Raw genomic sequence first — 53,887 nt, forward strand, 5'->3', positions numbered from 1 at the left:
CCGGCGGCCCAACGCGAGTTCACTATCGCTTACAATACGGACCAAAGTATCGGTGAAAACCTTGAAAATTTGCGGGTACGCTTAGTGGGTCTCGACGTGGATGCCGCAGTGGTCGATAACGCCCTGAGTTATCCCTTCTCCGACACCGTCGTCGGGATTAACCACCAACGAATTGATATTGGTTTAGCAATTACCAACATGCTCAACATCCCCGTAGTCAGCAGCCAAGCGATTGCCGACCAAGGACTAGAAGATGCCCTGGCTAGCAAGCGCGAATACCTCAGTTGGCACCTGGATTACTATGGACAGTACGCTGGTAAACGAAACTACGGGCAAGAGGCCATGTTAACTGTGGGCAACGGCTTCTTTGGCCTGCGCGGAGCCTATACCGAAGCTCACGCCGATGCCGACAACTATCCCGGCATGTACACAGCAGGTCTGTATGACCAACTGACAACTAATATTAACGGTCGCCAGGTCGTTAATGAAGATCTGGTCAACCTGCCAAACGCCCAAGCCTTAACGTTTGGGGTGGATCATCAAAATCCATTTCAGATTCGGAACAGTGATATTCAAGACATCTATCGTAGTCTGGATCTTCACACGGGAGCGTTGACCACAACCATGCTGGTTCAACTCTCCACCGGCCATACGTTGCAGATCAAGACAACCAAGCTTGCCAATATGACTGACTGGCACCGAATGGCTATTCGTTACAGCGTCACACCCCTTAACTTCTCCGGGTCCCTTCAGATTTATTCTGAAATCGACGGGAGCGTTGTCAACGGTAACGTCGAACGGTATCGGGCTTTCAATCAACGTCATATCCAGGTAACCGGCACCAGTCGCCAACCCGACACGATTTTCTTAGAGGGTCAGACCCAGTCGTCGAAAGTTCCCTTTATCTTCGGATCACGGTTAACTGGTCCTGGCGAGGCCTTGGATGCCCCCATTGACATCCGCCCTCATGCTGAACAGCACATTCAACAGATGCGCTCGGTTGCGGTTCAACCCAACCAGACTTATACCTTCGAGAAAAATGTGGTCTTCTTCACTGGCCGCGAAACAACCAGTCCCCTGGATCAAGCGGCTGCGACAGAGATTAACGCCGCCACCTTTGCCGACACCCTCACCAGCAATACCCATTATTGGGAGAAACGTTGGCAAGGTGCGGATATCCAAATCACTGGCGATATCACCGCGCAAAAATTAACGCGCGTCAACTTATACCACCTCTTCTCAGCCACCCAAGCCATTGCCTCAGGTAAAATTGATGCCTCCGTCAATGCACGGGGGCTCGACGGGGAAGCCTACCGGGGACACGTCTTCTGGGACGAAATGTTCGATCTTCCCGTCTACGCCTTACACGACCCCGAGCTGGCAAAACAGCTTCTCATGTACCGTTACCGCCGCCTAGATGCCGCCAAAAAGAATGCTCAGGCTGATGGTGACGACGGGGCCATGTATCCTTGGCAATCCGGCGAGTTCGGTGACGAACAATCGCAAGTCGTCCACCTGAACCCCCTGACGAATTCCTGGGATCCCGACTACTCCTCGCTTCAGCGGCATGTTTCCTTGGCCGTGGCTTACAACGTCATTATGTATACCCACATCACAGGCGATCACAGCTTCATGACCGCGTATGGTTTAGAGATGTTGAGTGAAATTTCCAAGTTCTGGCTCAGCCGGGCCAAATTGAATTCACAGACCCATCGTTACACGATTGATCGCGTCATGGGACCAGATGAATTCCACGAAAATTATCCGAATGCCGACAGTACCGGGCTGGCTGACAATGCTTATACCAACCTCATGGTCACCTGGCTCTTCAACCAGGTTCGCACCTTACGTCACGAACTACCCGCTAAAGCGGTCGCTGCTACTGACCGCAAGACCGGCTGGACGGCCCAAACAACCGACCAGTTAAAAGACGTCAGTCACCACCTGCGACTCGACATCAGTTCGGCGGGAATCATCGGACAATTTGCCGGCTACTTCAAGCTTCCCCGACTGGACTTCACCAAATATCAGAAGAAGTACGGCGACATCTCCCGGATGGACCGGATCTTGAAGGCCGAGGGAAAGACGCCCGACGCCTACCAAGTCGCCAAACAAGCTGATGCCTTAATGGCATTCTACAGCCTCGATGAACAACAGGTCTTCGGTCTCTTGGACCAACTGGGTTATCACCTGCCAAAAGGCGCTTTCGACAAGAACCTCCAGTTCTACCTCGACCGAACAACCCATGGTTCCACGCTCTCTCGTGTCGTCTACGCTGTTTTAACAGCAATGGCGGGTAACATGGACCAGTCGTGGAAACTCTTCTCACAGGCCCTTCTATCGGACTATTACGACATCCAAGGTGGAACCACTGCCGAAGGAATTCACCTAGGCGTCATGGGAGCCGTCACCCTCATGACCACCCGACACTATGCAGGGGTGGATATCTTAGCCCCTAAATTGTCGGTTAACCCCCACTTGCCGGCTACCTGGCAACGGTTGGACTTCGCCCAACTCATTCGGGGCATCCGGTATCACTTCACGATTGACCACCAGCACGTTCAGGTCACCGCAGATAAAGCAGCCGACTTAACAATTGGTGATCAGACCATAACGTTAAAACCAAACCAAACACAAACTATTTCATATTAAGGAGTTTTCAATGATGACTAAATTTGCGGATATTAAGGGTTTTGTCTTTGACTTAGACGGTGTCATTACGGACACCTCCGTCTTACATGGTAATGCCTGGCACCAACTCGCCGATTCGCTCGGTGTGAGCTGGAATGAAGACCTTGCCAACGGGCTCAAGGGAATCAGTCGCATGGACTCTCTTGAAATGATTCTGAAGTCTGGCCATAAGGAAAATGACTACACCCAAGACCAGAAGGTGGCCCTAGCTACTCAGAAGAACGACAATTATGTGGCCGAGGTGAACAAGATGACCCCCGCCAACATTTTGCCAGGAATGAAGGCCTTCCTGGATGACCTACGGGATAAGGGCTACCGGCTCTCACTAGCCTCGGCCTCCAAGAACGCTCCCCGTGTCCTCGACAAGCTGCAATTGGCCGACTACTTTCCCAAGATCGTTGACCCAGCCAGCCTAACCCATGGTAAGCCAGATCCCGAAATCTACACCAAGGGTGCGCAGGTACTCAACCTTGATCCGGCGCAGTGCATTGGGGTCGAAGATGCCGCTGCCGGTGTGCAAGCGATCAATGCTGCCGGAGAAGTTTCACTCGGCATCGGGGATGCCCACGAATTGGCAGCCGCCGACATGGTCTTTGCCAACACGGCCAGTGTCACTCTCGCTAACATTGCTCAAAAATTAAATTAATTCTCATTACCACAAAAACGGTGTCACTACTTGAAAAAAGTAATGACACCGTTTTAATCTGAAAAATTTATTGAATCAAACCAAAGTGCCGTAACCCTTTGACGATTCCGTCATCCATGTTAGTGGCTGTCACATAAGTTGCCTTGTGCTTGGCTTGAAAGACTCCGTTGCCCATGGAGACTGACACGTCGACCTCATCAAACATTTGGAGATCATTCAAGCCATCCCCAAAGGCATAGGTCTTCACGTCCTGCAATCCGGCCTCTTTCAAGAAGGTCCGAATCCCAGTCTGCTTGCTAATCCCGGTTGCCATCGTGTCCAGTGCCCGGGGATTGTTCCGAACAAAGGATAACTCACCGGCAAACTTTTCCCGGTATGGCGCCTCGTTATCACGATTGAATACGTTCAGAAAGTTAATCTCCTGAGTCTGATACCAGGTCGGATCAACCTGCGCATCCAGTCGTAACAACTTGAAATTATCTTTGGTATCCTGGTTAGCCTGACTCAGTCGAAACCCACGATTGTTGAAATAGCCTAAGGGGTCGCCCTGTTCATTCGCAAAAGCGGTAATCGCTGCGAGTTCCTTCTGTGGAATCACCGCGGCCGTGAGTCGCTTACCCTGATACTGGACGTAACTCCCATTAGCACTGACCACAGCGTCGATGTTCGTGGCGTCGAGCACATATTGAATTTCAAAAATGTTTCTTCCAGTGGCAATAACTGGTAGAATATGATGTTGTTGCATTTCGTGAATGGCGGCGATACTTGTCGGTAAAACATTCTTGTTGTCGTCAAATAACGTACCATCCAAATCAAAAAAGACGATTGCTTGATACATCTCGTTCAACCTCCTAATCCACTTATACCAACGAGTCTATTATACAACAATGACCAAAGTTCATGAAATGGCGAAAAAATATCTGTCAAGCAAATGTAGTAGCCAACTTTTTATGGTACACTATATCTTGTATATTTGATAAAAGAGGGGCTATCATGGTGATAATTACAGCTGGAATGATTGGCGTCGGCAAGACGACTCTTACTGGAAAGATTGCATCACACTTGGACACAAAGGCATTTTTCGAACCGGTTGGTGACAACCCGGTTCTACCACTATATTATGCAGATCCCAAACAATATGGTTTCTTATTGCAAATTTACTTCCTCAACAAACGTTTTAGTATGATCAAGCGAGCGTTGGCGGACGACAATAACGTTCTGGACCGTTCGATCTATGAAGATGCCCTCTTCACGCGTGAAAATAACGCCGAAGGGAACATCACGGATACTGAGTTGGAAGTTTACTTAAACCTGCTCGACAACATGATGAACGAATTGAGCGCACTGCCAAAGAAGGCCCCAGACTTATTAGTCTATGCGGATGCCGACTTCGACACCATTCTTCACCGGATCAAGAAGCGTGGCCGCGATTACGAACAATTCGACGACAACCCTGACTTGGAAGCCTACTACAAGAAGATGTGGACGGCTTATCAAGGCTGGTACGCTGACTACGACTTGAGTCCAAAGGTGCGGATCGACTTACAGAAGTACGATCTAGACGTTCCTGGCAACACGGACCTGGTTCTCCAACAAATTGATGACGCCTTAAAAGCGATTCGGACGGACGCAACGGTCTAGTTCGACGATTAACGCCGCAAACCTACGATGGGTTTGCGGCGTTTTCATTTGCGCGCCATAACAACAAAAAGGAGGCACACCTTAGGCATCCCTCCTCTTGTCACATTCTATTTAATGATCCGCCGTTTCGGATGGTAACAAAATGATTTGGCTATCACCGTCATCATAGGCTAGAACAGTCTCTGGTAACTGTGGCGCATAGGTGAAATCAGTGTCGAATCCGGCACTGACGGCCCCGCGCTTGTCGTCCGTTTGAACATACTCAAACGTCGTCATCCCCTGATTATTGTGAAGCTTAAACGTCAGCAGATTCGCTAACGGAAAGAGACCCTGGAGGTCATTGTCAATGATATCCCAGACGGCGTCGATCATGTCGCCGGGTAGGACCGCAACGGTACCATAACTGGCGTAACGTGCATGATTACTTTCAAACATTTTCTTCGCCTCCACTCTCGATCGTTTAAAACTATTATACCGTAACTATTTTCAAAACGGGAATAATTACCCCTTGTCGTCGGTCAGGTGCTGCGTCTCACGCCGGTCAAAGAAGTTGACCGCAAACGAGATGACAATCAGAATCACACCGGCAATAAAGATGGCGTGCAGACCCTGATACAAGATACCACGTAGGGTTGGTAAGACATTGGCTGGCAAGCTCAACGCCGTTTGCGGGTTGATGAGCTTGTTCATCATCGCCATACTCGTCCCATGATGGCTGACCACACCGCGCGTCATGGCAAGGTTCATGATAATCCCTAAGATAGAAACCATCATGGTCTGCCCCAGTGTCCGTGACAACGTATTGAATGAAGTTGCAACCCCAACCTCATCGACTGCGACTTGGCTTTGAACCGTCACCGTAGTCGTGGTAATGGTAATCCCAAATCCAGTTCCACAGATCCCAGCGATGACGAAGAAGCACCAGAATGGCGTACTAGCGGGCAATAATGCCATGGTTATGGCCCCAATCATCACCAGTGTCAAACTGATATTCACGATTTGATAAGGTGACCGACTCAGCAGTAATTTACCGGCAATAAACGACCCAACAATCCACATCAGAGAACTGGGTGTAATCGCAAACCCAGCTTCGGAAGCCTTTAGTCCCAGAAGACCCTGCGTCCAAGTGGGTAAGTAGACCTCAAAACCCATAATAAACCCACTCAGTAATGCGGCGATTAAATTTTGCACGACAAACGTCCGGTTTGCAAACAAAGATAACGGAATCAATGGATCGGCAGTCCGTTTCTCTTGGCGAAGGAAAGCCCAGAAGGTCCCGATAGAAATCAGGAATCCCAGGACGACGAACAACACATTGAGTTGCCCCTCCCCTAACAGTTGGAAAGTCAGCATCAAGGCCAACAGACCGAGTGACAACCAGAAACAACCGGCCCAGTCCATCGTGAATTTCTTTCGTTCCGTGCGTTCTTGTAGATAGAACCAAATCAGTCCCATGGTCACAATCCCAATGGGAATGTTAATGAAGAAGATCCAGTGCCAGCTGAGGTGGTCAACGATGAAGCCCCCTAACAATGGGGCAACAACGGCGGCAATCCCCCAAGCGGACCCGTTAAGCCCCATGACCCGAGCTCGTTGTTCCACCGGATAGATATCGGCGAGAATTGTGAAGGACACGGGCATAATAGCTCCGGCTCCAATTCCTTGTAGCGCCCGCCAAGCAATCAGCGTCTCCATACTGTGCGACATTCCCGAGAGAGTCGACCCCACAACGAAGACGAAGAGTCCGACGAGAAAGACCAGCTTACGGCCAACAGTATCGGCGAGCTTACCGTAGATGGGTGTGGCAATAGCACTCGTCAATAAGAAGATCGAGAAGACCCAGTTCATGAGGGCCACCCCTTGTAGATCGCCAACGATAGTGGGCATGGCGGTTGAGACGATGGTTCCTTCGATAGCAGACATGAAGGTGGCGACGAAGACAGCCCCCGTCACGACCTTGACACTAGTTTGTTTCTTTACCATAATTTCCTCCTACCGTTGGGCCCCACCACACAACGAAACTGAGTAGCCAATTGCGCTACTTCCCAAGTCTGTATTAAAACAGTAATACCTTATATTATCAAGGGTGAGCGCCTAAATTTCAACCCCCAACCCAAAAATCCCGCCACCAAGAGATTCCTGGTAGCGAGATTTCTATCATTACCTGCGCTTATTTGCAGGCAGCCTTCAATGCCTCTACCTTGTCGAGATGTTCCCAAGGTAAATCCACATCAGTCCGGCCAAAGTGACCGTAAGCTGCTGTTTGCTTGTAAATTGGACGCTTCAGATCCAGCATCTCAATGATCCCGGCTGGACGTAAATCAAAGATCGCACGCACGGCTTCCGCCAGCTTACTTTCCTTGACCACACCCGTCCCGAACGTATTGATCGAAACGGAAACGGGTTCCGCAACCCCAATCGCATAGGCAATCTGAACTTCACATTCGCTGGCTAATTTGGCAGCCACAATGTTCTTGGCAATGTAACGCGCGGCGTAACTAGCCGAACGGTCCACCTTGGTGGCGTCCTTCCCGGAGAAGGCCCCCCCACCATGGTGAGCGGCACCACCATAGGTATCCACGATAATCTTCCGACCCGTCAATCCGGCATCCCCTTGAGGACCCCCGATTACGAAGCGGCCAGTCGGGTTAATGAAGTACTTGGTCTTGTCATCCAACAACTTAGCTGGAATGACTTCCTTAACCACCTGGTCGATGACGTCTTGGCGAATCTGGTCCAACGTGACGTCAGGGTCATGTTGCGTACTCAAGACAACCGTATCGACACGCATTGGCTTGCCCTCATCATCGTATTCAACGGTAACTTCTGCCTTGGCATCGGGACGGAGGTAATCAATAACGCCGTTCTTCCGCAGACTGGCAATGCGTTGCATTAAAGCATGACTCAACATGATTGGGAGTGGCATGAGCTCTGGGGTCTCATCAACGGCATACCCAAACATCAAGCCTTGGTCGCCGGCACCAATCTTGTCTAACGGATCGCCGTCACCCTTCCGCGTTTCCAGGGAGTCATCGACCCCTTGGGCAATGTCGGGTGATTGCTCGTCGATGGCGACCAACACGGCACAGTTATCACCATCAAAGCCATATTGACCGTCGGTGTAACCAATGTCTTTAATCGTTTGACGAACCACTTTTTGAATGTCCACGTAAGCCTTCGTTGAGATTTCCCCAAAGACCAGGACCAACCCGGTCGTCACAGAGGTCTCACAGGCTACCCGTGAGTCTGGATCTTGTTCCAACAGCGCATCGAGAATGGCATCACTGATCTGGTCAGCAATTTTATCTGGATGGCCTTCCGAAACGGATTCGGACGTAAATAAATGTCTTTCTTGCAATGGATATTCCCCCTAGATAGTGTTGACGCAAGTTGACCGATAATCTCGCGCCAGTCGGTTACAAGGCAGCTTCACAAGAATCGTGAATCCTATCGGGAATTGACTCATAACTCAAGTATTCTAACATAAATTCCCGGACCTTAAAAGAAACCTACCCATTATATGAAAGAATGATTGACCCCGCGCGCAACAATTACTAAGATTAAAGACAAATACTATAATTCGTCGAATGGAGCGATCCCATGACTAAATTCATGGCCCTTTTAAAAAACAGAACGGTTCAGCAATTATTTATCTACACCGTCTTTCAAAACATTCTTTGGTGGGTCGCCGGATCGACGGCGGCCACAGGCACGCCCCTACCTACCCTGGTTAAATTCTACCTATTAGTTTATGGAGGATTCTTGGCAGCTGGAAGCTTTCTGATCCTCAACCGTCACTTTCAATCGGCGATCGGCCCCATCCTTGTCGTGGCGGCCGCAACCATGGGCTTCTTAGCGGCACCAGATAACCGGCTCATTCAGCTCTTTGCGCTTCTGATCTGCATTTTCCTGGTTCTGGTCTGCGTCCCTCAGTTGGGACTCCAGTCCGTGTACGGCTTAATTGTTTTCAGTGCGCTCAGTGGTTGTGGGGTACCGGTCATCCTGTTCTACCTTAGAAATCACTACCTCGCTTGGCAATTCATGCTTCCCCTCTTACCGATTATCTTCAGTTACCTGGCCTTCTACGAATTTCACTTCATTCCCCAGGCCTGGGATTGGCGGTTGACCCTAATTACACCGGCACTCCTGATCGTGACAATACTTATCACCCAGGCTTTTTCCTGGCAGATTGCCATTGCCAGCCTGCTGGTCGCCGGTTATGGGTGGCTCCAGCGTCGCATCAATGTTCGCTACCGCCTAGTCACCACCAGCGTCGTGCAACTCATCTTGGGACTGCTAGTGCTTGATTAATCTGGTGATATAAACTTAAAGTTTCGCTAAACTCCCGGCAATTCTTAAATCCGATGATTTGGCTGTGTTAGAATGAGCCCATCAAGCAATGGAGGAATTCAAATATGCCCGAAATCAGAGTGATCGGCGATATTCTTAGCGGAAAGTTTCGGCCCACCCTCACTGGTAATCCAATCGTTGATGCAGCGCTCATCAATCGATTTTGTCAAAGTCTCATCACCGCGCTCGCACTCACTCCAAATTCCGTACAAGCGGAACATCACTGGAACCTCACTATCGATCCCACCAAAGTCTATGTGATTGATTCGCAAATTTTAGCAGCTAGCGGCCATCAAAACCGATTGGCCAACGTCATTCCAGTTAGCCACGCTGAGCTCTTACACGGCCAAATAGGCGCCACTCAGGAGCAGCTCGTTGCCGTGTTGTCCGCTCAGTCGTCACCTAATTAATAAAAACCAACCCCGCGATGTGGTTGGTTTTTTTGTTGTCATTTACGTAAAATCCTGAATACCGACCAAGCCTGCTTGCAACCACGGAGTGGCCTCATCCAATCGTTGTTGGAGCGACATGAGGCCATCGATCAGCGCCACTTCCTTGCCCGCAATATAGAACTGCGTCTTGACGCGATAGAGACGGCCCTGTTCAATATCAAACTTTCGTCGCAATTTGAATCCATACAATTCATAGGTCAACGTCTCAACGGCTGTCCCCTTACTCACAGTGACGAGATCTGCTTCACTTAACTCACTAATCGGAAAACTATGCTTTTGGTGGCTCTCCCGATCCCAGAGCTCGATTCGATAATGCGCTTCGGCCATGCGAACGAGGAAATTCCCCAATGAACAAAAGAATTGTCGCCGAAAATGAACCAAGTCATTCACATCACGATAAAACAAGTGTTTCAGTCGATGATCATCGACGCCCATACCCAAGAGATCTTCGAGATGATGTTTCATGTCCAAGTAACTGTCGTGGGAAACCAAGAATTCCGCAATCTGATCACGCTGACTGCGAGTCAAAGGTTCCATCATTGCTTCTTTAGAAACGTGTCGGCACTTTGTAGAAGTTGGCGTCACATTTTCTTTGTCGGACATTAAAGTCTCCTTATTGGTAGCCCTTGTTGGCTATCCAAGGGTACCTTAACACGTTAGCGATCAAATACATAGCCCATATTATTTATAAGGCACGTGGTATAGGTCGGTCGGCTTTGCATGGTCAACCAAGAACATACAACCTTTCTTGGGTATGGTCAGGAATACCCGCATAATCAGCCACTTATTGTCTGTTTATACATCATTTAATATTTATAAATAAATATTATCTCACCGGTACTTTTTTAAAAAGCCATCCGCATATACTTTCCTTACCAAGGCGCGTATATTGGAAAGTAACACCAGAGGAGGAACCATTATGTCAGAAATTTTAGTTACTACCACCGAAAAGATTCCCGGCCAAGACTACGAAGTTCTAGGCGAAGTCTTCGGTTTGACCACCCAATCCAAGAACGTTTTGCGAAATATTGGCGCCTCACTCAAGAACGTTGTGGGTGGCGAGATCAAAGATTATACAAAAATGCTGAACGAGTCTCGTGAAATTGCCATTGAACGTTTGCGGCAGAATGCCGTCACTATGGGGGCAGATGCCGTCGTAATGATGCGTTTTGATTCCGGTTCCATTGGGACAGATATGCAATCCGTAGCAGCATACGGAACTGCCGTTAAGTTTCGGTAATTACCACAACATTCAACTTGTGTAACGTTGTAAACGTTCGTCGCTTATCATCTGATTAGATCGTCAACAGCATAAAAGAGTCACATGAATCATCCAAATTTGGATAACTCATGTGGCTCTTTTTTTGATCTTTATCGACTTTTCCATCGCTTTTCACGGAATTATCTGTATAGCCAGAAAGCTTGATGTGTAACCATTTGAACGACTTTTTTGTCATGTTTTTGTCATTTATATCTACATCCGGATTATTGTCCCCTGGAAACTATCCATACTCACTAATATGTCTCACCAACTGATCCACTACTCGCTTTATACTAACCATAGTCAATAAGATAGCAAACAACTTAAAAGTGATTATTCGGAATTTAATGGATTAAAAGAAAGCAGGTTATCAACATGTTAAAGAAAATTGTTAAATGGACAGTCTTAGTAATTGCAACCATCGTCTTGACGTTCACTAGTCTTACCGGTTCCATCCTCGCATCCGCAAAGACACCTTCTTGGGGTCACTGGGATGACACCACCATTACTTACAAGACTAAGAACACTTCTTCCTATTACAAGAGCATTTGGAAAAACGCCGTTAAGCGTTGGAACAAAGTCGGCGTCGTTCAGTTAAGAGCTGCCAAGTCTGGCGAAAAGGCTGACATCACCTTAACCTCTTCCAAGTCGCTGAGCACTAAGAGCGGCAAGCTGGCTGGTTACACCAACTACTCTTACTTAAAGAAGAGTGACAACAACAACGAAATCGTTTCCGCTAAGTCTACGCTTAACCGGAGCTTGTTATCCAAGTACAAGTACTCCAAGAACCAACGGACTAACGTGGCTACTCACGAAATTGGTCACGCCATTGGCTTAAGCCACTCCAAGAGTGAAGACAGCGTGATGTATGCTTCCGACCGTTACGCTTCAATCGACCACCAAGACAAGGTTGGTTTACAAGTAGCTTACGAAGACTAATCACTTTAAAACAATTTTCTAACAAAACCTGCAAAAACGCCTAGCCAGTCCAGCTAGGCGTTTTTAATTGTCTAAATTTTGATAACCATGGTAGGTAGACTAGCTCTGTTCTCCTCTCGACTCGTTGTAACGGCGCTCCTAGTCCCGGAGTGAACAACTAGCCTCTATTGGTAACACCAGTCTTAGATGGCCCCCAGGCCGTTCTATTGGGGCGCTTCTCAACATGACAGCAGACATCGCTATCATCGTCATGATAACCGCGTTCCACTGTATGACTAGGTTCACCAGGTTCTCTAAGGGTGCACTCACAAAGGCCTTAGAACGACGTTACTGTCTACAAGCGGGTTACGGCGTGTCGAACACTGTCTCAGAATACGCCTCCGAAAACCGTTTAGACTCATTACTAGTAGAGATCTCTTTAATAACTGGTGCCTCCCCTACCTCTCCGGTATAAGGGTGGTCCTCTAGCAAGAACTGTGACCTCATTGCGCCCCACCCATGCTTGTGACGCCCAAATAAGTTAAGCTCTTACCTGGCTGGACCTATTGCTAATCAACTATCCGAAAATAGACACCCTGATGACCTAGCTCACGTGACCCTACAAAGGCTGGTTAGCCATCACTGGCATAATTCCGTATAGGTGTGTCGCTTACCCCTGACAAGCTACCTAACGTGCATCTGTACCATCTTATCAGTGGCCGGGTGAGTTCTCTCAACACCTTATATTCGTCGCCAGAGAACACCTGCTAGCCAGCACGTCCCCCTTAGCTAGTCTTTGGGAGTGCCTCGTAGTCTTTGCTAGCATCGCCGACAAGTGGACACAACCCTCTTCATTAGGGGGTGTCAAAGGAGCATGAGTCCACGTACGACTCAAAATTTATAGGACCTAACAAAAAGGTCTCAATCACTGACAAATCAGTAATTGAGACCTTTTAAGAATATTCCGTGTATTACTTGTGATACCGGAGGTGGGGTTTTAATTAGACGTACCAGCCTTGATATAACAGCATTCTATTTTTAAATGGGTGATTTTTGGGAGCAATTTTCTTCAAAAAATATAATCTATACTAGAATATATAATCATAGGTCGGTAGGCTAAACCCCAATTGGTCATCTGAAATACCCCTTATATAATGGAAGAATTTTTATTACAACAACGACAAAACGGCGTAACCCAATTGAGGGCTACGCCGTTTTGCCAATTCATGCGGTGACCGTCCCCTACAATGACGACCACATCCAGAGTACATGATTTTACTGTTACATCAACCGAACACGCATTCTTTTTCGAAATAAATTCATTTAACACTTGATAGTGTACACTTTTTGGTGTAATATAATAGATGTAGGGAGGTGATAGAAGTTGTGGGACAAAATAATAAGCCTACTAACATCAATCTTCTCGTTAGTAAGCTCCATCATTGCTCTTGTGACAGTCCTGGCGGGTAGGCACAAGAAGCAACATAGTAAGGATAAGCGAGTGGGAACACCCGCTTATTCCTTATACTCTAATTATAGAGCAGAAAGGATATGAATGACAATGAGTATTGTCGCGTTAATCGTTTCAATCATCGCATTGATTGTCAGTATTGTTTCATTCGTGATTGGACGCCATGACTAAACACATTAATTTAAATGATCCCGAAATTATGACCGCTAAGGATGCTGCACTTCGTTGGGGGAAAGCACCGGATTACGTTCGTCAGGTTCTCCGAAGTAACCCCTCCCGTTTCCCGGAAGGAACAGTAAAGCTATTCGGGCGCCAGCTAATTGTAACGCGTGAAGGTATGGAAACTGTAACCGGTCACGAAGAGACGAAAAGCTAATCCTATAACAATATACCGAACATATTATCGCTTTATATTCGAACGCATATTCTATATATATTAATTTCCATAGATATTATAGTTATGTCGTGACAAATAAAAAAAGACTATGTATACTGGTCTTAGCGAGTACCAGTACACATAATCTTTGAGTAAGCCAGTTGTTATTAATTTAACTGCTGGCTTTTAATATGTTTCGGAGATAATTTCAAGCACAGAATCTAAAAACTCTTGAGGACAATGCTCAACAAGCCGGTGCTTTACGGGCTAATCGTTCATAACAAAAGTAATATGAAATAGGTCAAAGGTACAGATTGGTCTTGCTCTTACTAATCTGTACCTTTTATTATACCCAATAACAATAAAAAAGGCCACCCACCCCGTAGGGAGTGAGTGGCCTTTAAGCTACTTGACGAAGCTGTTAATTTGTTTGTTACCACTAATATACATGCCGTTCGCCAGGCGAATCCGCGACGTATCTCCGTGCGCCACAACCTCCGCCACGTCAAATTCAGTGCCAGCAGGTTGCCAGTCAACCGTGTGGTGTAGGTTCACGTCCTTGAAGCGGTGCGTTCCACGTACCGACTTGACCCGTTTGATCTTACTACCCGGCACAAAGTAAAGCCGGTTTACCCGATCCGTGTTGGCCGTGATGTAGTACCCATTGGCCAACTGGAACCGCGTAATCTTCCCATACTTGACCAATTTGGCGATTTCAAACACAGTTTGGGCCGGGAAACTATCCACCTTGTGCTTAAATTCGACGTCCTTATACCGGTTAATCCCTACGCGCGAATAAATCACTTTTGGATTGTATTGGTAATAGGTTGCCTTCTTCGGCTTGGCTTTAGTGGTCTTGGCCGCGGACCCGTAATAGTAGCTTGAGTACATCTGGGACACATCAAATCCGCCGTAGCAACCGGCAAAGTGTTTATTGCTGGTCCATTGCCAACCCATATAGGACTTGTAAAAGTTCAAGCCAGTTGGGTTACCCGGGTAGTTAGCAATCCAACCACCCCGGCCAGCGTTGTTGAGCGGCATGGAGTTAATCCATGACCCCATCGTGTACACGTCCGTCTTGGGGTAACCCATGCGGTGGACTTCGCTAATCCATGCCTTGATGTTGGCCGCGTTGCGGTTCCACCCGAGGTTCGTGGCCTCAAAGTCCAATACGATTACACTGTCCTTACCTAGACCGGCGTTGTACGCACACCGCGCCGCCATTTGGGCCTCGGCCTTGGCCCCGCCGGTCGTCGTAAAACGGGCGAAGTGATAGCCATTAACGTGGAGCCCGGCCTTAACGGCATTGCGAATACTGGTCTTCGCCGTTTGATCCGTGAAAAAAGTGCCCTCGGACAGCTTTGCAACCATCGCGCGGACACCATATTTTTTCATCGATCGCCAGTTACTGTAGGCCATGACCCCGTTGTTATTAGACGTATCAACCATGTCAAAATGTGGCATTACTTAACATCTCCCTCCACTGGGGTTGAATCAGACACTTCGGTGGTTTCTGGTACGGCCAGCGGTGCCGATTCGGCGGTTTCGGGTGCCGCCGCCTTCTTATCCTTGGCCGCCTCCAACTGCATAGCGGTTTCAATGGCCGCAGCATTGCCCGCGTCATACTTGGCCTGTTTGGCCTGCGCCGCCGTGTCCTTAGTGGAAAGCAGCTGGTAGGCCTTTTCAATTGCGGCCGATACCACAACCGGGTCAACTTCATGCCCCATCCCCTTTAGTTGGGTGGTAACCTGGGTAACCGCTGCTTGCCGCTTTTGGTCGTTTGGCAATTCATAGTGGGTCGAGTAGAAAGCTACAGCGTTCGTAGCGAAGTTATCGAGGATTCCCAAGACTTCGCGTTGTTGAGCGGACTTGTTAGCCGCGATCTTTTGCTTTAAGGCCGGATTAATCCGGGTAAACCACCCTACGAGGGCAAAAATAATGACACCCAGAAGCCCGGTGTCGTTTAGTAACTTGATCGTTTTAAATGCAGTGTTCACAATATATGCCTCCTATAATTTTCCATATCTGATTTGATACTCACGATTCTCTCGTTCCAGGACAGCGTTACGCTGCTTTAGCTGTGCAATCTGTTGATTAAGTTCGTCCTTCATTGCGGAACTTTTCTCCTGTAATGTTGCTAGATCGGCAGCAGCCTGTTCTCGGTCAGCCTTAGCTTGCTTCCGGTCGGCCTCCCGATCATCACGTAATTGCTGATTATCCTGCTTAACAGTGGTCAGAATGTAGGATTCAAGCTCCTGGCGGTCGGAATTGTGGCCATGGATAACACCCCAAATTGCCACGGCAAAAGTACCAATGGCCCCTAATAAAACTGTGAAGTTACTAGTGCTCACCGTGGTCACCTCTCATCAGGGTGCCGATTAGTAGCACCAAAACCAGCATTGCAAACACCCACGTCAAATTAAAGCGGGCATCAAACAGGCCCCGCACCATAAATGCAATGGTCAGGGCACCGACGGCCGGTGATAAGGCAACCATGCCCCAGTCCCTTAAGCGGCGACTATAAAACATAACACCGGCAAGGATCAGGCCCCCACTAAGAATAAGCAACAGGGCAAACCACCAGTCGTCCGCAAAGCCGAAAATGATGTGTTCAATTCGTGGTGGTGGAGGCGGGGGAGTCACCCGGGGATCATCTAAATAGACTTGATGAAACCAGACATACAGGCCACCGACGATTGAAAATAGGCCAAAACAGAAATGGTTCCAATGCCGCGTAATTCGTCGCAGTGGTCCGTCTTTAGGATCATCGATCATTAATTACCCCTCCTTCCCTATAAAAATTCCCAAAAGAAAAGCACCAACTAGAATCGTAATGCCTAAGCAGGCATAGATTCGTCGGTGCCGGAGGAGTTTTTTACGACGGTAGAAATCCCAAGGATCTGTTTTACTTGGTCGGTCAGAATGGCAGGCACTTGGTCAATGGTACGGACCCCGTCTAAAACGAAAGATGCATAAATTGCTGCTAAAGAACTGAAATTAGTCATAATAAATTATCTCCTTATTTTTGATCGAGTAATTTTGAAACTTCGTCATATACTTGTACTGGTACTTGGTTCAAAGTACGGTCACCGCGTTGTACAGCGGCCACATAAACCTTGGCCAGGAAACTAAAATTCATGTTCTCACCTCCTACTTAGTAGTTGTTCCAGTCGTGGCGGTCGATTGTGAGAAGACAAAGTCACTGATTTCCAGTAATCCGGATTCGGTCGTCTTCAACTTTTCGGTTAGTGTGGCATTTGCCGCGTTAGCTGTAGCGGCGTCAGTCTTGGCGTTTGTGGCGTCATTTTGCGCCGAAAACGGCGAAAAGCGACAGAATCATCACAATTCCTAACGTCCACTTACTTAGCGTCCTCACTGACTTCATCCCCCTTTTCAGGCACTTTAGAAGCGTTTCCTGACGACACGTTCAGCTGTTGGGATTGGTTGTTGCCCTTTGAGGTGTTTCTCATAAGGCCACCCCACCCCAAGATTTGCGTTACCAGACTAACCCAGCTACTCATGGAATTAGAAAGACCAATCGGTACTGTTAAACCTAACGCGTTTCCAAACATGACAATCCCAGACGCCAAAATAAAAACGACCGATGCAATATCAGTCGCTGATTCCTTATTGAAGCTCAATTTAAATTTACTCATGACTTTTTCTCCCCCGTTCGCTCAAAGAGCGTTCTTAGTTCTTCATCATGGCGAGCCAAGTGAACCTCGTGGTCATCCAGTCGCTTGTCATGATCTTTGTGGACCATGTCGGCATTGTCTCCGATTCCCTCTACTTTTTTCGTCAGCATGTCGATTGAATCTCGCAGCATTTTGTTACTCAATTCGGCTTGTGCCGCTTGCTGCCGATTAATTGTGTTCTGTGGATTTATAATGGCAACTTTGACCAAGCCGACTACACCAGCAGACACGAACCCAATCACCGCGACAATGGCAGCAAGCTCGGTCCACCGATATCCCATGAACCAATGCGGCGGGGTATGCTGTACCACCGTCGTTGTCAGTAACGCTAGCTTCCCTAACACATCACCTCATCCCCTTCGCTATAATTAAAAGCACCTAGCTACTTGGCGGTATCTGTCGCAGTAGTTGGTGCTGTATAATCCTTACCAGTTAATTCTTTGTATTGATCGGTCGTAATTGCTCCCATCTGTACATACCATTCAGGGCCATTTGCTAACGCGCCCCACCCATAAAGCATCTTAATTGTTGCAAAGCTTGGAAAATTCATAGTTAAGCCTCCTTGGTTGTGTCAGTGTTCTTTTCTGCTTGAAGTTGAACGATTTGAGCCGTTAATTGGCCAACTAACTGCTGCAAATCTGAAATTGTTGCCTGATAGGTAATCGCCTGGGCCGTAAGTTCTCCCACCATCTTTTGCAATTGTTCAATGGTTGAGTTAGCGGTGGTAAGCTGCTTGCTTAGTTGCTCTTTATCTTGCTTCAACTGCTTATTATCAGTGAGCAAGTCACTAATCTGACTGGCCTGATTACTAATGGTCAGCCGCAGCATGGCTGTTGAATGTGACGGCAAATCCTCAGGACTTTGTAAATCCCCGTTAGCATCCCAGTAGTATTGGTCCCAATATTGTAAGAAATATTCTTTTTCATAATCAGCCATAGTAACAGGCGCTAGGCCATCGGCAGTGGCAGTTACTGGTTGCTCGGCAACTCGGTTATTGTCGCCTTTCTTGACATAATACGTAAATGATTCCAATGCGATTCCTCCTTTATTGTTTGATGAAGAACAAATCAAAAGATGCTGCTCCTCCTATCGGATTTACATTTTCTGCACCAGCACCACTATATTCATTCAAAATTGTAAGAATATCATCATCTAATTTTGCCGAAGCATTTCGCAAACGGTTTACATTGATTGTCTCTGCATTGCCTGCAATGCTTCCCTTCGTTGTATCTAGGGTATAGGTCCCCGACAAAAATTCAGGAAGTTTCAGTAGCCCCAACTCCCATTTATGAAGCGCATAATTGCTCGAATCAAAAACCACCCCTCCTGCTAATTCAAGGATTTTCCCATCAAATCTGTACATGCAGAACGCCTGACGGATTGTCATGGGGCTCGGATCCGGATCAATAGGTTCGGGACTCAATGTGAGTTTCCGAAATCCATTAGTTTGTTCCTTTTTTCCACGATAGTAGATAGCCATTAAAAGCCACCTACTTTCACAGACTGAAAGGCGCTACCGCGGCGGTTTAGGCACGTTAGGTGCCCCCCATGGTAAACAGTGTTAATCATTATAATGACCTCCTAATATGCTTCAATTCGATCGATAATTAAATATCTACCTAATATGAGAACGTAATCGTCATACCCACTAACGCTACCACCTATCGATGTGCCTCTAAGGCTTGGGTTAATTTCTGTTGCTGAATCCACTGAACCTCTAGAATAAAGATGGAGTCCATCGGTATCGCAAATTCCATTAACGGGCATCGAATCTGTTGACGACATAGGTGCCGTTATCTTGAATGATTTATTACTAATAAGTTGTTCTTTGCTAATTATGAAGGGACTGCTACCAGAATCCGGAACATATTTATAAACCGACTGTGATAAAGCAGAATCTCCACCACTTCTATATGACTTAATACTAAATCCTTGGTATTGGCTTGCATATATCTTGATCCCCCTGTGAATACGTGTAATTGGTAAAGGTATGACAGCATCCGTCGCAAAAAAACTTTTTGCAGATGGATAATTGGCCAAGAATCCTCCACCAACCGTTTGAATAGGTTTACCAATAGTACAAATGATCGTTCCAGATGGCAGTAATCTTTGGAAGAATTTTCCATGCTTCAGATAGCCGCTTGTGATTGTGTGACCGTTATCCGCAGTATTGATGAACTTCTTTGGGTTCCAAATTGCCATTAGCTAGTCGCCCCCGTTGTCGTGGCGTCGGTAGGCTCATCATTTTCCACTGTGACATACCGATGTAAGTGGTCTTCAGCAGACTTGGACTGTGCAGTGGCCTCATCGGCTACAACAATATCAAGCGGCAACCCATCGATACATAGACCGTCAGCATCAGTAATCGTTAAGGTATGTGTACCAAGTACGACCCCCTTCACGAACTTGGGCACCTGAGTAACCTCACTAGTAGCTGGATTAATCAGTAAGACGTTATCTTTGTCTACCATCTTGTAGACGACTCCGTCTACAGTAACACTGGCGTCTCCATTATCAGCGACCATATTTTTTCCATCTGTGAGGGTGGTCTTAGCCGTCTCTGCCGTGATATAGGCGTCACCAGATGCGTTTACTGGATCTTTCTCAAACCTGTTGGCGCCCGTGAAGTCGTTGTCTTTATCTTGGTCGGCCAGCGATTCTGGAATATGCTCCTTAATATCCTCAATCGTTGCAACATGCTTTGCAACTAGAATTGCATCAAGATCATTTTCGTTCAATGAGCCAGCCTGACTGACGGTGATCAGAACATTATCCGTATCGCTGACTGTCGTGTCTGTTTGGAATGAGTCATTGATATTTGAATGACCATCATACGCCGGAATGTAGTCAGGCAACGAACTTGGAAGCACCCCGTATAAGGCTTCATCGCCGTTCTCAAGACGTGCATAGAAGCCAACGGTATAGAGACTATAGTCAGTGGTAACATCCTTAGATGGAAAATCTACCCGCATGGTCAAAGTAGTTTTGTCCTTCTTGACGATTCGTGAATACTGTACTTCCTGCTTAACATCGGCAATATCTGTCAGGGCCTTAATGTCCTCAATCGAAGATGCCGAGTAGTCGTGGCTGCTGGCAACTGCCCGAGTAAACTGAATCTTATCTAACCCGCCTTGCGTACTAGTTGCCAACTCTCGCCCAGCCTCAGTTAGATACGTTTTATCAAATTGCACTTGCTATCCCTCCTTTACAATGCGGTGAATCCGCTGCTTTTGCGTCACAGTAGCAATCATTGTCGAGCCATCCCCAACGACATGCTCACGGTCGACCTGCGAGTCCATGACAGCAAAGTGCTGCCGGTTGCGTGATGTTGCTGTGGCGATGAACAGGTTTGATTCTGCATGTGCTTGGAAGTCGACACCAACGATCTTCACCTCAGGCATCACCGCGCCCTCTAAGGCCTTAATCAACAGATTCTTTTTCCTAGCGGATTTGCTGTATTTATTGGGAATGTTGGTGAACCGAATTGCTTCAGGATCGCCGCCAAGTTCCTCAGGATCGGTGACGAGACTGAATTCGGTTGGATCGGCTTGCAGGATGAAGGCAATCAAATCAATCAAATCATCTTCAGTGACCCCCATTTGGTTGAGCATACGTGCCAGCCGAACCTGGAATCTGAGAAATTCGTCATCGTCGTCAATCCGACTAACGCCCCAGTCCGCCGCAGTATCCTCGAGGATTCTTCCACTGGCCCTATCGAGCTGACGCGATTCGTAAATCTTTCGGAAGATTGATACTTCACCAATCACCACATCAGCAATGATATTAAGCAGTGCTTGATTAGTGCTGTCAGGTGATTGATTCATCATCCCAGGTTGTGAGCTCAGGATTAACTGGCGAATCGTATCATCATCTAGTCCTAGGTCGGCCCAGAACTGATCCCATTGCTCATCAGTCATCGATGATCACCTCGATATTGTCTGCAGTGATATAGGCCAGTGAGTATAGATCGACTGCAACGTTGCCAAGGGACAATGACGCCTTATCAGTGCCTACAGTCAAATCGATGCTGCTGATTCCATCTACCTGCCACAGGTATTCAAAAAGCTTCGAGTACAGTAAGGAATCACCCATGCTAAGGGTTCGATCATATTCAATGACCTTATCCTTTAGATTGGCAATACCGTTGTCTGAATCGAAGCTATCGGTAGTCTTGATATGAACTTGTACGTACACTGCCTGGAGCTTTGCCCGTGAAAAGTTAACTGTACGTTTTTGACCTGAGTGGTTCAGTACCGTCTTTGATACCTCGCCAACCGTATGCCCAGGTGCTCCAATCGCGTGAAAAATTGCCTCAGCAATATCCTGATCAGCTCCGCCAATCACATAGAAATGACTGGTCTTAGCGGGGTTGCCAAACGAGTCTTCGGTTAGCTCATTATTGACCTGAACCTTGCATTGAAGAACACCGGCCACATTTTCAACATTAGTCTTAAGACCGTCTTCAGTGGAATCTGAACGCGCTAATCGATTCTCAAAGGCTCGATCCCGGTAATTAATCTCAGACTCAATTTCATCACCACCGCTGGCAGCTTCAGGATTGGTTACCCGGATGACACCGTCAATTGATTCCCCCGATTGGTCAGTAATTGTTCCAGCCCCAACATTGCCACTAATCCCATTCTGATCTGCTTGAGCCTGAACCACTATGCGCCCGATCTCGTTTCCATCATCATCGGTCAAAGGAACATCTTGGCCGTTGTCGTCCTTAACCGTGGCAATCTCAGGAACCTTGGCTTCTTCAATCACATCGAATAGGACTTCATCTGCAGTACCGAACTGAGTGCCTTCAGGAATAACGGTCCCGACGTTGGCATCAATTTGTAAGTAGGTAGTAGCCGGGGTAGCTGGCTTACGGCTCACCCCAAAGTCTGATCCAATGATGTCGAGGTCTGAATTACGACCCCGCAAGATGGACCAGGCGTTATAGACTAACTCGCCAAAATCTTCAACTTTCTTACGTCCCAAGGACAAGCCACCTAATAGTTGGCCCAAATGATGGGCGTCGTCTGTTGCGACGTTGTCGCCTAGCTTTTCCTTCGCGTCCTGATTGATTTCTTCCCGTAAGTCATCGAGTTCCTGCAAGTCGTAACCATTTTCGTCAGTCAAAGCCATCCGTTTCCACCTCCATTCCTGTATCAGTTGATTGCTCGTTGCCGTTGTCGTCTATAGTTACAATCTTCAGACTGACCGTGGCTGTGCGGCCCGCACGAGTGATTCCAGTAATCTCCGCACTAACAAATGTATCGAAATGGCTCTCGAGATAATCACTAATCTCCGCTTCCATTGCGGGCTGGTTATCGATTTCAGATAACAGACTAAGATGGTTCAACCCAAAGCCTTCATTCCACACGAGTTCGCCCTCGTTGGTTCCTAGAGCCACTCGGTAAGCCTCGGATTGATTGACATCCTCAGCCATAATCAAATCCCCATTTTCGGGGTCAATTTGAATGTCGTTATCAGTGCCAACCGCGAAGTCTTTACTCATTGTTTAACCACCCCAATCACTATGCCATCATTCAAGCTGTGCATCCGTCGACTCGCGAGCATGAACTGACCAGAATCTTCGTAGTTGTCCAGATCCCGGTCATGGAAAACGACAACCACGCGGTCGCCACGCTTCATCTTTGTTGGGCTTCCACCCTTGAGATATTCAGCTGCATTAGCAAGTACCAGACAGTTACCGATAATTGACCGTTTGTTACCATTGGAATCTAGCGGGGCTGGCTGTACGTCAGCAGTTTTACCATCGTAGAAAACAACGTCTCCTACAATCACGCAGTTAACACCTGCCTGAAAGTACGGCATCAATTCGCCAACTACTAAGTCCAGCGCCTCATTTTTATCCTTACTCATACCAACTCCACCTCACAACTTGTCTGCATATCATCTAGTGAATGGGTGTAGTTCTTAACCCTGACAAAGCTCTTAATGTTTTCAGCGACGTAGAAGGTCGACGAGTTGGCAATCATCGGATTAAGATACGTGACCACCGTCCATGTTGCCTTCTTGCCGTCTTCATCACTGATTGTTGGCTGATTAACCAACCCATCTCGTAACGTGAAATAAAGATGAGTTTGGTATAAGGTCGGCTTCTCATCGTAGTCGATGACAATGTCATCCATTCGATACTGAAACCGGCTCCCACAATCTTTCACGATCTTCTTAATTGCAGATTCCGGCTTAGATGACACGGTGTAGCCCCGCTTGTACACCTTATTCTTCTTAAGATGTAACACTGCAATAGGAATACCCGCCTCGCGAGATATTCGCTGGATGATAGTCTTGGCTTTAACACCTTTTTTAAAGCGAATATTGATGTTCTTTTTCTTGCTGGTAATCCAGGTGATCGTGCGCCCACTTGAAGTCTTGTACGAGTGCTTCACCTTTTTTGCTCCAGAATAAGCATTATAAATCTTCTTGTTCTTGCTGTAGTCCTTCCCAGCAACAAAGGTAATCGTGAGGAGACGATCTTCGCCATCTTTGGCTACCGGTGCAACCTTTGTGATATTGCCAACAGCGATAATGCCGAAAACATCATATCCCCCAGCCTTAACCACAATGTGGGCCTTAGGTTTGAAAAGCTTCTCGTGTTCCTTAGACAAGTTGGCCAGGGTAATCGAGTTTGTTGCAGGCGATCCGCCATCCCCACCGCTAATATCACCGGTGATACCAACCCCATAGCCTATTGGATGGAAGTTAGTGAATTTATAAGTCCCGGACTTGAGTTCCAAATCAACTTCAATCTTTGATCCATACCAGGTCTTTTCTCCAGGATTAGTGGTTTCAATCGTCATCACTGTCACCATCCTCATACAGACTATCATCTAGCAAGAAGACACTCTTTTGGAAGTTGCCAAAGGTCACCGATGACTGTAATCCGGCCTCATCCATAGGTACGAGCCGTTCCGGTGGCAACCAGTCATAACTGGCCCAATACCATAATGGAACGCCGTAGGTAAGCGGTTCGCCATTAATTTTATGGGTTTCATCATCCACAGCAACCATATCAATGGTGAGCTGCTGGGACAACTCATTTTTCTGAAGAGTCAGCTCGAAAACACCGTTCTCAAACTCAACTTCTTGTCGGTCAGGTAAGCTTGTCAAATCGAACATGATACTATCTCGTTTCATTCACTTACCCCCTACTTTGGAATCTTGAGTTTTCGACCGGGAAACATGGTCTTCTTCCAGCTGCCATTGAGCTTGGTCAAAGTGGCCACACTTGTCTTGTACTTGCGAGCTAGTCCCCAGTAGGTTTCTCCAGACTTAACCACATGCGAACGGTACTTGGACTTGCTACTGCCTTTCTTTTTCGAACCCTTAGTACTACCTTTCTTCTTTGTTTTCTTCTTAGCCTTGTTATAAAGGATTCGTGCCTGTTTAACATAGGTAAAGGTAATACTGAGCTCCAACAGATTTTCACGTGGAAGACCCGAAACAGTTTTAGCAAGCGATGAAATTTTTACGTGATTCCAATTCGAAAAGCCTCGCATGATAAATTCAGTGTCGATGCGTTGCAGTTTTTGTAAATTGGAAAACTTTTTATCACAGTCAGCAAATGATTTTCCGAAGAGATAGTATGTGCCAGATAATTCCTTACTGGTACGCGTTGACTTACCGGCTCGTGGGTCGGAATTGTCAACACCGACGGAAGTAATCTCACTAGTATTCGTCTCAGTAGGCTGAACTTCACCAAAAAAATAAACAACCGAGCTCATCAAATCAGCCGGATAAATGACGGTCTGACCAACGAGCGGTTGTTTTTTATGTTCGGCTATTTTAGATTTAATACTTTTGAGATTAGCCTTCTGTTTCTTTTTCTTCTCGGCTGCTTTACGTTTTGTCTGTTCGGCTTTAAGTTTCTTTTCAGCATCTTTATCCTTTGATTTCAGCTTCTTCAGACTAGTCAGCTTAGACTTCGACTGCTTTAGCTTTGTTCGGGCCTTACTCTGTGCTGTTAACTGCTTTTGATAACCACTTGAGCTGGTTACCTTTTTCAAGTCAGCATACGCAGCTTTCTGACTTTTCTTAAGACTGTTTATCTTAGATTGAATTGCTTTCTTGGAAGCAGTGTTTTTAGCATTAGCTAGCTTGGATTCTTGCGTGTCAATTTGCTTAGTTACCGCATCGTAAGCCGCCTTTCGAACAGAATATCCATTCTGTTTTTTAAGGTAGTCATCGGTCTTGTCGATTACCTTTTGTTGACTGGTAATCGCGCGTTGGGTGCTACTAATCTTACTTGCATCACTCTTCACCTTCCTTTTAATTTTTGAAACTTGGCTAGTAAGCTGCTTATCAGACATTTCAGACGGTGATAACAAAGATACTGGCAGACTAACCACTTTAGTAGTCGGCATATTGATGTAGCGATTAACATTCGTAACTACATTTGCTTTCAATGTAATATCCATTAAATCACCAACCCTCCTTCACCTTGATCCGTCCCAATTGCTCGGTGAATCATGTCTACCAGCTGTTCTGCAGAATCCGACAATCCCTTTTGAACCTGCTTACTAATATTGTGACTATCTCCACCGCCTTGAACTGTGATGTGATTGGTCATCTTGATGGTTACGCTCGTGCCACTTGTTCCAGCAGACTTCACTTGTGGAACGCGTTGACTAGGACGCGATGCAATTGATCTGTTGAGACTACCCGCAAGACCCGTGCCATCGATACCAGCCCGTGCGCGGATTGCGCTTTTAATTAACCCATCTGCATTTGCTTTCTTAGGATTAATTGCCACCTCATGGTCTTTTTCTCCAAAAACATTAAGTTTTCCTGATTCAGACCAGCCACCTTCATTGTGTAATGCGGCCTCAATTTTCTTTGCACCTGCAACGTGCTGAGCATTATACCCGCCACGTTCCCATTGGCTTGAGAACTTGTTCGCCAGTGAAGCAACTGAGCCAGTCCCACGAAGCACACTCTTCAAGACTGAGCTGTCAGAACCGTCACCTTTTAAAGCAAATTTCAGTTGCGTTCCGGCGCTCTTCCAGTTCTTTCCATGTCGCTTGGCGTAGCTGATTAAGGCTGCCTTCCGACCGCCTAACCATTGCCCAAGGCCACTGGCACCACCACCGGGATTAATCGCACCAGGATTCAGACCTGATTCAAATTCCCAGTTACCTAGGACGGCCGCGATACCAGCATTGGTTGCTGGTCCATACATTTTCTTGATAGCTGCCGCCAGTGTCTTGGCCCGTGAGGTCATGCCCCCGGACAGACTACCAACATCGGCGTCGCCAATTGAGTCTTGGAGGTTCTTCTTAATCCAGCTAATCGCTGATGAGCCCAATTGCGACTTAACTAGCCTAGTCATGGCTTTGCTAATCTTTGGAGCCTTCTTGCCACCAGAATTGCCGTAGTTACCATGAAGCTTGGTAACATCAAGCCAGCCACGAGTTGATCCACCACCATGAGACCATAGTCCCTGAGTTGAAGCACCAATGTGGACGTGAGTACCCGACGGACCTAGTTTGGCAATTGCTTGCCCCTGCTTAACGTGATCACCAGCGTGAACAAGTAACGTGGCACCGTGACCGCTCTTGCCATTCAGTTCCTGATAAATCAGGCTCAGCTTGCCACCTTTGGTTCCGATGTACTCACCAATACCATTACCGCCTTCCCAGCCAGCTTTGGTGCCCGTACTAGTTACGGTAGAGTCTTGGAGTGCGTGGACGGTCCTCCCACCAGAGAAGTCATTCCCATCATGAGAGCTGAATCCGCCGCTAACGCCGCCCCGATTACCAAATCCAGATGTCTTGATCCATCCAGCACCTGGTGAGTGCAACACAGGACCTCCACCACCGTTACTACTGATGAGGCTTTCAATGTAGTTCCACATAGCGTTTTCCCAGTTAGAACCAACAGACTTTGCTCCTGACTTAGACGTTCCCGTTAATCCCTGACGCAACGTTGAGCCGTTCGGCTTGACGTTCATTGTGAACTCTTGGCTAAATGCCTTGCTTGGGTCGCCTGCATTGGAAGATGCTAATGACTTCAGCTTACTGTCTGAAGCACCAGTCCCTTTCTTGAAGTGAGGAAGATATGGCTTTGCTCGTTCAACCTGAGAGCCGTTGAAGACTTCATCACCTTTTTGGAGATGAACAGCCACATTATCCCCGACTGGTTTTAGCAGCTGGCTACCACGAGCAACTAATTCTTGTCGTGGACCAAATTGTGCGTCATTCAAAACTGCCAACTGGTCGCTAACAATAGGGCCATTCGACCCAGCCGCATAGTGAATTGGTTTCAAAACTTGCTTATTACCACCAAATTGAGACAGAGCTGAGTCAATTCCACTAATCCCCCCATTGAGGGAAGAAATGGCCCCTGACATAGCCGTATGAGCATATGCCTTTAACTTACCCATGATTGAGCCAAAGTCGCTTACAGTTGCTTTAGCGGCTTGGTTCATCCCATCATGAAGTTGGTCCATTTGCTTTTGACTACCTTTTTGCATTTGGTCAAAGTCGGAAATCGTCTGTTTACTAATCTTTCCAGTCAGATTAGACGTGTCACTACGTAATCGTTTAAACTCCTGAATAGAGTCCTTACTAAACTTGGTAATCTTTGACTTGGACTTCTTAGTCCCTTTGGAATACCCGCTGGATAAATCATCACCAATTTTGTTGGCAGTTCGCTTAGTCTTGTATTCAGCGTTCTTTAGACTCGCATCGTTAATCCCAGTGATACTTGTCTTGGAGCTAACGTTGATACCCTTGAGTGAAGTAGTTCCTTTAGCATAACCTGGTAGAGTCCGGCCCTTCCCAAGCCCACCATGGAGCATTCTGGCAGTATCCTTAGCATTGATGATATGCTCACCAGCAAATACCTTAGCTACTACTGGGCCTTTCCCTAAGAAGCGGAAAGTACCCTTAGAAGAGTTGTATGCCATTTCCTGACCAGCTTCATTAAGCATGGCCATCCCAGTTTTATGAATTGGACCACCAGTTGCATGACCAAATCCAGTAACCAGTTTCTTAACAACTCGTTTAGACTTTTTCTTTTTAGAACTAAACTTAGAAGGATTGAGTACACCATAACTAGTATCCGCGTATGGCCCTGAACCAAATTGTCCAGCTATGGTAGCATGAGTTTGCCAACTTGGCTCACCACCGTCATGAAGACTGGTTGTGTGATTGGGATCGACGCTTTTATAAGCGTTGTGTTTAGGATCTTTATCTTTATTAGCATGCAAAATATCCTTTGATGCAATAGCCTTAGCAATCTCGCCACCGAGATAAGCACCAAGCCAAGCACCTTCCGGCCCGCCAAGATAACCCCCGATAGCCGCGCCGACACCTTTACCACCTGCTACCCAAAGCTCTTTGCCACCTTTTTTGGTACTAATACCATCTTTAAACGCTTTTACACCAGAGCTACCGACATCTAGGCCTAAACCAATCCAACTAATTGCACGGATTGCGCCACTGAATTTACTTCCACCATGCTTACCTGCATAGTTTCCAGACTTCTCGACCTGTGTTGCAAAATGCTTTCCCCCAGTTTTACCACCCTTAGTGAAGATGGACGTTATCTTTTGAGATAATCCTCCAAGTTTTGTAGTTCTAGGAATAGCATGTTGCCCCTTTGGAGATCCAAGTCCAGTTAAATCACCTAGCATATCGGCTCCATTTGCCAAAGCACTATCCTTGGCAACTAGTCTATAAGCGCTAGCGATTTCTCTGAGGTTCTTGGCGAACTTAGCAGCTTTATCAATTACAAACATTCCAACTACAATTTTGGCTACAGTCTTAATCGCTTGTTCATGTTTAGCAACACCTGACAAAAAGGCATCCAGCTTGTCCAATGGATCTTTGGCATTTTTCCCATTCTTATCAATTAATCCGAATGCCTCTCCGATGTCATAAAGAATATCACTGGTTGTTTTCCAAACTTGCTTTCCAAAAATCCCAGCAATATCACCGACATTCCCGAAGATGTCAATAATAGTTTCTTTGTGCTTATCAAGATACTCAATACTATTTACTGCAGCTCCAGTGACCATGCCCAGTGCAGATGAGATCCCATCTGCATACTTCTGCATCATGTCATCAGACACCAAGTTCCGCATAGACTTTGCGGATTCCTTACTCATCTTGAACGAGGTATTCATGACATCGCCAGAAAGTTTACTGAACCGAGACTTGATGTACATCGACATCCCCATAAAGGACGTCATGGCTTCCTTGGTACCACCACGATACTTCTTACCCAAGTAGGTCAATGCCTCAGTAAATTGTGTTGCTGTCATCTTACCGGAGGCCGACAATGCATAGAGTTGCTTCATGCTCTTGCCAGTTGCCTTCTGCAAAGCCTCCCCAAACATAGGGAACCGATTAATCATGACGGACATGTCTTCGGCAGATGCTTTACCACCAGCAACAATCTTAGCGAACTGCTCACCAGACTCTGCCAAAGCATCATTACTCATGTGGAGCGTTGACCCCAAAGCAATGAAGTCATTCGTCCAGTTCTTCGTCTCTTTTGCATTAGAGTGGACATGGTAGAAGGATTGGGCCATTTTATCCAGAGTGCCTGCAGCATAAATCGTATGCTGTGACATATTGTTAATAAAGCCAACAAGCTCCTTGCCATCTTTCGGGGCTTCAGTGGTTAAAGACGTCCACACCGTCTTCATCGTATCTTGTTCTTTGTTATACTCCATCCCAGCTCGAGCAGCTTCTTGCAGCCCGTTCGTTAGAGACATGACCCCATTCGAGATTAAGTTTCCAGCAAAAGAGCCGGCGATTATATCTCTCAATCGTCGACTCTTCTTTTCGGTTTTGTCCATAGACTTGTTTACCTTACCGAGCTGAGCATTGATATCACCTGAACCAGACTTCACACTGCCGGAATCAAACGTTACCCTGGTCATAAACTCCTTAGGTAAATCTTTCATTTTCCGGCTTAGTGCACTTACATTCCCGGCAACATCACCAATAGCCGTTCCTACACTCCGATATTGCTTAACTTGACTGCCTGTATAAGCATCGGTAACGGAATTTAATTCCGCAATTTTGTCTCGAAAGGTAGTTGTTACCCGAGAATTACGTTGGATAGAATCGCTGACATCTTGGTTAGAGTTCTTAAGAACCTTGTTGGAACTCAACATTTTATCGATAGTATCTGCGAAGTTGCGGCCCATGACACCAACCTGTTGGTTGACAGGTTCAAATTCATGACCAATTTTGCCAATTCCATCAATGACTTTGTCGATCGCAGTGTTCATTTTTTCAAGCTTCGGATAATCTATATCAAAGCCAATTCGAACATCTTCACTCCGAATTTCACCTGCTGCCAAGCGCCACACCTCCTATTGACTCTTTACCTTCTGCAATGCATTCCAAAACTGGACGACTCCACTTTCAACGGCCAATGACTGTCGATCAGTACGTTCATCCAATATTTTCTGTGCTAAATTTCCCATCAGGATTCGCTTATCTAGCGTCCATCCGCTGACCTCTGAAGTCGAGCTAGCTAATCCCGTTAGGACTGGAATATATAGCTCGTAGAGTTGTTCGACCTCCGCATCAATCCGCTGTTGGTCGAGCTCACCTTCATCATTAAGGTACTTAGAATTATTAGATGCACTCTGACAGAAACGTAATTGCCTTCACTAAAACGCTGGCATAACCATCATGATCCATAACGTCTGAGAAATACGTTACAGCTTCGCTCATCGCCTGAAGACCACCACCGTTTTCGGACCAGAACCCCATATCAAGTGGCTTATCTGGATTATCTACACGGCGGAACACATCTGCATTCAGTACTTGAAGGACAGCCAACGAAGTATCGGCCCCATCAACCCCGCGGATATCTGTTGAGAGATTCAGTGCTTCTCGATATCCAGGAAACTTCATCAAAATGTGTGGTTTCTTGCCATGCTTACCAGTCAATTCAATTTCTTTTGATTCTTCAGTCTTACGAACCTTCTTGTTAAGATCAGCAAATGCGTAACGGGGATTAATAATGACGTTTTCGTTAATCATATTTGCCATCTCACCGTAGTCTCGCTCATTCCCACCAATATTTTGCTTAGCGCGAATTTCCATCAAACGAGTGTAGCCAGGATCTCGCAAGGTAACGTCAATCGACTTTGGATCCTTCTTATCCCCATATTCAATCGTTTCGTGCTTGTCTAATTCAGCGAGCTTCGTTACGTCAACCTTTGGTGCTGCCATTTGTTCAGCCATAAATAAAACATCCTTTCAAATTTTGGTTATGTAAAAAGCAGGCGTTTAAGCCTGCTTAACTTCTCTTCTATACTGCTAAGCGGCGTTGCCAAACGTATCTTCATACTGGCAAGCTAAAATAGTCCAGTCACGAGTGGTAATCCCATTAGACACAGACCCAGCTGGCATCTTTTGAATCAAGCAAACACTTGATTTGATGACCTCGCCGTTATTATCATTTTGTACCTTGAACCCGAAAGTCGGCACAACATCAGAACTATGATTCATTTGACGGTAGTAGCAGCCGTAAATGATGTCGTGTGCGGGGGCCCCATCATTGAGATGAGCCACAAATTGTCCCAACTTAGAGTGGTTGATTAACCCCAAAGGAATCCCCTTGAAGTCGGATGCAACGTCGACATCATTATCTGTCTTTTCCCAGTTAACAGCTTCTCCAGATTGGAACCCGCTCAGTTCAGTTGGTGTTCCATCAATGATGACGTAGACGTGAATAAAACGGGAATCCTTAAGTACGAAGTACGTGCCGTCATCCAATTGAATACGTTGATTCATCTATTTCACCTCCTTACAGGCTAATTGAGTTGCTGACGTAGACCTTTTCAATCGCATTAGGCAGTGTCTGTTTGATAGACAGCGACTTGTACGTCCGCTGAGTAATTTCATAAGCAGATACTTGTGAGCGTGACACCGCAGTAACTGAGAAGTCAGCCTTGCCATTGATATCAGCAGCAATGGTTCCCTCCTTGAAGAGATCTTCACCTGCAGTCTCGGCAGTGGTAACCAGTTCATTGATATTGTCATCGTTGAAGGTGGTGTAGTCTTTGCCGTTAAGCCACTTTTGTAACCGAGTTTGAATTAAGTCCGTGTTGTATTGAGCGTTGAAGCTGTTGTCGATTTGGTCGCCATTCAATTCTTTGTTGCCAGACAGCATCATATTCCCGGACTTGTTGACCACGGCCAGACCATGCAAGTTGTCGATCATGTTCAGTTCAGATTGAGTCCAGTCGTTGGCAACGAATTGACTCAGGTCACCAATCCGCATCCAGTCCAGCAATACCTTCGTGGAAGCGTAAGCGGCAGCTTGGCCGGCAATCTTCCGGGTATTGTCCTTATCGACAAGCGTACGGAAGTGGCCCAGCTTGTTTTTTTCGACTTGGGTAGTCGTGGCGTAATCATGCCATTTTTGCAAGTCGGCGATGTTGTCCACTTGATTGACCAAGAAGCCACGTTGATTGGTGTACAAGATATCCGCAGCGGTCTTGATATCATCGTCAGACATACCAACTGGAACGAACCAAGTTGACCCATCTAACAGGTGGTCTTCCAGGTACTTTTGGACTCCTGAAACTTGAGCGCCAATAGTGGCACCATCGGCCGTAGGGATAACCGTTAAATCATCTAAACTGACCACTGGCGAGCTTGAGTAAGTCCCAATAGCTACTGGGCCTTCAAAGTCCTTTACTTCATACATAGCGGCCACAACGTCATAGACATCGGTGTTTTCATCAAACCCCATATCAGGCATTTCATCCGCACTGTGAACGAGCACGACAGATTCAGCGTCGCCAGGTTGAAGCAGGGTGACTGCTGCAACTTCATTGCCTGCCGTTGCTTGTGCCACGACGGTATTGAAAATAAGGTCGCTAGGTTGCTTAATTACTTTCGTAACTGGCATTAGTGTTATTCCTCCTTTGTAATTTCAATGTTTGGCGTGATGGCAGTAATCTCACCGGGTTGCGTACCATCGCTGTAGTCAGGGTTGACCATTAATGTGATATCAACCGCTGACTGGTTCTCAACTTCAATGGTCCAATCCTCATCAGTAGAGACAGGGTCGCTGACATCAACCACCGATATTCCTACCTGAGCCAGGTCAACTAATGGCTGCATGGAACCTAAAACGTTCTGCAGCCATTCAATTCGGTCTCCAACTTCCAGTGGGTCGGCAGCATGTGCCTTGACCTGAACGTGTTTCAGAAATGGTTCATTGACACGCTTGAAGGTGATTCGCTCATGTGGGTTCGTGATGTACCAACTAAAAAAAGGAAGCTTGCCTTTTGTGGCTGCCTCCTTCTCATAGACCCAAGGGATCTTCTCCCCCGAATTCATTGGGTACTTGTTCACTTGCGTCACCAGTGCTTCTAGCACTTGTCGATTGTTCAGCGTCATCATCCCCATTTCGTTGAAGTTGATAATAGGTCAACTGACTATGCGTCAATGGCGCACTACCAGTGACCGTGAAAGTTTCACCAGTCTGCCGACGGAGAACCTTGGTACCCTTCTTGAACCCCGATGTTCGCGAAGACCATACCAAAATGCTGACTTCCATCGCACCACCAGAGCCTTGCTGGTAAGTGATAGCTGGATTGGCGGTCAAAGTGATGGGCTCTTCCACTTTGATTTCTGTCCCATACTTTGCCCCACCAATTCCTAACGGGTCGCTATCATCCTTACCGAGATATGGCGTGATAGTCAGCGGTTCTTTTTCCTTGTCGAACATAAAATGAAACGTATTTTGTTGCTTAAAACTAGGCATTAGTTACGTCAGCTGAGACAGTACCACCGTCTTCAGTTGGCATAACCTTTACGTTAGTTGGCTCTGGTTCAATTTTTTTTAGCACCGTCCAACCGGTCACATCGACCTTGCCAGATGGGTTTTCAGCGTTATCTGAGTCGACGACAGCGGCTTGGTAGTCGCCATCAGCAACGACAGTACCAGACGTTAAGCCAGTAATTGCAACCCCTGTGGGATCACCAGTAATAACCGGGGTGTCTTCACCCTTCTTGTAAATCGCTAATTGTTGAGCCATAAATTATAGCTTCCTTTCTTTTTCCCAAGTGATAGAACCGATTAACTTGCCCGTATCCTGCAACGGGTCGTTGAAGCCCTTGTTCTCGACAGTAAGCGGTGCATTCTTTGGTGAGTGAACGTCTCGAATTGTCTTCTTGATATCATTAGAGATACGTCGCCCCAGTTTAGCTTCTAGGCCATGCTGAGTTTGTTTGCCATCCACGACATCTAAGAATCCTTCAATCATCATCTGACTCCATTCATCATGATAACGTTCATAGGATAAGCCAATGAATCGACGTGGTGGGATCGTAACACTCTCTTTAAGAACAAACATGATTCGCATGCCAAATGGTGCCGACTTATCAGCAACCGCTAAGACGTGATTGTGCGCACCCTTGGGGCGAAATAGGCCAGGTATCTCACTCGGCTTTCGCCCCTTGGCTGCGGCCGTGGGAATGGTCAGAAATGACTTCTTGGCGTGAATCACCATGCCATGTTCGTTGACCCGGGCCACCATTTGAAGGAACTGATCATCAATAGGTACTCCCACCACTAAGTCCATGGCGTTGAGCGATCGTGATGCCGCAATCCATTCCGGAATATGGTTTGAATTAGCCACCTAACCACCTCAATCCCGACTGTAGGCCCGACCACGGTGACGACTGCGTCCGAACTGATCTACCAAATCCTTATAGCGAATCATGTACGGGTCATTCCCCTTCGACCAGTCGAACATGGTTTGAGACTCGCCTAAATGACTGGCGGACTGGACACCACCGTTAGCCACCAAGGTATCCACGTAAAGCTCACTGAGCACCAGCAGTCGGTTGGCTTCTTCCTGCTTAATGGGTTTAACGTGATCGGCCTGCACAGTCACCCATGAGTCATCGATAAGCTGCTGCAGATACTCGTCATCGTCCAAGTCAGACGCCAGCGGGTACTTTTTCAGCCGGTCGAGTGTCGTTTTGTTGTCAGCCATTTAGATCACCTCTACTTAGCTGGAGTCGTTGAAGCAGACGAAGCTTTTTGCTTTGGTAAAAAGTCCGTTGAGACCTTAGCCTTGTACGCCACAACATGGATATTTCGAGGATCGACGTTCTTTACTACTTCCCAAGTAGATGGCTTAGAGAGTTCGTCAATCGTTGCAGTTTGACCCGCAGCGGAGAATCCATCGGCCACTGAAGTTCCCTTAACGTGAATGGTTTCGGTACGCCGGTTGATGATGTTAGTACGACCACCATTTTTACGGGCTTCACGTTCAACTTCAGTTGAATCAGACGGATTAGCCACAGAATAACCAACGGAACCATTACCGAAGATGTAGGACGTTGCAACACCATTGGCATCTAATGGCAGGTCATCATCAACCACGATTTGCATACCGTTGTAAGTACCGAATGGCCCCACAGCAACGTTTGGTTGAACAGTATCAATCATGTTTTGCAGTTTCATTTCAGCGTAAGCGCTGGAGTTAACCGCAATCTTATTGAACGTTTGATCTTGCAGGTCGCCCAGCTTGTTGATCGTAGCCAAGAAGCCGCGAGCAGAAAAGTTGTTACTTGAATCATCAAACATCTTTGCGGTTGCGATATCCGTATTTCCAAATACTCCGGCTAGAATTGCCATCAGCAGCTTTTGTTCTGAATTACTCCAGAAGTTAGCGAACCGTGATGCGATGACGTCGGCTGGATTGGAAATAGAGAATTGCTGTGCGATATCCGTGTAACCGAAGGCTTTAACCAAACGAAGCCGCATAGCCCGTTGCTTGCCCGTAGTAACACCGGAAACGCTGATATCGTCGGTATCGGTCCATGGATCCGGATCGCCTTCTAGGTCATTAGTAAATGGTAAAGTCATGGTGTCTTCCGTTGAGTCCAACAGATGGGCACCGAATTGGTCGTCAGGCGTCAAAATACCAGATTGAATCATGCGGTTAGTCTTGGTACTAAGGTTGACGACGTTTTGCCCAAACAAGGTCGGTTGGATCATGCCGGACAGTTGTGTAAATACGTCAGTTGCCACTTAAATCACTCCTTTTCTAACTCATAAATTGTTTTGCCAGTTGAGGATTTTTCTGATAAATCGCAAGCTGTTCACTATAGCTCATGGCGTCCCAGTCCTTTTTCGTGACAGACGTATTAGGCGTATGTGTTCCAGAGGCTGGCGTTTGATCACCTTGCATGCGCTTCAACGTTTCTTCATGAACCGCATCGGTGAAGGCCCTCTCGAAGGAGTCAGCGTTAGCCACCATGGTGTCGTGGTCTTGGTCGGCAATGTAGTCGGCAAAGGTATCAGGAAGGTGACGGCTAGCAAGCTCTTGTTGAGCGTAAAAGTGGGCTTGCTCACGGTGGAACTTTTCTCGCTCCTGCTGGTCCCGTTCTTCCTGTGCCTTGCGGTCGGCCTCAGCCTTTTCATCGGCGGACATTTTGGCCCGCTTTTCGCCCTCAGCCATTGTTTCGGCAATCATTTGTTTGAACTCATCGGAGTTCTTGAATTGGTTGACCGCGTCCTGCCGAATCTTGCGCTGGTCCTTAGCTGGAACCTTGTGGTCATCGTCATCACCAGGCTTGTCGTCTGGATCTGGGTCAACTGGTTTCTTACCATCATCCGGCTGGTGGTCATCGTGTTGGCCGCCATCGTTGTCGTCCGGAGCGTCATAGAATTGGTGTTGCAAAATGCGATTTAGCATAGTGAATTCCTCCTTTAATGCTTGTTAGAGTGGCATAACTCATCAGCTTTCTTTAGAGCCCACTGCCGAAAAAAGGGCATAAAAAAACACCCTAGATGGGTGTTGGTTCTTCGTTTTCAACGTGCTCTCGCTTCTTGCACCGGCAATTAGGATGCCAAGGTAGTGCCGGACACTCAACGAGTAGGAATGGGCCTCGTGCGGCTAATTCTTTACACTTATCACAGGCGTCTGGCTCCGTAACAATATCTACGCGTTTGACACGTCGGTTTTTAAACGAATCCATAGTGGCCTTATCGACGACTCGTGCTGATTCTGATCGGATTATCCGGTCAACCATCCACATTTCGGTCTCGCCGGCCGCTTGTAGGTTTCCCGCCGCATTCGTACCAGGTTGCAAATGTTGCAATAACTTTTCGAGTTGTTGCTGCTGCAATCCCCCACTCAGCGAATTACGCACCACTTTCTGAACATCGGCGACCATGTTGTCTGAGTGAACCCACAAACGGTCGGACCAGTCGGAGCCATCAACTACGTGGCCAATGGCCGGCGTAATCTGAATGCCTTGGGTATGTGGCAACGTCCACACTATGTGTTTAGACGCAATGACCTGTTGGTACCTCTGTTCGGCGGCGTAGTCGTTAGCCAAATGCTGACGACTAACGTGCTGGACTTTGTTTGTGGTCACGGCGATAGTCGCACCGATAATGGCCGCAACAGCATCGGCATGATCGCCACCGGCTGCTTGATACTTGTACAGCTTTTTGCGTTTTTTCAGTTCCTCACTTATGGGTGCGTCGTCCGATAACAGGTCGATGGCATGGATAAACTGGTCTAAATCCCAGTGAGTAATTCGCTGGCGGACTACATCAGCAGTCAATCCTTTGCTAGATGCATACCGTGCGTAGAAGGCCCTCAGATTGTCACTGATGAGTTTTAGTGTCTGCACGTAGAAGTTATCGGTCTGCCCCTTAAACCTTTTGTCCGAGCTTAGGAGCTGGCTTATTCGCTGTTCCTCCTGTTGGTCGGTCACTGTCGTCTTCACCATCACTTACACCACCTTGAGCTTTATCTTGGTCGGAGCCATCAATCTTATCCATGTAATCTAATCCATCCTGTTTGTCCTGGGCCTTCTGGTCTTTCATGCGCTTCTCTTCACCATCAGGTTTGACCCCGGTAGCTGATTCGACCGCTTCCCAGAACGTCTGGTTAGATATAGCACCGGTCTTTAGCAATAAGGCCGCGTTCGTAATGACTTCGTTATCGTTCTTCGGTAGATTAGGCGTATAGCTAGGGTTGACGTGCTCAGCCTCGTCTGTGTACTTGATAAGTGACGTCTTCGCCCAATAGGCGGCCAGCAAACGGATTCGACGCTTAATTCCCCGAGTATATAAGGATTGTTGTGTCGCCCGTTCTTGGTCAGAACCCCACAGCTTGTAGGACATGGCCACACCACTGGCGTTAGCCGCGAAGTTTTGGTCTGTAACATCTGGTGTGTTAGTGTCCTTATGAATATCAGCAAGTAAGCGGTCGTTGTACGTCTGCCAACCCTGAGCGTTAAGCTCCTTAGTCAAATACTCGGCTGAGGTCTGAATCACAGTCGGGGCGCCGCCGATGTTGTCGATAAGTCGCGGCTTTAAGAACAAGATTCGCTTATCAGGGTCGACACGGTCAACTTTGTAGATGGGGTCTCCATTTGAATTAGTGATCTGCTCCCCGTCAGCATTCGTCAGCGGCTCCGCGTCGTCAAGGTCGTCATCGTCATCCACGTCTCCGGAGATGACCAAAATGGCGTTATTGAAATCCTCCTGGCTGTTTGCCATCTCGGAAATGGACTTGTCGTAAGCGTCAATCTCGTCCAGCTTGGGCTCCCATGCACCCAGTCGCTCGTCGTTGAGCTTGTACTCGGTGATTGGAACCGTGCCGAAGAAATGTGGCGACTGTTCGGTCAACGTGTACTCACCGTTCGGGCTATCCGTGCTGGTGAAGTAGTAGACCATACTATCCGTATATACTTCGATATAGTAAGTCGTAGTCTTCATGAAATTGACCATGTAATAACGCACGGCAAACAACGAGTTTAGGTCTATCGTCGTGTCATATACAACAAAACAGTGGGCCGGATCAATAGTGCGCAAAGCTAAGTCATTGGTTCCCTGTTTGACGTAGGTCAACTCGTACGCTCGGCCCGTGTTGTTGAGGTTCTTGCTCATCACCTTCTCGTGATAAGGCTCATCTACCGCGTCATTGAATGCCGCAATGGCGTTCACAATGTCTTCTCCGCTGTCGTCAGGATTATCGGGGTCACTGTACGCAAACTTTAGTGGGTTTCCAAACTGATAGCCTACCTTTTGGTCCGTAATGTACCGTGGCAAACCAGATGTGATGCGGTTGTCAGCCCGGTCAGGAGCCTTGTCTGATCGCCAGAAGTGAATGTCATTTTCAGCCTGATAATAGCGTTCGAGGGTCAGCAAGCGTGGAAGCTGGTTGGTGTAATGGTCGTTAACGAACCAGGAGAGAATCGGCTTGATAGCGTCTGGGTTAGCTTTGATGGCATTCCATTCATCAGCTGGCATTTGATAATCTTGGTTAGCATCGAATCCAAAGCGTGAGCCACCACGAAGCATATAGATACTCCTACGATCAGGCCGCGGCAAAGACATACCATGGGCTTGTGGATCATTCGTTTCCGCCATCTAGTTCATCCCCTTTCTCATCAGTTCCGGATAGCATTTCGTTAACCACTCTTTCTCGTTCCTCAGCTCGTTTATCTTCTAAATCAACATCTTCATTAAGAAATCGCTTAATTGCTTCACCCAACAGGATTGTTGTGGCACTATCCGGATAGTTGCGTCCTTGCTCATTATCTTTAATGGCCGCCAGTAGCTCGTGCTTACTCATTGAAGCAATGCTGACGCCCTTCCACTCAAACACAGGTACATCAGCCATTAGATCAACCCCAGTTTCGATTTAAGTGTTCCGTCTGGCCCCGTCTTGATTAACTCATCAATGGTGCGTGGCCCTTTCTTTGTACCGAATTCAATCTTACCGATATCGCGATTAGGGTGTGTGCTAATCAGCACCTGCCACACTATGTCGGCCTTCTTACCAGATAGCTTTAGCACAAACGCTTCACCAATTTCACGGTCGATAATAGTAATCTGACCGCCATCGCGGCTATAGGCATAGCGGTCAAGCGAACTGGATACGGTCGCGCTAACGTGGCCCATTTTTTTAGTCATACTAATCCCATCCTTCTTAGTGTTTTGGCCTGCTTGCGACGACTAGGCCGCTTGCTAATGTTTACCTTGTTCTGAACCGATTCAGCCACACCAGTGAGAGCATCAGGGGCGTCATCATGCTCATTCTTCCCCTCACGCTGATATCGCGTCAGGAAGTCAAACAGGTCTGGCCAGCGATTACGCCAGTTTCCCGGGAAGTAAATGTGTTCCATGACCCAAGTCGAGTTCGACAGGATTCGAGCAATCTTATTCTGCCCGTTATGGAACCATTGAACCTTAGTGACGTTGCTGTGATACTCCTCACGCAATCGCCATTCAACCTGCCGAGCAAACCCACGCCCACCATTGTTAGATTCGATTGTGGCCGCATTGACCTTATTCTCGAATAGCGATCGGGCCACAGCTGGTTCCGTCGTCTCCATTGGGTCTTGTGAGAAGACTACGTCTAAGATGTAGGCCTCATCGTTATATACCCCATAGACGTAATGGGCTAACCAGTCAGAGCCTTCGTCGGCAGTATCGGTGTATGAAAAAATCCCCCGAAAGAGCGGATTACCCTGCTCATCTCGTGGGATTTCGTCATAAGTTTTGAAGTGCTTGTACAACCGACCTTCTTGATCAATTGGTTTTTGCTGATAGTTGGCCGCCGCAATCTCGGGCGATTGAGTCTTAAATGTCCGCTCATACTGAGCACGGGACAGAATATCCTCGCAAAGCATGGTTCCGTCGTCCTGGAGAGCTTTCATACTGATGTGCTTGACCTTATACCCTAATCCGGGTAATTCGGCCAGAGCGCGCCCTGCAAGGTCTTGAGATGACCACCGTGTCATAATGATAATGATTTTCCCGCCGGATTCTAGTCGTGACAGCATGGTATTTACGAACCACGACCATTGCTCGTCCAACTTGACCTCGTTAAAGGCTTCCTGGGCGTTCTTGATCAGGTCGTCAATAATCATGACGTCGGCCCCGAACCCAGTCGCAGTACCAGTCGGTGAAGTGGCCAGGTAGTTGTTGTATCCACCTTTAAGTGACCACAGGTTCATGGCCCCGTCACCTTGCTTGATACTTACGCCAGGAAAGACGTCTGCAAACACCGGAATGTTTGGGTCAGCCTTGACCTCCTGAATGGAATTACGAACTCCCTTAGAAAACGTGGTCGACAGCGTTTCGTTGTATGAACCGGTCATGACCTTTATCGATGGGTCCTTGCCTAGAAGCCATTGGACAAACAGCCCCGCCGTTCGTGATTTACCGTGACGCGGCGGCTCGTTGATGACCAACACATCGTCATCGGAAACCACGAAGTTCTGTAAGGCATCGCACAGCTCAACTAGGTAGCCTCGGCTTCGCTTGTAGAAGCTTGGTGCAATCAGTCGCGCGTATGAAAAGAAACGGCGCCGGGCCAGTTCAACCCGTGCACCTTGACGAATTAAGTTCTTATCCATCGTCATCATCAGCCAGCTTGGCTAGCTGCTCTTCTGAAAGATTCTTATACGGGTCACTGACTTGAACGCCGACGCCACCGGAAAGCTCAGTTTCCTTGCGGTCACGCCATTCATCTGGCTTACGATTCTTTAACCAGAAGATAGCTGCTGTAGTGTCTGGTGGCACCTCATGCTGATTCTGAAACAACTCGATGCTTTCCCGCGTTGGGACTTTCTCGGCAGCATAGTCATCAACCTCTTGCTTGGTTGCTTCCGGATGGTCTAACTTGTAAGTATTGGCCACCTTACGACGGCGCGCATGCAGCACATCCGGATCAACATCAACTACTTTGTACTGATGGTCAACTGTCGTATATCCCTTGGCACGCCGCAAAAGTGAACCTTCGACTTCACGATCAACGACTTCTTTTCCCTTTTTTAGGGCCTCCACAATCTCCACATAACGCTTTTTCCAATTGTAAAGAGTCGTTGTACCAATGCCAATATTATTAGCAATTTGTTCATCGGTTAGGCCATCTCGGGCCCACCCTTCTAGTTTGGTCAAGCCCTCATGGGTCAACCAATCTTGATACTTGCCTTTACCCATGGGGGCGCCTCCTAATCCATAAATACACAGGCCATCGTAAACTGACCCATTGGAAATCCCTTGCCGTACACAACGTTCGGACCGTACTTGATATACCCCGAATGGCTCTCGTACAAGTTGCCAGTGTTGTCATCCTTGATAGCCAAGTGAATTGGCTTCTCTTGCCGGACTAAGCTCTTTAGCAGCTCATCCGAAGGCTTGCCCAGCGGGACCATAATCTGAACCAGCTTGTCTACGTAGTTTGATCCAGAGTCAACGACTCTAACTTCCGCGTCGCTACTAAGACTGTTTAGTTCTTCATCATTGATCAAGACATGGAAATACTTTGGGTCAAAAAGGCTAATGAATGTACCGTCGCTAACCCGGATTGAGTGCTTATTTTCTTTATCAGTCACGATCAACAACCTCCTGTGCCTGCTTGTGGTTTCCCCATGTCATGGCACTTTCGTAGTAAACCTTGCCATCAATATCAACAAAATGAGCTTCTTCTTTGCTATAGCTCTCAGTGAAGATATAGTCCTTATTGACAATCATGCCATCATTTAAACCAGCTTCGGGCTTAAGCGGGATATAACTAATCAGCTCCCCGTTAGGTTGACTAACTGTGATGTAATTTGGCAGATCGTCCCATAGTTTGGCCTTCTCTTTGTCGCTCAGCTTCTTTTTCATGCTTGATTCGCTCCTTCCAGCGCTTATCCGTCTTCAGTTCGTGTTCCAGGTTACCCAGACAGCGAGTCTCAACGGCGCTGGTATAGCCAAATTTTGTTTTGATCATTCTGGCCATGCCGGCCACCTCCTATTTTTGGGCAAAATAAAAACGCCCCGTAGGACGTTATACGTTTAAAACTATACTTCCAATTTTGTTCTTAACGCTTCAGTTAATACCTGGGAAACATTAATTTTTCGTTCCTTAGCAATTACATTTAAATACTCTGGAATAGTCACATTTTTGCGAACGGTTCGCGAATACTTAATACGAAATTCTGCTAAGTCAACTGAGATATAAACCAAAGATTCTCCATCTTCTAGTTTAATATCTTCCAGATTTGATGGTTTAGGATAGTCCGATTGGTCTTCTAATAAGTTACCAATCAAATCTTCAGTCATAGCAACGGCGTCCAAGGTATTGTTTCCTTGCGTAAACCCGCCTTTTAGGTCAGGGACTCGAACAAAAATATAGTCCCCATCTTCGCTAAAAATAGCAGGGTAAATTACCATATCCTTCTTCATAGAGTCGATCTCCTTTGTGTTTTCTTTGTCAGTTTCATACTTCAGGGAGAAAAAATCAGGTTAGTATTTGAGAGTATACCAAAACGATCACTCATTTTGGCCGCAATAAAGAAACACTATGGTTTCTCTATATTTGCTTCTCTCAAAATCGCGCGCTCCAACCCTTTTCCAAGTTCCTTAGCATGAATCGGTACCATGACAGTAATATTGCTTTGGGTGTTGTAGAGTTTTAAATGTGATGATCCATTCTGCGATTTCTCGATAAAGCCATGTTCCTTCAACAGTTTAATCATCTGTCGTGGCTTCATCGGCATACTCTCACCTCTTCTTTTATTGCTGATTATATTATACACACTGAATACACACTATGCAAGACGAAACTATTTATGTACGCAAAAAGGCCCGGCCATCACACCGAGTCTCATACGAAATTACCTAACCGAGCGAAGTCAGACTCCTAAACTTGCGAGGAGTCTTCACCTCTTTTCAATTAGATTTATGATCCAGGTTAAGCAATTTGGCTGGACCAATGGATTGAGATGGCATCGAACCACCTTCTCCAGCTCTTCAAACTGGCGCTCTACCTTTTGAGCTATCAATCCATATCGACCAGCTATGCGGACTAGTCGATAGTTTGGAGTTGGCGAATTGAATGTAGAATCGTCGTTGAAATTTAAATTTAAGGGAGGCTCTCACCTCCTTAACGATTCGCCAATGTGCTTGGTAGGGATTTGCACCCTACAAACTGGGGGTCTCTCGGCAATCATCACCAATTACCCGTGGGTGTCGCGACGCCCCCACAGAACCAGTCGTCGCCGCTTAGCTTATGGTTTCCCATTACCGTAGCAGCCACTTTGTCTATCTATTCCATCACAAACACACACCTGAATTTAATCAGGGGACAGCTTAGCCAACTAGCATGACTTCTGCCCTATATCGTTGACGGGAATCGAACCCGCATCTCTCATCACTGAGCGGCTTAACCATTTGCCTACAACGACTGTTCCTACAAAACTTAACTCGGAACATGTCAGTAACTTTTTCCAGCTTCACACCATAAATCTCGGTTAATACCACCGGTGAGCCTCTAACGTTGCTCACTGCCCGACTGACGTTTTTCGACTCTAATGTTGGGTATAACTATCAGAGTTCCTAGATAGTGCAATGCACGCAGCGGGGTTCGAACCCGCGTCAGGCAATGACTGTCTGCTCTGCCATTGAGCTATGCGTGTTTTTCTTAATTCTTTCGATGATACTAGAATAACCCTTAAATATGGCTGGTGCCTGCAGTCCGACTGCACAAAAACTGCACTCAAACTGCATCAAAACTGCTTTTTTTAAAAATATGGAGATCATCCAGCATGTAGCAATCGGCAAACTGCAATAGTGCTTTGGGCTTCCAAACGTGGAAATAGCTGGACTCAGAAAATCCTAAGTCCATAAAACACATGGTATCTGATAGTTCTTGTAGATATAGTTCATCTAGTATATTCTGGCAATCTTTATCACAGTGTTTAATTGCTTGGATTGTCCGTTTGACGACCTCTTCAGCATATAACCGCCGCACAATTCTTGAATCTGTCGCATTACCTGATGGCTGAGACTTTGGCATTCCATCATAACTAGGTGATTTTAAGTCACTCATTGACTGTCCACTGATACGGACCATCTTAGGCAATACTACAGATAAAAAGTGTGTCACGTTTTGCAAAGTTGCTCCAACATCTACCTCTGGGAAGAGACTTCCCATGTTCATATTATCAAAATCTAATTCAGCCAACCCTTTCAGCCCCTATCAATGGTATAATTAATGTGTTGACCATTGAGTAAGCATAATTTGGGTAAGAGCTGCTGCCGGGCAGCCCTTTTTTATTACCTAAAAGTATCTAGGCTAACATCCAACGCATTGGCAATTCGTAGAATTAGGTCAAAACTTGGACGTTTAATTTTTCCATTTTTTAATGCATAAACATTTGAGTCATTCTTATCACCCATCAGTTTTGAAAGATGATATGGCGTGATTCCACGCTTCTCCAAAAGCGGTTCAATTTTGCTCCACATATTAACGCCTCCAAAAATAGTTAACCACTTATTAGCATTTTAAAATATGCTATGCTATCATTGATACCACAATATGTTGTGGTTCTAGCGGCCACACTACATTAAATTTCACTCAAGGTGGCTACTATTATGGATCCCCATTTGTCATTGACGATGTTTTTAACCTTCACTGCCAAAGTAAGTACTTCTGCAAAAATGACTTACGTAAAGCAGCTAAAGACTAGTGAATATTCGCCAGCAATCGATTACTACAAAGATTTACGCACACCTATTAAGAATGTTTTGAAAAGTGACCAACCCATTAATCGAATCGCTGATGTCGTTGAAACTGTACGCACCGAAAAGAGAGCTAACTATTCGCGATGCATTCAAAAATTCATCAAATTTTACAACTCTTATGATAGTGTTGAATATTTTGACACTGGTAGCGCCAATTGGACAATTCCTAATACCATATCAATCTCATCCTCACCAGAGTTTGGACTAATTTTAAATGGTCAGAAGTACTTGATTAAGGCATATTACAAGAAACCAAACTCGACTACAAAAGTAACCAAGAGAAACATTGAGTCCATGCTTACTCTGATGGATAGTGCTAATTACAGTTTTTCCACTAATGACTGTAAAATTGCAGTCCTAAATCTGCAAAACGGAAAACTTATCATTGGATCTCCCGCTTCTGAAAATAAAATCTTACAACTAAAGATCGATGCACAAAACCTAGCAAATATTTGGAATGCAGTTTAGTCTCTGTCATTTCCAATTTCATTCATTATTTCTGCACAGCTTTCACAAATATATTGATGATCACCAACTTTTAAAGTCCCAACTTCGCCACAGATAATGCACTGTGGCTTTTTTATATGTCGCAAGTAAAAACAGCTAAAAAATTCTTGTAAACGTAAAAATATTTTTTTCATAATTCTTCTCCTACATAAAATAAGAACTTTATCCCGTAACGACCGACTGCATCGTCAGCTCGTGGATAACTTGATTTTTCTCCTGCGGCGTCAGCATTTGAATTGCACGGTGGTCCGAGAAGTTAACCTGGTCGAAGCGATTGCTGCACCAGACGATTGCTCGACTAATATCCCCGTTGTACGAATCCATGCCACGCTGAACAAATGCTCGATACTTAATCTGCGCATCAGTCATTGTCCTTAACCTCCTTTGTTTGATATTCCTTCGCATGGGCGGCCATATGCCGCTTCTTCTTGCGCATTGTTGACTTCTTGGTGTGTTTCCGCTGTTTTGACATCATTTCGCCTCCGTGACTGTAACTTCGATTCTCGGTTCGTCCGAATAGTACTTACTGGCCACCAAATCAGCAATCAGGTTATCATCTTCCCAGATAACGCCTGTGAGCGCGTCTTCAATCAACTTGACGTAATTTGAGGTGTCCGGCTTAACGATTGGCCGCTCTAGTCCTTCAGCTCGACGCTTATGCTTGAGCTTACTTATACTGGTCTGAATCGGTCGGTAAACCTTGATTTCAACGCGAAGCGCTTTATGCTCGAGCATCGGCCCTTTGTACTGTAGCTTGGCCTCCTGAGTCACCATTCTCTTGTAGACGTGACTCTTTTTTGGGTCGTAGGCGTGACCAGTTCGTGTAAAACGTGGGCGTCCTGCAGGTACTGGATCACCATGAACAACGATTGTAATAGGAGGAATACGATCCAACGGTCGGGCCCGTAAGCCCTTTGGCAGTAGCATTTCCTTTATGCCTTTTTTAGCGCTGGCCATCGATTCATTAAATGAAATTCCCCCGGTATTAATTGGCATGTATTTCCGCCTCCTTCAGTACCCGTTTACCCTTGCTGGTCACCCGAATGGTTCGCGTTTGCATCGGCATATAAGTAATGCAGTCTGCTTCGTACAGCGCCGTAATCCGGTCATAAATCATCGAGCTACTTGTGTACCCTGCCAGCTCTCCAATCTCGCGAACAGACGGGGAATATCCGTGTTCTCGAATTAGGCGATCAACGGCGGCAAGTACCGCAATTAAATTAGGATTAGTCATCGTTGTCCCCCTCCAACAGTTCTGGGTCCTCGTGGATGTTCCCAACAACTTGCAGCGCTTTGTAATCGGTCCAGTATTCTTGCCGCCACATCGTCTTTACGCCGTTGTAGAAAAACACGCAGTATCCATAACGTGAGTTGTATCGGATGTCGCCTACGATTCCCTGGGCGGTCGCAAACAGCTGAAAACGTATGATGTCGCCCTCGTAGATCTCTCGGCCATTGGTATCATTTACCCCGGTGTACTGCTCAGCAATCAATCCCGAATCATCTAAAGCATCAGAGAAGCAGCATAGGTCATCGTCGTATTCGTGCTCTACGTTGTAGATATAACACTTTCTCACGCAATTCCACGCTCTGAATTTAATCTCTCGCATTGCCTACGCCTCCTGCTTGATTCTCAAGAACTTATTGATGAAGTACCGCTGCCCTTTGCCAGTCACAAGCGTGGTTCCTTTGATGGTCGTGTGACCGTCTGAGTGCTCAATGACCAGTTCTCTTACCCGAAATAGTCCCAAATCCATGGACCGTTGTGTCGGACGATTACGGTCGCGCCCACTACGGATTAAATATCCGTGTTCACGAAGCCAAACGAACAGGCGATTCTGACCAATAAGAACGCCGTTTTGTTTCAATAACTTGGCTAGTTCACGAATTAGAATCGTATCGGTTGATCCTCCGACAGCGTCTGCAAACCGTGCCTTAGGTGCCATAATCTGGTTCTCGTCGTGTAGGCGTTGAACCTCAGCTTGGGATCGCTTGTACTTCTCCAGAAACTTGATCATGTTATCCGGATTCGACATCCAGTCATAGGCCGTTTTCGGAGTCACATAGGCACCCTCTCGGCGAATGGATGGGAGCACTTGCTCGTAAATCCAATCTTGAAAAGGCTCAGCACTTGGCAAGTGGCTTTGACCGGCTAGCTGATAGACACCTGGCTCAGAAATAACCGTCATCAGCTGGATTCCAGAGGGGGTAACGATTCGTTCCTCCCTCTGATACTTAGCCTTTACATGATCTTTAATGGCTTTGCTCGTGTTTAGATATCCGATTGCCAGTGCAACGTCTTTCCCAACAAAATACGGTTCATTGTCCATAACTACCGTACGTACTTGTTTCCCCTCAAAGTCAAAGGGTGTAATTTCGTTCATGCTTGTGCCTCCTCAGGCGCTCTCTTCGCTTTAAATTTCTTGATGCGTGCATCCAACTCCGCCTGCTTGTCAGGACTTAGCCCCTTTGGCTTGCCCGCGGGCTTATCAGGCGTCTTCTGCGCCCAGTCTGGCAATGTTTCCTTGGCCCGTGTCGGCTTAGAACTCCCACGGCCGTTCTTCATGCGTTGATCGTGTTCTGCAGCCGCCTTTTTGGCCTGATCAAGCGTTGTAATCTTGCGTTTCTGCCACCCATCAATCACGGCTTGCATGTACTTAAGCGCCCCGCGCGATTGGACGTTATGCTCACCGGCGATGGTGATGGCGAAGTTAATCACGTCCGCTGGCAGTTGCTCAAGCCAGTCGTTAATCTCAGGCATGGCGATAGCGTTGGGGAATCCCCACAGGCTGGTCCACTTATCGATCACACTTGATCGGGTGACACCCGCGTCGTCATCATCATTCTTTTTGTTTAGTTTCGTTTCGTTTTGTTTAACTAATGCGCTACTGTCTTGTACACTCCTTTGTGTACCCTGTTGTGTACTGTCTTGTATACTCCTTTGTGTACTCCCTTGTGCACTATCTGACGTATAAAGTACACAAACGCGGTAGGAAGTAGCTTTTCGACCATTAGAACTAAAATCGATGAGGTTAAGTTGTTTGAGGACGTTCCGGTTCTTGACGATGCCGGATCGTGACAGCCCCGACAGTGGTTCAAGCGTTGCATTAGCGGCTGTAAACCATGTGGACCAGCCGGCCTTGTTATTGATGGACATCAGGGTGTACCACAATGAAACCTGGCCTGCTGATAGCTTCTGCTTGTATAGCCGATAATCGTCAAACGCTCGAATTTGCATAAGGTAGTTCAAACCAACACCCCCTAATCAATCAGTTCATCAGCATCGATGATGTCGCCCAGAACCTTAGTTGACCGACAGTAGTCGCACGTCTCACAGTGCTCCGGTTCTTCCTGGCCATCGATGATGGACTTGAATCGGTGTTCCTGATCCTTGACCCGCCACATCGCATCATCTAGCTTGTCCTGCGGGATTGAGATGACCGCCTTGTCGGGCGGGTCTTGCTTGGTGACTGCAACAATGTAGGGCGTACATAGCACACCGTACTGTTGACGAACTAGCTCTTGGTAGACGGCCATTTGGAGCTGGTAGTCGTAGGCATAGACGAATGGGACGTAGCACCGTGTGCGGGTATCCCAGACCCGCTTGTGTAGGTCCTGCGTGGTCTTTAAGTCGAGGAAGATGCCTCGCTCAAGGTTCAAGCAGTCCAGCTTGCCCATCCAGTCGATACCGTCAATCGTCCCGGTGACAATTGACTCCTTAGCACCCTGGTAGAGTGTCCGGAATGTGGCATCGCTGTCTAGCGTCTTGATCATGTTCTCGGCCACCTTATATGGTGCCTTAAGTTGGCCCTTCGTCTTACCTCGGGTGGATAGCATCACGTCCTTGTGAGCTTCTACGAAGCGTTTATGGGACGCTGGGGACTCGAAATAGCTGTGAAGGTAGTTACCGACCAGCAAGGCCGTTGGGCCTTGCTGGGGCTTCCAGTCGCCTCTTAGTTCTGCCAGTGCTTCGGCCTCACACGCCGCGAACTTCTTGAACCAAGTCGGGCTCATATAGTGTTCATTAGCCTCTTGAGTGTAATAACTATTCGAATTTAGAACGAACTTCTTTTTCGAAGAGGTTTTCTTGCTCGGCGCCATTTGCACTTTGGTCATCCTCCTTATCTGATTGGGCTTCAATGCTATCTAGCAACGCGTTAACGAATGAGTCGTCCTGTACCACATCAGTTGCCTTAACCTGTGGTGCTTCTGCGGGCTGTTTGTGCCCCGAGTCAAGTTCCTTAGGTTTATTCGCCTTCTTAGGAGTCGCTTCAGGCTTCGCAACTTTGGGAGCGGCCTTCTTTCGCGTAGTTGGCTTAGCTTTCTTAACAATTTTTTTCACCGCAGCCTTTTTAACCTCAGGCTTATCTATCTTCTCGGCATCACTCTTGACGTCCTTATCACCAATCAAGTCAGTAACTGTCTTAGGAGTAACGTCCTTGACCTCATCGTCATAATCACTCTCGTTTTCAGTCGTGTCATTGATGGCACCAACGAATAAGTCGTTGTCATTTGACGAGTTGATGTAGAGCTTAGCGGCACGGTTGATAATGGTCCGCTGAGCCATCTCTTGCCCGAATTTGTTTTGAACATTCTTGCTCTTAGCTTGGGACCAACTAGCGTCAATTTCCTTCTTAGTCATGACAGTCCAGATTCTGCTGTTGTCTGTGAGAAGAACGTAGGCGAACGCTCCAATAATTGGGTTATCGCGATTTTCAAACTTAGGCTCATACTTTTTAACGACGAGGTTCATATCGTCATCAGCCCCAATTTCAAAGCCGTCATCCTTGAAGATGACCTGTGCCTTGATATCCTTCACTGATGACAATTGCTTAAGAACCGTGATTGAGCCAAAGTAAGAACGTTGTAACGTGCATTGACGGCCATAAGGAATGAAGTAACATTGATTCTTAGCTGGGGACAGTCCTTGAATCGCCATGTTGAGCAGTGCCTTAGACACCGACTTGGGATCACACTTCTGAAGCATTGAGGGCCCCTTCGAGTCGTCCGACAGAATCAACCATGCTGAATTGAGCGCATTACCTACCGAGTATCCTTGAGGTAGTTGTAGGCCGTCCTCTTTTTGCATTTTTCCAATTTCTTTTTGAACTGAAACTACTAATTCATTAGCCATTATTTTTCCTCCTCAAACCGGTTACCACCAAGGTAGCGATACATCTTAGCTTCCGGACAATAACCGTACAGTGAAAGCACCGCACTACGGTACGTGTCGTGCCCGCCGTCGCCGAAACTTTCAAGATAGTTGTCGATATCAATCAAGGAGTTGTAGATGTAGATGTCACCTTGTCGGTCACCGCCGTCAACCACCCAGTAGCGGCTACTCGGTTGGAGCTCTTCGCCATTGGTGTCTCGCTCTACTGGCTCGCTGATATCAGCAGCCTTCTGATAGACGGATTCACGGTCAATCTTGCCCATGTAGATGTCTAAATCGTAGCTGACATGGTCCGGCATATTCATAGCCATTGCCATACGCCACCTTTCAGAGTAGAATTAGAGTTGAAAAAATATGATACATGCAACTTATCTTCGAGTTCTGACGGCCAGTTCAGGGCTCTTTTTTTGTGCCATAGAATCATTTCTGTTCCTCCTTTAACTCAAGTCCAAAGAAATCAATTGCCCAGGCCTTCCAGCCGCCCATTGCGTGAACCGATTCAGACAGCCAGTATCCGAAGCTGACGCACAATGCAATCAGGCCGAACCATGAGACAACCTCACCAACGTAGTAGTAGAACAAATCCATAATTATTAACTCCTTTCATCTAAGTACCTGCGCCAGGCGTCCCGAACTTCCGGGAACAACCAAACGCGTTTGCCACGCTTGCCAGGGGCTCCTGCACGACGTTCGAGCTTTGCCACGTATCCCAGCGGAACGAAGTTTTGCTCAAGATTGCTAGTGGAGACCCCGGTCATGTCCGCCAGCTGACTAAGGTTGACGGAGATTTGAAGCTTGTCATTTTCGCCCAACTTTTCATTCACTTGGTCCTCAATGACCTTTTGTGCTACTGCTTGTGGATCGAACGTCGCCATGGTTTTAACCTCCTAACCTTGTGTTAGCTTTATTGAAGACATTCTGTAAATTGATGCCTGCATAATCTGCCTTCATCACAATATCGGTATTTTCCGACATGATTTCTTCGGCATATTCATCAAAGTATTTGTCGATGAGTAGCACTTGCTGTGGAGATCTAAACTTCTTTTCAGTACTCATTGCCTCATCGAATTCCTCTTCAATTGCTCGCCGATCGTTCTCCTCCTTGCGCTGCCGAAACATCACTGAGATAACATCGTTGTGCTTCGTCGTGTCTTTCAAGAAAGACAGCAGCCCATAATCCGTTCTGGCACCCGACAGGGCTAAGAGAATGCTGTGCAGCCTGTGCGCAATTGCAACTCTCATACTCTTGTCACCGGACCGTTCACCATTGGACATCCGGGTAAGCTGTGACTTAGAAATATGTGCTCCTTCAGCGACATCTTTCCGCATAAAACCAACGAGATCCAGACTTAGCTGCTCTGCAAATTTATTTTTCATTCAATCACTTCCTTTACTTGGCAACCCATTCAAATTCCTTTGACGAGGACCACTGATACAATTTAGTTATTGGAGGAACCGGCAAGCAGAACCACCACAACGATGATTCCCAATACTCCTTCATCAGTTCACCCCCTCAGAATGTTCATTGAAAAATTAATACTCATCACCCTATTTGGTACAATTAGTGCTGGAAGGAGGTGGTTACTATGAACGACGCACTATTTGCTCAAATCATTCAACGTGCGCACGATATGCCATCAAGAGAAACTCGTGGAAAATTGCTTCCAACTTCGGACTACATTGACGCCCAAAAATTTGCAGCCAGACTTAACGAGGCCTATCCTGATGCAAGGTTTGAAGCGCTTAGACACGATCCTATTTTTCTATCGATCCATAAGTACTAGCTGAATAAGGTTTTGACACCGCTGCTAGAATTTTGATTAACTGTTGACCCATTTCAAAATTTTCTGCAATGAATCTACGTTGCTCATCAGTTAAATCACCTTTAGCAGTGGCGTAGAGGCCATTGAGGGTTAAAGACAGCTCAAGACCGCCCAGTCGAAGCAAAACGTCTTTAGGAAATCCCTCAATGGTTTTTTCAGTGCCGACTTGAATTACATCGATACTGCACAGTTTTCGTTCCATCAGCTCACCTCCTCACTGGATTTTCCAGTTTCTAAATCAGTAACTTTTTGGGTAAATAGCTTTGTAATTGGAATTCCCAACACCTTATGAAGCATCGGAATTGTATTGGCATCGAACGCATACTTCCCAC

The 53,887-nt window shown here is 46.8% G+C and carries 73 protein-coding genes, 2 tRNA genes and 1 riboswitch (2 of these 76 only partly in view); of the genes, 10 read left to right on the forward strand and 65 right to left on the reverse strand.

What is annotated here, in order from left to right:
* Positions 1-2,652 carry the 3' portion of a glycoside hydrolase family 65 protein gene (locus tag EKM70_RS03530; protein ID WP_125545309.1) on the forward strand. The gene continues 66 nt to the left of window position 1, outside the view, so the window shows 2,652 of its 2,718 coding nt (coding positions 67-2,718); the start codon falls outside the window, past its left edge; the stop codon is at positions 2,650-2,652.
* A gap of 13 nt (positions 2,653-2,665) precedes the next feature.
* A complete protein-coding gene (gene pgmB, locus EKM70_RS03535; protein WP_125545311.1) occupies positions 2,666-3,337 on the forward strand; it encodes a beta-phosphoglucomutase in 672 nt (223 codons plus the stop codon).
* Positions 3,338-3,404: 67 nt separating this feature from the next.
* Here pgmB and EKM70_RS03540 read toward each other — a convergent pair whose 3' ends face one another.
* Complete coding sequence (locus tag EKM70_RS03540; RefSeq protein WP_125545312.1) at positions 3,405-4,175, reverse strand: Cof-type HAD-IIB family hydrolase; 771 nt, start codon at positions 4,173-4,175, stop codon at positions 3,405-3,407.
* 155 nt (positions 4,176-4,330) lie between these two features.
* On the opposite strand from EKM70_RS03540, the gene EKM70_RS03545 reads away from it, so the two are divergent.
* Positions 4,331-4,978, forward strand: coding sequence for a deoxynucleoside kinase (locus tag EKM70_RS03545; RefSeq protein WP_125545314.1), 648 nt, complete (start codon positions 4,331-4,333; stop codon positions 4,976-4,978).
* Positions 4,979-5,089: 111 nt separating this feature from the next.
* Here EKM70_RS03545 and EKM70_RS03550 read toward each other — a convergent pair whose 3' ends face one another.
* From EKM70_RS03550 to metK, 3 genes are all read right to left on the reverse strand, one after another.
* Positions 5,090-5,413: a DUF960 domain-containing protein gene (locus EKM70_RS03550; protein ID WP_057879091.1), complete on the reverse strand. Its 324-nt coding sequence runs from the start codon at positions 5,411-5,413 to the stop codon at positions 5,090-5,092.
* Positions 5,414-5,479: 66 nt separating this feature from the next.
* Positions 5,480-6,961, reverse strand: a complete 1,482-nt coding sequence (locus EKM70_RS03555; RefSeq protein ID WP_125545316.1) for an MDR family MFS transporter — start codon at positions 6,959-6,961, stop codon at positions 5,480-5,482.
* A 187-nt stretch (positions 6,962-7,148) separates the two neighbouring features.
* Complete coding sequence (metK, locus tag EKM70_RS03560) at positions 7,149-8,336, reverse strand: methionine adenosyltransferase (RefSeq protein ID WP_125545318.1); 1,188 nt, start codon at positions 8,334-8,336, stop codon at positions 7,149-7,151.
* Positions 8,334-8,451, reverse strand: a riboswitch (SMK box riboswitch). Its footprint overlaps the gene before it by 3 nt.
* Before the next feature lie 127 nt (positions 8,452-8,578).
* Here metK and EKM70_RS03565 point away from each other — a divergent pair.
* A complete protein-coding gene (locus tag EKM70_RS03565) occupies positions 8,579-9,289 on the forward strand; it encodes a hypothetical protein (protein WP_125545320.1) in 711 nt (236 codons plus the stop codon).
* Between the two features lie 104 nt (positions 9,290-9,393).
* Positions 9,394-9,738: a hypothetical protein gene (locus EKM70_RS03570; protein WP_125545322.1), complete on the forward strand. Its 345-nt coding sequence runs from the start codon at positions 9,394-9,396 to the stop codon at positions 9,736-9,738.
* Between the two features lie 42 nt (positions 9,739-9,780).
* Here the strand turns inward: EKM70_RS03570 and EKM70_RS03575 are convergent, their stop codons facing one another.
* Positions 9,781-10,383: a hypothetical protein gene (locus tag EKM70_RS03575; RefSeq protein ID WP_125545324.1), complete on the reverse strand. Its 603-nt coding sequence runs from the start codon at positions 10,381-10,383 to the stop codon at positions 9,781-9,783.
* Positions 10,384-10,699: 316 nt separating this feature from the next.
* Between EKM70_RS03575 and EKM70_RS03580 the strand changes: the two genes are divergently transcribed.
* From EKM70_RS03580 to EKM70_RS03590, 3 genes are all read left to right on the forward strand, one after another.
* On the forward strand, positions 10,700-11,020 hold the full coding sequence (locus EKM70_RS03580) for a heavy metal-binding domain-containing protein (protein ID WP_125545326.1): 321 nt from the start codon (positions 10,700-10,702) through the stop codon (positions 11,018-11,020).
* 396 nt (positions 11,021-11,416) lie between these two features.
* Positions 11,417-11,980 (forward strand): matrixin family metalloprotease, encoded by a 564-nt coding sequence (locus EKM70_RS03585; RefSeq protein ID WP_125545328.1) that lies wholly within the window; start codon positions 11,417-11,419, stop codon positions 11,978-11,980.
* A 1,613-nt stretch (positions 11,981-13,593) separates the two neighbouring features.
* Positions 13,594-13,806: a helix-turn-helix domain-containing protein gene (locus tag EKM70_RS03590; RefSeq protein ID WP_125545330.1), complete on the forward strand. Its 213-nt coding sequence runs from the start codon at positions 13,594-13,596 to the stop codon at positions 13,804-13,806.
* 405 nt (positions 13,807-14,211) lie between these two features.
* On the opposite strand, the gene EKM70_RS03595 is transcribed toward EKM70_RS03590, so the two are convergent.
* The 45 genes from EKM70_RS03595 to EKM70_RS03805 form a co-directional block, all read right to left on the reverse strand.
* Positions 14,212-15,270 carry a GH25 family lysozyme gene (locus tag EKM70_RS03595; protein WP_125545332.1) on the reverse strand — a complete coding sequence of 353 codons (1,059 nt, stop codon included), beginning with the start codon at positions 15,268-15,270 and terminating at the stop codon, positions 14,212-14,214.
* Positions 15,270-15,803, reverse strand: coding sequence for a hypothetical protein (locus tag EKM70_RS03600; protein WP_125545334.1), 534 nt, complete (start codon positions 15,801-15,803; stop codon positions 15,270-15,272). The genes EKM70_RS03595 and EKM70_RS03600 overlap by 1 nt, the downstream gene beginning before the upstream one ends.
* Positions 15,804-15,815: 12 nt before the next feature.
* Complete coding sequence (locus EKM70_RS03605) at positions 15,816-16,157, reverse strand: hypothetical protein (protein WP_125545336.1); 342 nt, start codon at positions 16,155-16,157, stop codon at positions 15,816-15,818.
* Complete coding sequence (locus tag EKM70_RS03610; protein WP_225416367.1) at positions 16,147-16,581, reverse strand: hypothetical protein; 435 nt, start codon at positions 16,579-16,581, stop codon at positions 16,147-16,149. Before EKM70_RS03610 ends, EKM70_RS03605 begins: the two co-directional genes overlap by 11 nt.
* Positions 16,582-16,643: 62 nt before the next feature.
* Positions 16,644-16,811: a CD1375 family protein gene (locus EKM70_RS11345; RefSeq protein ID WP_164506316.1), complete on the reverse strand. Its 168-nt coding sequence runs from the start codon at positions 16,809-16,811 to the stop codon at positions 16,644-16,646.
* Positions 16,812-16,825: 14 nt separating this feature from the next.
* Positions 16,826-16,945: a CD1375 family protein gene (locus EKM70_RS11585; RefSeq protein WP_263853592.1), complete on the reverse strand. Its 120-nt coding sequence runs from the start codon at positions 16,943-16,945 to the stop codon at positions 16,826-16,828.
* Between the two features lie 220 nt (positions 16,946-17,165).
* The gene (locus EKM70_RS03615; RefSeq protein ID WP_125545338.1) at positions 17,166-17,462 is read right to left on the reverse strand and encodes a hypothetical protein; all 297 of its coding nucleotides are present in this window, start codon (positions 17,460-17,462) and stop codon (positions 17,166-17,168) included.
* Positions 17,459-17,782, reverse strand: a complete 324-nt coding sequence (locus tag EKM70_RS03620; protein ID WP_225416368.1) for a hypothetical protein — start codon at positions 17,780-17,782, stop codon at positions 17,459-17,461. The genes EKM70_RS03615 and EKM70_RS03620 overlap by 4 nt, the downstream gene beginning before the upstream one ends.
* Positions 17,783-17,883: 101 nt before the next feature.
* Positions 17,884-18,051: an XkdX family protein gene (locus tag EKM70_RS03625; RefSeq protein ID WP_125545342.1), complete on the reverse strand. Its 168-nt coding sequence runs from the start codon at positions 18,049-18,051 to the stop codon at positions 17,884-17,886.
* A gap of 2 nt (positions 18,052-18,053) precedes the next feature.
* On the reverse strand, positions 18,054-18,533 hold the full coding sequence (locus EKM70_RS03630; protein WP_125545344.1) for a hypothetical protein: 480 nt from the start codon (positions 18,531-18,533) through the stop codon (positions 18,054-18,056).
* Positions 18,534-18,546: 13 nt separating this feature from the next.
* Positions 18,547-18,981, reverse strand: a complete 435-nt coding sequence (locus tag EKM70_RS03635; RefSeq protein WP_125545346.1) for a hypothetical protein — start codon at positions 18,979-18,981, stop codon at positions 18,547-18,549.
* Between the two features lie 101 nt (positions 18,982-19,082).
* Complete coding sequence (locus EKM70_RS03640; protein ID WP_125545348.1) at positions 19,083-19,703, reverse strand: hypothetical protein; 621 nt, start codon at positions 19,701-19,703, stop codon at positions 19,083-19,085.
* The gene (locus EKM70_RS03645; RefSeq protein ID WP_125545349.1) at positions 19,703-20,692 is read right to left on the reverse strand and encodes a hypothetical protein; all 990 of its coding nucleotides are present in this window, start codon (positions 20,690-20,692) and stop codon (positions 19,703-19,705) included. Before EKM70_RS03645 ends, EKM70_RS03640 begins: the two co-directional genes overlap by 1 nt.
* 3 nt (positions 20,693-20,695) lie before the next feature.
* Positions 20,696-21,418 (reverse strand): hypothetical protein, encoded by a 723-nt coding sequence (locus EKM70_RS03650; RefSeq protein ID WP_125545351.1) that lies wholly within the window; start codon positions 21,416-21,418, stop codon positions 20,696-20,698.
* The gene (locus EKM70_RS03655; RefSeq protein WP_125545353.1) at positions 21,411-22,634 is read right to left on the reverse strand and encodes a baseplate J/gp47 family protein; all 1,224 of its coding nucleotides are present in this window, start codon (positions 22,632-22,634) and stop codon (positions 21,411-21,413) included. The genes EKM70_RS03650 and EKM70_RS03655 overlap by 8 nt, the downstream gene beginning before the upstream one ends.
* Entirely contained in the window at positions 22,621-23,007 is a 387-nt protein-coding gene (locus EKM70_RS03660; RefSeq protein ID WP_125545355.1) for a hypothetical protein, read from the reverse strand. The genes EKM70_RS03655 and EKM70_RS03660 overlap by 14 nt, the downstream gene beginning before the upstream one ends.
* Positions 23,004-23,375: a Gp138 family membrane-puncturing spike protein gene (locus EKM70_RS03665; protein WP_125545357.1), complete on the reverse strand. Its 372-nt coding sequence runs from the start codon at positions 23,373-23,375 to the stop codon at positions 23,004-23,006. The genes EKM70_RS03660 and EKM70_RS03665 overlap by 4 nt, the downstream gene beginning before the upstream one ends.
* Positions 23,372-24,316 carry a hypothetical protein gene (locus EKM70_RS03670; protein ID WP_125545359.1) on the reverse strand — a complete coding sequence of 315 codons (945 nt, stop codon included), beginning with the start codon at positions 24,314-24,316 and terminating at the stop codon, positions 23,372-23,374. The genes EKM70_RS03665 and EKM70_RS03670 overlap by 4 nt, the downstream gene beginning before the upstream one ends.
* Positions 24,306-24,653 carry a phage baseplate plug family protein gene (locus tag EKM70_RS03675; protein WP_125545361.1) on the reverse strand — a complete coding sequence of 116 codons (348 nt, stop codon included), beginning with the start codon at positions 24,651-24,653 and terminating at the stop codon, positions 24,306-24,308. The genes EKM70_RS03670 and EKM70_RS03675 overlap by 11 nt, the downstream gene beginning before the upstream one ends.
* A gap of 11 nt (positions 24,654-24,664) precedes the next feature.
* Positions 24,665-25,933 (reverse strand): LysM peptidoglycan-binding domain-containing protein, encoded by a 1,269-nt coding sequence (locus EKM70_RS03680; protein ID WP_125545363.1) that lies wholly within the window; start codon positions 25,931-25,933, stop codon positions 24,665-24,667.
* Positions 25,933-30,831 (reverse strand): phage tail tip lysozyme, encoded by a 4,899-nt coding sequence (locus EKM70_RS03685; protein ID WP_125545365.1) that lies wholly within the window; start codon positions 30,829-30,831, stop codon positions 25,933-25,935. Before EKM70_RS03685 ends, EKM70_RS03680 begins: the two co-directional genes overlap by 1 nt.
* Before the next feature lie 280 nt (positions 30,832-31,111).
* The gene (locus tag EKM70_RS03690) at positions 31,112-31,726 is read right to left on the reverse strand and encodes a hypothetical protein (RefSeq protein WP_125545367.1); all 615 of its coding nucleotides are present in this window, start codon (positions 31,724-31,726) and stop codon (positions 31,112-31,114) included.
* A 75-nt stretch (positions 31,727-31,801) separates the two neighbouring features.
* Complete coding sequence (locus EKM70_RS03695) at positions 31,802-32,278, reverse strand: hypothetical protein (RefSeq protein WP_125545369.1); 477 nt, start codon at positions 32,276-32,278, stop codon at positions 31,802-31,804.
* Between the two features lie 13 nt (positions 32,279-32,291).
* Positions 32,292-33,401 (reverse strand): hypothetical protein, encoded by a 1,110-nt coding sequence (locus tag EKM70_RS03700; protein WP_125545371.1) that lies wholly within the window; start codon positions 33,399-33,401, stop codon positions 32,292-32,294.
* A gap of 5 nt (positions 33,402-33,406) precedes the next feature.
* A complete protein-coding gene (locus tag EKM70_RS03705) occupies positions 33,407-33,874 on the reverse strand; it encodes a phage neck terminator protein (protein ID WP_164506317.1) in 468 nt (155 codons plus the stop codon).
* On the reverse strand, positions 33,801-34,262 hold the full coding sequence (locus EKM70_RS03710) for a hypothetical protein (RefSeq protein ID WP_125545375.1): 462 nt from the start codon (positions 34,260-34,262) through the stop codon (positions 33,801-33,803). Before EKM70_RS03710 ends, EKM70_RS03705 begins: the two co-directional genes overlap by 74 nt.
* Positions 34,255-34,536, reverse strand: coding sequence for a hypothetical protein (locus tag EKM70_RS03715; protein ID WP_191985878.1), 282 nt, complete (start codon positions 34,534-34,536; stop codon positions 34,255-34,257). Before EKM70_RS03715 ends, EKM70_RS03710 begins: the two co-directional genes overlap by 8 nt.
* A gap of 3 nt (positions 34,537-34,539) precedes the next feature.
* A complete protein-coding gene (locus EKM70_RS03720) occupies positions 34,540-35,139 on the reverse strand; it encodes a hypothetical protein (protein ID WP_125545377.1) in 600 nt (199 codons plus the stop codon).
* Positions 35,140-35,148: 9 nt separating this feature from the next.
* Complete coding sequence (locus tag EKM70_RS03725; RefSeq protein ID WP_125545379.1) at positions 35,149-35,499, reverse strand: hypothetical protein; 351 nt, start codon at positions 35,497-35,499, stop codon at positions 35,149-35,151.
* Between the two features lie 11 nt (positions 35,500-35,510).
* Positions 35,511-36,542 (reverse strand): replication protein, encoded by a 1,032-nt coding sequence (locus EKM70_RS03730; RefSeq protein WP_125545381.1) that lies wholly within the window; start codon positions 36,540-36,542, stop codon positions 35,511-35,513.
* A 16-nt stretch (positions 36,543-36,558) separates the two neighbouring features.
* Entirely contained in the window at positions 36,559-37,209 is a 651-nt protein-coding gene (locus EKM70_RS03735) for a DUF4355 domain-containing protein (RefSeq protein ID WP_125545383.1), read from the reverse strand.
* Between the two features lie 91 nt (positions 37,210-37,300).
* Entirely contained in the window at positions 37,301-38,254 is a 954-nt protein-coding gene (locus tag EKM70_RS03740) for a hypothetical protein (protein ID WP_125545385.1), read from the reverse strand.
* A complete protein-coding gene (locus EKM70_RS03745; RefSeq protein ID WP_125545387.1) occupies positions 38,178-39,902 on the reverse strand; it encodes a phage portal protein in 1,725 nt (574 codons plus the stop codon). The genes EKM70_RS03740 and EKM70_RS03745 overlap by 77 nt, the downstream gene beginning before the upstream one ends.
* Entirely contained in the window at positions 39,886-40,155 is a 270-nt protein-coding gene (locus tag EKM70_RS03750) for a hypothetical protein (RefSeq protein ID WP_125545389.1), read from the reverse strand. Before EKM70_RS03750 ends, EKM70_RS03745 begins: the two co-directional genes overlap by 17 nt.
* Positions 40,155-40,448 (reverse strand): hypothetical protein, encoded by a 294-nt coding sequence (locus EKM70_RS03755; protein WP_125545391.1) that lies wholly within the window; start codon positions 40,446-40,448, stop codon positions 40,155-40,157. The genes EKM70_RS03750 and EKM70_RS03755 overlap by 1 nt, the downstream gene beginning before the upstream one ends.
* On the reverse strand, positions 40,445-41,896 hold the full coding sequence (terL, locus tag EKM70_RS03760; protein ID WP_125545394.1) for a phage terminase large subunit: 1,452 nt from the start codon (positions 41,894-41,896) through the stop codon (positions 40,445-40,447). Before terL ends, EKM70_RS03755 begins: the two co-directional genes overlap by 4 nt.
* Positions 41,889-42,482 (reverse strand): helix-turn-helix domain-containing protein, encoded by a 594-nt coding sequence (locus tag EKM70_RS03765; RefSeq protein WP_125545396.1) that lies wholly within the window; start codon positions 42,480-42,482, stop codon positions 41,889-41,891. The genes terL and EKM70_RS03765 overlap by 8 nt, the downstream gene beginning before the upstream one ends.
* 11 nt (positions 42,483-42,493) lie before the next feature.
* Positions 42,494-42,877 (reverse strand): hypothetical protein, encoded by a 384-nt coding sequence (locus EKM70_RS03770; protein ID WP_125545398.1) that lies wholly within the window; start codon positions 42,875-42,877, stop codon positions 42,494-42,496.
* Positions 42,870-43,151 (reverse strand): hypothetical protein, encoded by a 282-nt coding sequence (locus EKM70_RS03775; protein WP_125545400.1) that lies wholly within the window; start codon positions 43,149-43,151, stop codon positions 42,870-42,872. The genes EKM70_RS03770 and EKM70_RS03775 overlap by 8 nt, the downstream gene beginning before the upstream one ends.
* A gap of 177 nt (positions 43,152-43,328) precedes the next feature.
* A complete protein-coding gene (locus tag EKM70_RS03780; RefSeq protein WP_125545402.1) occupies positions 43,329-43,712 on the reverse strand; it encodes a type II toxin-antitoxin system HicB family antitoxin in 384 nt (127 codons plus the stop codon).
* A gap of 116 nt (positions 43,713-43,828) precedes the next feature.
* On the reverse strand, positions 43,829-44,026 hold the full coding sequence (locus EKM70_RS03785) for a type II toxin-antitoxin system HicA family toxin (protein WP_125545404.1): 198 nt from the start codon (positions 44,024-44,026) through the stop codon (positions 43,829-43,831).
* A 216-nt stretch (positions 44,027-44,242) separates the two neighbouring features.
* Positions 44,243-44,314 (reverse strand) — tRNA-Phe (locus EKM70_RS03790).
* 332 nt (positions 44,315-44,646) lie between these two features.
* Positions 44,647-44,713, reverse strand: a tRNA-Ser gene (locus EKM70_RS11350).
* A 311-nt stretch (positions 44,714-45,024) separates the two neighbouring features.
* Positions 45,025-45,492: an ArpU family phage packaging/lysis transcriptional regulator gene (locus EKM70_RS03800; RefSeq protein WP_097545830.1), complete on the reverse strand. Its 468-nt coding sequence runs from the start codon at positions 45,490-45,492 to the stop codon at positions 45,025-45,027.
* Positions 45,493-45,584: 92 nt separating this feature from the next.
* On the reverse strand, positions 45,585-45,773 hold the full coding sequence (locus EKM70_RS03805) for a helix-turn-helix domain-containing protein (RefSeq protein WP_125545407.1): 189 nt from the start codon (positions 45,771-45,773) through the stop codon (positions 45,585-45,587).
* A 117-nt stretch (positions 45,774-45,890) separates the two neighbouring features.
* Here EKM70_RS03805 and EKM70_RS03810 point away from each other — a divergent pair, with 117 nt between their 5' ends.
* Positions 45,891-46,520 carry a hypothetical protein gene (locus EKM70_RS03810; protein ID WP_225416369.1) on the forward strand — a complete coding sequence of 210 codons (630 nt, stop codon included), beginning with the start codon at positions 45,891-45,893 and terminating at the stop codon, positions 46,518-46,520.
* Here the strand turns inward: EKM70_RS03810 and EKM70_RS11355 are convergent.
* The 13 genes from EKM70_RS11355 to EKM70_RS03865 all read right to left on the reverse strand — a co-directional run bounded on the left by EKM70_RS11355 (position 46,517) and on the right by EKM70_RS03865 (position 53,109).
* Entirely contained in the window at positions 46,517-46,693 is a 177-nt protein-coding gene (locus tag EKM70_RS11355) for a hypothetical protein (protein ID WP_164506318.1), read from the reverse strand. The two genes, EKM70_RS03810 and EKM70_RS11355, sit on opposite strands and share 4 nt — an antisense overlap.
* 28 nt (positions 46,694-46,721) lie before the next feature.
* Complete coding sequence (locus EKM70_RS03815; RefSeq protein WP_125545412.1) at positions 46,722-46,928, reverse strand: hypothetical protein; 207 nt, start codon at positions 46,926-46,928, stop codon at positions 46,722-46,724.
* 102 nt (positions 46,929-47,030) lie between these two features.
* The gene (locus tag EKM70_RS03820; RefSeq protein ID WP_225416370.1) at positions 47,031-47,555 is read right to left on the reverse strand and encodes a RusA family crossover junction endodeoxyribonuclease; all 525 of its coding nucleotides are present in this window, start codon (positions 47,553-47,555) and stop codon (positions 47,031-47,033) included.
* Positions 47,545-47,793, reverse strand: a complete 249-nt coding sequence (locus tag EKM70_RS03825) for a LexA family protein (protein ID WP_125545413.1) — start codon at positions 47,791-47,793, stop codon at positions 47,545-47,547. The genes EKM70_RS03820 and EKM70_RS03825 overlap by 11 nt, the downstream gene beginning before the upstream one ends.
* Positions 47,786-48,169: a YopX family protein gene (locus tag EKM70_RS03830; RefSeq protein WP_061777460.1), complete on the reverse strand. Its 384-nt coding sequence runs from the start codon at positions 48,167-48,169 to the stop codon at positions 47,786-47,788. Before EKM70_RS03830 ends, EKM70_RS03825 begins: the two co-directional genes overlap by 8 nt.
* A gap of 3 nt (positions 48,170-48,172) precedes the next feature.
* On the reverse strand, positions 48,173-48,943 hold the full coding sequence (locus EKM70_RS03835) for a phage antirepressor KilAC domain-containing protein (RefSeq protein ID WP_061777461.1): 771 nt from the start codon (positions 48,941-48,943) through the stop codon (positions 48,173-48,175).
* Entirely contained in the window at positions 48,940-49,809 is an 870-nt protein-coding gene (locus EKM70_RS03840; RefSeq protein ID WP_164506319.1) for a DnaD domain protein, read from the reverse strand. Before EKM70_RS03840 ends, EKM70_RS03835 begins: the two co-directional genes overlap by 4 nt.
* An 11-nt stretch (positions 49,810-49,820) precedes the next feature.
* Positions 49,821-50,675 carry a PD-(D/E)XK nuclease-like domain-containing protein gene (locus EKM70_RS03845; RefSeq protein WP_125545415.1) on the reverse strand — a complete coding sequence of 285 codons (855 nt, stop codon included), beginning with the start codon at positions 50,673-50,675 and terminating at the stop codon, positions 49,821-49,823.
* Positions 50,605-51,693 carry a recombinase RecT gene (locus EKM70_RS03850; protein ID WP_125545417.1) on the reverse strand — a complete coding sequence of 363 codons (1,089 nt, stop codon included), beginning with the start codon at positions 51,691-51,693 and terminating at the stop codon, positions 50,605-50,607. Before EKM70_RS03850 ends, EKM70_RS03845 begins: the two co-directional genes overlap by 71 nt.
* Positions 51,693-52,043 (reverse strand): hypothetical protein, encoded by a 351-nt coding sequence (locus tag EKM70_RS03855; protein WP_125545419.1) that lies wholly within the window; start codon positions 52,041-52,043, stop codon positions 51,693-51,695. Before EKM70_RS03855 ends, EKM70_RS03850 begins: the two co-directional genes overlap by 1 nt.
* A 109-nt stretch (positions 52,044-52,152) precedes the next feature.
* The gene (locus EKM70_RS11360; RefSeq protein WP_156470519.1) at positions 52,153-52,320 is read right to left on the reverse strand and encodes a hypothetical protein; all 168 of its coding nucleotides are present in this window, start codon (positions 52,318-52,320) and stop codon (positions 52,153-52,155) included.
* Between the two features lie 5 nt (positions 52,321-52,325).
* A complete protein-coding gene (locus EKM70_RS03860) occupies positions 52,326-52,607 on the reverse strand; it encodes a hypothetical protein (protein WP_056964408.1) in 282 nt (93 codons plus the stop codon).
* A 4-nt stretch (positions 52,608-52,611) separates the two neighbouring features.
* The gene (locus EKM70_RS03865; protein ID WP_125545421.1) at positions 52,612-53,109 is read right to left on the reverse strand and encodes a transcriptional regulator; all 498 of its coding nucleotides are present in this window, start codon (positions 53,107-53,109) and stop codon (positions 52,612-52,614) included.
* A gap of 209 nt (positions 53,110-53,318) precedes the next feature.
* Here EKM70_RS03865 and EKM70_RS03870 point away from each other — a divergent pair, with 209 nt between their 5' ends.
* Positions 53,319-53,516, forward strand: coding sequence for a hypothetical protein (locus EKM70_RS03870; RefSeq protein ID WP_125545423.1), 198 nt, complete (start codon positions 53,319-53,321; stop codon positions 53,514-53,516).
* Here EKM70_RS03870 and EKM70_RS03875 read toward each other — a convergent pair.
* Both EKM70_RS03875 and EKM70_RS03880 read right to left on the reverse strand, forming a co-directional pair.
* A complete protein-coding gene (locus EKM70_RS03875) occupies positions 53,488-53,757 on the reverse strand; it encodes a hypothetical protein (RefSeq protein ID WP_125545425.1) in 270 nt (89 codons plus the stop codon). The genes EKM70_RS03870 and EKM70_RS03875 overlap by 29 nt on opposite strands.
* A protein-coding gene (locus tag EKM70_RS03880; protein WP_125545427.1) for a helix-turn-helix domain-containing protein crosses the window boundary here: on the reverse strand, positions 53,757-53,887 show its 3' portion. Its footprint extends 118 nt past the window's final position; 131 of the gene's 249 nt are visible here — the last part of the coding sequence; its start codon lies off the right edge, out of view — the gene reads right to left on this strand; the stop codon is at positions 53,757-53,759. Before EKM70_RS03880 ends, EKM70_RS03875 begins: the two co-directional genes overlap by 1 nt.

Origin of the sequence: Levilactobacillus lindianensis (genome assembly GCF_003946095.1) — a bacterium.
Classification (GTDB): domain Bacteria; phylum Bacillota; class Bacilli; order Lactobacillales; family Lactobacillaceae; genus Levilactobacillus; species Levilactobacillus lindianensis.

Excerpts from the sequence above, each read along its gene's own strand:
- pgmB (WP_125545311.1), top strand. The coding sequence starts at position 2,666 with ATGACTAAATTTGCGGATATTAAGGGTTTTGTCTTTGACTTAGACGGT.
- EKM70_RS03540 (WP_125545312.1), bottom strand. The coding sequence starts at position 4,175 with ATGTATCAAGCAATCGTCTTTTTTGATTTGGATGGTACGTTATTTGAC.
- EKM70_RS03545 (WP_125545314.1), top strand. The coding sequence starts at position 4,331 with ATGGTGATAATTACAGCTGGAATGATTGGCGTCGGCAAGACGACTCTT.
- EKM70_RS03550 (WP_057879091.1), bottom strand. The coding sequence starts at position 5,413 with ATGTTTGAAAGTAATCATGCACGTTACGCCAGTTATGGTACCGTTGCG.
- EKM70_RS03555 (WP_125545316.1), bottom strand. The coding sequence starts at position 6,961 with ATGGTAAAGAAACAAACTAGTGTCAAGGTCGTGACGGGGGCTGTCTTC.
- EKM70_RS03565 (WP_125545320.1), top strand. The coding sequence starts at position 8,579 with ATGACTAAATTCATGGCCCTTTTAAAAAACAGAACGGTTCAGCAATTA.
- EKM70_RS03570 (WP_125545322.1), top strand. The coding sequence starts at position 9,394 with ATGCCCGAAATCAGAGTGATCGGCGATATTCTTAGCGGAAAGTTTCGG.
- EKM70_RS03575 (WP_125545324.1), bottom strand. The coding sequence starts at position 10,383 with ATGTCCGACAAAGAAAATGTGACGCCAACTTCTACAAAGTGCCGACAC.
- EKM70_RS03580 (WP_125545326.1), top strand. The coding sequence starts at position 10,700 with ATGTCAGAAATTTTAGTTACTACCACCGAAAAGATTCCCGGCCAAGAC.
- EKM70_RS03585 (WP_125545328.1), top strand. The coding sequence starts at position 11,417 with ATGTTAAAGAAAATTGTTAAATGGACAGTCTTAGTAATTGCAACCATC.
- EKM70_RS03590 (WP_125545330.1), top strand. The coding sequence starts at position 13,594 with ATGACTAAACACATTAATTTAAATGATCCCGAAATTATGACCGCTAAG.
- EKM70_RS03595 (WP_125545332.1), bottom strand. The coding sequence starts at position 15,270 with ATGCCACATTTTGACATGGTTGATACGTCTAATAACAACGGGGTCATG.
- EKM70_RS03610 (WP_225416367.1), bottom strand. The coding sequence starts at position 16,581 with ATGATCGATGATCCTAAAGACGGACCACTGCGACGAATTACGCGGCAT.
- EKM70_RS11345 (WP_164506316.1), bottom strand. The coding sequence starts at position 16,811 with ATGACTAATTTCAGTTCTTTAGCAGCAATTTATGCATCTTTCGTTTTA.
- EKM70_RS11585 (WP_263853592.1), bottom strand. The coding sequence starts at position 16,945 with ATGAATTTTAGTTTCCTGGCCAAGGTTTATGTGGCCGCTGTACAACGC.
- EKM70_RS03615 (WP_125545338.1), bottom strand. The coding sequence starts at position 17,462 with ATGAGTAAATTTAAATTGAGCTTCAATAAGGAATCAGCGACTGATATT.
- EKM70_RS03620 (WP_225416368.1), bottom strand. The coding sequence starts at position 17,782 with ATGGGATATCGGTGGACCGAGCTTGCTGCCATTGTCGCGGTGATTGGG.
- EKM70_RS03625 (WP_125545342.1), bottom strand. The coding sequence starts at position 18,051 with ATGAATTTTCCAAGCTTTGCAACAATTAAGATGCTTTATGGGTGGGGC.
- EKM70_RS03635 (WP_125545346.1), bottom strand. The coding sequence starts at position 18,981 with ATGGCTATCTACTATCGTGGAAAAAAGGAACAAACTAATGGATTTCGG.
- EKM70_RS03640 (WP_125545348.1), bottom strand. The coding sequence starts at position 19,703 with ATGGCAATTTGGAACCCAAAGAAGTTCATCAATACTGCGGATAACGGT.
- EKM70_RS03650 (WP_125545351.1), bottom strand. The coding sequence starts at position 21,418 with ATGACTGATGAGCAATGGGATCAGTTCTGGGCCGACCTAGGACTAGAT.
- EKM70_RS03655 (WP_125545353.1), bottom strand. The coding sequence starts at position 22,634 with ATGGCTTTGACTGACGAAAATGGTTACGACTTGCAGGAACTCGATGAC.
- EKM70_RS03660 (WP_125545355.1), bottom strand. The coding sequence starts at position 23,007 with ATGAGTAAAGACTTCGCGGTTGGCACTGATAACGACATTCAAATTGAC.
- EKM70_RS03665 (WP_125545357.1), bottom strand. The coding sequence starts at position 23,375 with ATGAGTAAGGATAAAAATGAGGCGCTGGACTTAGTAGTTGGCGAATTG.
- EKM70_RS03670 (WP_125545359.1), bottom strand. The coding sequence starts at position 24,316 with ATGACGATTGAAACCACTAATCCTGGAGAAAAGACCTGGTATGGATCA.
- EKM70_RS03675 (WP_125545361.1), bottom strand. The coding sequence starts at position 24,653 with ATGAAACGAGATAGTATCATGTTCGATTTGACAAGCTTACCTGACCGA.
- EKM70_RS03680 (WP_125545363.1), bottom strand. The coding sequence starts at position 25,933 with ATGGATATTACATTGAAAGCAAATGTAGTTACGAATGTTAATCGCTAC.
- EKM70_RS03690 (WP_125545367.1), bottom strand. The coding sequence starts at position 31,726 with ATGGCTGAACAAATGGCAGCACCAAAGGTTGACGTAACGAAGCTCGCT.
- EKM70_RS03695 (WP_125545369.1), bottom strand. The coding sequence starts at position 32,278 with ATGAATCAACGTATTCAATTGGATGACGGCACGTACTTCGTACTTAAG.
- EKM70_RS03700 (WP_125545371.1), bottom strand. The coding sequence starts at position 33,401 with ATGCCAGTTACGAAAGTAATTAAGCAACCTAGCGACCTTATTTTCAAT.
- EKM70_RS03710 (WP_125545375.1), bottom strand. The coding sequence starts at position 34,262 with ATGCCTAGTTTTAAGCAACAAAATACGTTTCATTTTATGTTCGACAAG.
- EKM70_RS03715 (WP_191985878.1), bottom strand. The coding sequence starts at position 34,536 with ATGGCTCAACAATTAGCGATTTACAAGAAGGGTGAAGACACCCCGGTT.
- EKM70_RS03725 (WP_125545379.1), bottom strand. The coding sequence starts at position 35,499 with ATGGCTGACAACAAAACGACACTCGACCGGCTGAAAAAGTACCCGCTG.
- EKM70_RS03735 (WP_125545383.1), bottom strand. The coding sequence starts at position 37,209 with ATGCTAAATCGCATTTTGCAACACCAATTCTATGACGCTCCGGACGAC.
- EKM70_RS03740 (WP_125545385.1), bottom strand. The coding sequence starts at position 38,254 with ATGGTGAAGACGACAGTGACCGACCAACAGGAGGAACAGCGAATAAGC.
- EKM70_RS03745 (WP_125545387.1), bottom strand. The coding sequence starts at position 39,902 with ATGGCGGAAACGAATGATCCACAAGCCCATGGTATGTCTTTGCCGCGG.
- EKM70_RS03750 (WP_125545389.1), bottom strand. The coding sequence starts at position 40,155 with ATGGCTGATGTACCTGTGTTTGAGTGGAAGGGCGTCAGCATTGCTTCA.
- EKM70_RS03755 (WP_125545391.1), bottom strand. The coding sequence starts at position 40,448 with ATGACTAAAAAAATGGGCCACGTTAGCGCGACCGTATCCAGTTCGCTT.
- terL (WP_125545394.1), bottom strand. The coding sequence starts at position 41,896 with ATGGATAAGAACTTAATTCGTCAAGGTGCACGGGTTGAACTGGCCCGG.
- EKM70_RS03765 (WP_125545396.1), bottom strand. The coding sequence starts at position 42,482 with ATGGGTAAAGGCAAGTATCAAGATTGGTTGACCCATGAGGGCTTGACC.
- EKM70_RS03775 (WP_125545400.1), bottom strand. The coding sequence starts at position 43,151 with ATGAAAAAGAAGCTGAGCGACAAAGAGAAGGCCAAACTATGGGACGAT.
- EKM70_RS03780 (WP_125545402.1), bottom strand. The coding sequence starts at position 43,712 with ATGAAGAAGGATATGGTAATTTACCCTGCTATTTTTAGCGAAGATGGG.
- EKM70_RS03785 (WP_125545404.1), bottom strand. The coding sequence starts at position 44,026 with ATGCCGATGAAGCCACGACAGATGATTAAACTGTTGAAGGAACATGGC.
- EKM70_RS03805 (WP_125545407.1), bottom strand. The coding sequence starts at position 45,773 with ATGTGGAGCAAAATTGAACCGCTTTTGGAGAAGCGTGGAATCACGCCA.
- EKM70_RS11355 (WP_164506318.1), bottom strand. The coding sequence starts at position 46,693 with ATGAAAAAAATATTTTTACGTTTACAAGAATTTTTTAGCTGTTTTTAC.
- EKM70_RS03815 (WP_125545412.1), bottom strand. The coding sequence starts at position 46,928 with ATGACTGATGCGCAGATTAAGTATCGAGCATTTGTTCAGCGTGGCATG.
- EKM70_RS03820 (WP_225416370.1), bottom strand. The coding sequence starts at position 47,555 with ATGCCAATTAATACCGGGGGAATTTCATTTAATGAATCGATGGCCAGC.
- EKM70_RS03825 (WP_125545413.1), bottom strand. The coding sequence starts at position 47,793 with ATGACTAATCCTAATTTAATTGCGGTACTTGCCGCCGTTGATCGCCTA.
- EKM70_RS03830 (WP_061777460.1), bottom strand. The coding sequence starts at position 48,169 with ATGCGAGAGATTAAATTCAGAGCGTGGAATTGCGTGAGAAAGTGTTAT.
- EKM70_RS03835 (WP_061777461.1), bottom strand. The coding sequence starts at position 48,943 with ATGAACGAAATTACACCCTTTGACTTTGAGGGGAAACAAGTACGTACG.
- EKM70_RS03845 (WP_125545415.1), bottom strand. The coding sequence starts at position 50,675 with ATGACCAAAGTGCAAATGGCGCCGAGCAAGAAAACCTCTTCGAAAAAG.
- EKM70_RS03850 (WP_125545417.1), bottom strand. The coding sequence starts at position 51,693 with ATGGCTAATGAATTAGTAGTTTCAGTTCAAAAAGAAATTGGAAAAATG.
- EKM70_RS03855 (WP_125545419.1), bottom strand. The coding sequence starts at position 52,043 with ATGGCTATGAATATGCCGGACCATGTCAGCTACGATTTAGACATCTAC.
- EKM70_RS11360 (WP_156470519.1), bottom strand. The coding sequence starts at position 52,320 with ATGGATTTGTTCTACTACTACGTTGGTGAGGTTGTCTCATGGTTCGGC.
- EKM70_RS03860 (WP_056964408.1), bottom strand. The coding sequence starts at position 52,607 with ATGGCGACGTTCGATCCACAAGCAGTAGCACAAAAGGTCATTGAGGAC.
- EKM70_RS03865 (WP_125545421.1), bottom strand. The coding sequence starts at position 53,109 with ATGAAAAATAAATTTGCAGAGCAGCTAAGTCTGGATCTCGTTGGTTTT.
- EKM70_RS03870 (WP_125545423.1), top strand. The coding sequence starts at position 53,319 with ATGAACGACGCACTATTTGCTCAAATCATTCAACGTGCGCACGATATG.
- EKM70_RS03875 (WP_125545425.1), bottom strand. The coding sequence starts at position 53,757 with ATGGAACGAAAACTGTGCAGTATCGATGTAATTCAAGTCGGCACTGAA.